General features: G+C 63.7%; 41 protein-coding genes, 2 tRNA genes and 1 pseudogene. 29 read left to right on the top strand and 15 right to left on the bottom strand.

The window, feature by feature from the left end:
• Nucleotides 1-222 (top strand): annotated as a pseudogene (locus ABJ196_RS10545) (HNH endonuclease); the annotation flags it as partial.
• Here ABJ196_RS10545 and ABJ196_RS10540 read toward each other — a convergent pair.
• The 4 genes from ABJ196_RS10540 to ABJ196_RS10525 all read right to left on the bottom strand — a co-directional run bounded on the left by ABJ196_RS10540 (nt 219) and on the right by ABJ196_RS10525 (nt 2,493).
• Nucleotides 219-605, bottom strand: coding sequence for a chromate transporter (locus ABJ196_RS10540; protein WP_347306914.1), 387 nt, complete (start codon nt 603-605; stop codon nt 219-221). The pseudogene ABJ196_RS10545 and the gene ABJ196_RS10540 sit on opposite strands and share 4 nt — an antisense overlap.
• Before the next feature lie 42 nt (nt 606-647).
• Nucleotides 648-920 carry a hypothetical protein gene (locus ABJ196_RS10535; protein WP_340712045.1) on the bottom strand — a complete coding sequence of 91 codons (273 nt, stop codon included), beginning with the start codon at nt 918-920 and terminating at the stop codon, nt 648-650.
• A gap of 210 nt (nt 921-1,130) precedes the next feature.
• Nucleotides 1,131-1,532 carry a hemin receptor gene (locus ABJ196_RS10530; protein ID WP_066490446.1) on the bottom strand — a complete coding sequence of 134 codons (402 nt, stop codon included), beginning with the start codon at nt 1,530-1,532 and terminating at the stop codon, nt 1,131-1,133.
• Complete coding sequence (locus ABJ196_RS10525) at nt 1,516-2,493, bottom strand: mechanosensitive ion channel family protein (RefSeq protein ID WP_347306909.1); 978 nt, start codon at nt 2,491-2,493, stop codon at nt 1,516-1,518. The genes ABJ196_RS10530 and ABJ196_RS10525 overlap by 17 nt, the downstream gene beginning before the upstream one ends.
• Before the next feature lie 82 nt (nt 2,494-2,575).
• Here ABJ196_RS10525 and ABJ196_RS10520 point away from each other — a divergent pair, with 82 nt between their 5' ends.
• The gene (locus ABJ196_RS10520) at nt 2,576-3,751 is read left to right on the top strand and encodes a cystathionine gamma-synthase (RefSeq protein ID WP_347306907.1); all 1,176 of its coding nucleotides are present in this window, start codon (nt 2,576-2,578) and stop codon (nt 3,749-3,751) included.
• A 167-nt stretch (nt 3,752-3,918) separates the two neighbouring features.
• The gene (locus ABJ196_RS10515) at nt 3,919-4,650 is read left to right on the top strand and encodes a GntR family transcriptional regulator (protein ID WP_347306905.1); all 732 of its coding nucleotides are present in this window, start codon (nt 3,919-3,921) and stop codon (nt 4,648-4,650) included.
• Between the two features lie 78 nt (nt 4,651-4,728).
• On the opposite strand, the gene pepN is transcribed toward ABJ196_RS10515, so the two are convergent.
• Nucleotides 4,729-7,218, bottom strand: a complete 2,490-nt coding sequence (pepN, locus tag ABJ196_RS10510; protein WP_347306903.1) for an aminopeptidase N — start codon at nt 7,216-7,218, stop codon at nt 4,729-4,731.
• An 89-nt stretch (nt 7,219-7,307) separates the two neighbouring features.
• Here pepN and ABJ196_RS10505 point away from each other — a divergent pair, with 89 nt between their 5' ends.
• On the top strand, nt 7,308-7,928 hold the full coding sequence (locus ABJ196_RS10505) for a DsbA family protein (RefSeq protein WP_347306901.1): 621 nt from the start codon (nt 7,308-7,310) through the stop codon (nt 7,926-7,928).
• Here the strand turns inward: ABJ196_RS10505 and ABJ196_RS10500 are convergent.
• Nucleotides 7,925-8,326 carry an MFS transporter gene (locus tag ABJ196_RS10500; protein WP_347306899.1) on the bottom strand — a complete coding sequence of 134 codons (402 nt, stop codon included), beginning with the start codon at nt 8,324-8,326 and terminating at the stop codon, nt 7,925-7,927. The genes ABJ196_RS10505 and ABJ196_RS10500 overlap by 4 nt on opposite strands.
• Nucleotides 8,327-8,395: 69 nt before the next feature.
• Between ABJ196_RS10500 and ABJ196_RS10495 the strand changes: the two genes are divergently transcribed.
• The gene (locus tag ABJ196_RS10495) at nt 8,396-8,869 is read left to right on the top strand and encodes a ribose-5-phosphate isomerase (RefSeq protein ID WP_066490477.1); all 474 of its coding nucleotides are present in this window, start codon (nt 8,396-8,398) and stop codon (nt 8,867-8,869) included.
• Between the two features lie 219 nt (nt 8,870-9,088).
• On the opposite strand, the gene ABJ196_RS10490 is transcribed toward ABJ196_RS10495, so the two are convergent.
• Entirely contained in the window at nt 9,089-9,877 is a 789-nt protein-coding gene (locus tag ABJ196_RS10490) for a hypothetical protein (RefSeq protein ID WP_066490527.1), read from the bottom strand.
• 151 nt (nt 9,878-10,028) lie between these two features.
• Here ABJ196_RS10490 and ABJ196_RS10485 point away from each other — a divergent pair.
• Nucleotides 10,029-10,103 (top strand) — tRNA-Gly (locus tag ABJ196_RS10485).
• Nucleotides 10,104-10,150: 47 nt separating this feature from the next.
• Nucleotides 10,151-10,978 carry an aldo/keto reductase gene (locus ABJ196_RS10480; protein ID WP_347306896.1) on the top strand — a complete coding sequence of 276 codons (828 nt, stop codon included), beginning with the start codon at nt 10,151-10,153 and terminating at the stop codon, nt 10,976-10,978.
• Here the strand turns inward: ABJ196_RS10480 and ABJ196_RS10475 are convergent.
• Nucleotides 10,971-11,621, bottom strand: coding sequence for an HAD-IA family hydrolase (locus ABJ196_RS10475; protein ID WP_347306894.1), 651 nt, complete (start codon nt 11,619-11,621; stop codon nt 10,971-10,973). The two genes, ABJ196_RS10480 and ABJ196_RS10475, sit on opposite strands and share 8 nt — an antisense overlap.
• 80 nt (nt 11,622-11,701) lie before the next feature.
• On the opposite strand from ABJ196_RS10475, the gene ABJ196_RS10470 reads away from it, so the two are divergent.
• From ABJ196_RS10470 to ABJ196_RS10455, 4 genes are all read left to right on the top strand, one after another.
• A tRNA-Pro gene (locus tag ABJ196_RS10470) sits at nt 11,702-11,775 on the top strand.
• Between the two features lie 93 nt (nt 11,776-11,868).
• Complete coding sequence (tig, locus tag ABJ196_RS10465; protein ID WP_347306892.1) at nt 11,869-13,227, top strand: trigger factor; 1,359 nt, start codon at nt 11,869-11,871, stop codon at nt 13,225-13,227.
• Between the two features lie 218 nt (nt 13,228-13,445).
• On the top strand, nt 13,446-14,030 hold the full coding sequence (locus ABJ196_RS10460; RefSeq protein ID WP_347306912.1) for an ATP-dependent Clp protease proteolytic subunit: 585 nt from the start codon (nt 13,446-13,448) through the stop codon (nt 14,028-14,030).
• Between the two features lie 34 nt (nt 14,031-14,064).
• Nucleotides 14,065-14,688 (top strand): ATP-dependent Clp protease proteolytic subunit, encoded by a 624-nt coding sequence (locus tag ABJ196_RS10455; protein ID WP_066490487.1) that lies wholly within the window; start codon nt 14,065-14,067, stop codon nt 14,686-14,688.
• Nucleotides 14,689-14,691: 3 nt separating this feature from the next.
• Here the strand turns inward: ABJ196_RS10455 and ABJ196_RS10450 are convergent, their stop codons facing one another.
• From ABJ196_RS10450 to ABJ196_RS10440, 3 genes are all read right to left on the bottom strand, one after another.
• Complete coding sequence (locus ABJ196_RS10450) at nt 14,692-15,000, bottom strand: hypothetical protein (RefSeq protein ID WP_141759173.1); 309 nt, start codon at nt 14,998-15,000, stop codon at nt 14,692-14,694.
• 73 nt (nt 15,001-15,073) lie between these two features.
• A complete protein-coding gene (gene fabG, locus ABJ196_RS10445) occupies nt 15,074-15,844 on the bottom strand; it encodes a 3-oxoacyl-ACP reductase FabG (RefSeq protein ID WP_347306889.1) in 771 nt (256 codons plus the stop codon).
• A 9-nt stretch (nt 15,845-15,853) separates the two neighbouring features.
• On the bottom strand, nt 15,854-17,122 hold the full coding sequence (locus ABJ196_RS10440) for an MFS transporter (protein ID WP_347306887.1): 1,269 nt from the start codon (nt 17,120-17,122) through the stop codon (nt 15,854-15,856).
• A 269-nt stretch (nt 17,123-17,391) separates the two neighbouring features.
• Here ABJ196_RS10440 and clpX point away from each other — a divergent pair, with 269 nt between their 5' ends.
• Nucleotides 17,392-18,690, top strand: a complete 1,299-nt coding sequence (gene clpX, locus ABJ196_RS10435; protein WP_066490499.1) for an ATP-dependent Clp protease ATP-binding subunit ClpX — start codon at nt 17,392-17,394, stop codon at nt 18,688-18,690.
• Between the two features lie 121 nt (nt 18,691-18,811).
• On the opposite strand, the gene ABJ196_RS10430 is transcribed toward clpX, so the two are convergent.
• Complete coding sequence (locus tag ABJ196_RS10430; protein ID WP_347306884.1) at nt 18,812-19,564, bottom strand: TetR/AcrR family transcriptional regulator; 753 nt, start codon at nt 19,562-19,564, stop codon at nt 18,812-18,814.
• A 217-nt stretch (nt 19,565-19,781) separates the two neighbouring features.
• On the opposite strand from ABJ196_RS10430, the gene ABJ196_RS10425 reads away from it, so the two are divergent.
• Complete coding sequence (locus tag ABJ196_RS10425; RefSeq protein ID WP_347306882.1) at nt 19,782-20,747, top strand: malate dehydrogenase; 966 nt, start codon at nt 19,782-19,784, stop codon at nt 20,745-20,747.
• On the opposite strand, the gene panC is transcribed toward ABJ196_RS10425, so the two are convergent.
• The gene (gene panC, locus ABJ196_RS10420) at nt 20,744-21,553 is read right to left on the bottom strand and encodes a pantoate--beta-alanine ligase (RefSeq protein ID WP_347306880.1); all 810 of its coding nucleotides are present in this window, start codon (nt 21,551-21,553) and stop codon (nt 20,744-20,746) included. The two genes, ABJ196_RS10425 and panC, sit on opposite strands and share 4 nt — an antisense overlap.
• On the bottom strand, nt 21,553-22,362 hold the full coding sequence (gene panB, locus ABJ196_RS10415) for a 3-methyl-2-oxobutanoate hydroxymethyltransferase (RefSeq protein ID WP_347306878.1): 810 nt from the start codon (nt 22,360-22,362) through the stop codon (nt 21,553-21,555). Before panB ends, panC begins: the two co-directional genes overlap by 1 nt.
• Nucleotides 22,363-22,456: 94 nt before the next feature.
• Between panB and ABJ196_RS10410 the strand changes: the two genes are divergently transcribed.
• Genes ABJ196_RS10410 through ABJ196_RS10395 form a run of 4 tightly spaced genes read left to right on the top strand, consistent with a single transcriptional unit; the run spans nt 22,457 to nt 28,080 of the window.
• On the top strand, nt 22,457-25,186 hold the full coding sequence (locus ABJ196_RS10410) for a valine--tRNA ligase (RefSeq protein ID WP_347306876.1): 2,730 nt from the start codon (nt 22,457-22,459) through the stop codon (nt 25,184-25,186).
• Nucleotides 25,186-26,730, top strand: coding sequence for a Mur ligase family protein (locus ABJ196_RS10405; protein ID WP_347306874.1), 1,545 nt, complete (start codon nt 25,186-25,188; stop codon nt 26,728-26,730). Before ABJ196_RS10410 ends, ABJ196_RS10405 begins: the two co-directional genes overlap by 1 nt.
• On the top strand, nt 26,731-27,570 hold the full coding sequence (locus ABJ196_RS10400; RefSeq protein WP_347306872.1) for a RimK family alpha-L-glutamate ligase: 840 nt from the start codon (nt 26,731-26,733) through the stop codon (nt 27,568-27,570).
• A gap of 33 nt (nt 27,571-27,603) precedes the next feature.
• Nucleotides 27,604-28,080, top strand: a complete 477-nt coding sequence (locus ABJ196_RS10395) for a DUF4233 domain-containing protein (RefSeq protein WP_347306870.1) — start codon at nt 27,604-27,606, stop codon at nt 28,078-28,080.
• An 88-nt stretch (nt 28,081-28,168) separates the two neighbouring features.
• Here ABJ196_RS10395 and ABJ196_RS10390 read toward each other — a convergent pair whose 3' ends face one another.
• A complete protein-coding gene (locus tag ABJ196_RS10390; protein WP_347306868.1) occupies nt 28,169-29,764 on the bottom strand; it encodes an FN3 domain-containing metallophosphoesterase family protein in 1,596 nt (531 codons plus the stop codon).
• 207 nt (nt 29,765-29,971) lie between these two features.
• Here ABJ196_RS10390 and ABJ196_RS10385 point away from each other — a divergent pair, with 207 nt between their 5' ends.
• The 12 genes from ABJ196_RS10385 (at nt 29,972) to ABJ196_RS10330 (ending at nt 43,347) form a co-directional block, all read left to right on the top strand.
• Entirely contained in the window at nt 29,972-30,292 is a 321-nt protein-coding gene (locus ABJ196_RS10385) for a hypothetical protein (RefSeq protein ID WP_257054549.1), read from the top strand.
• A 39-nt stretch (nt 30,293-30,331) separates the two neighbouring features.
• Nucleotides 30,332-30,742, top strand: coding sequence for a nucleoside-diphosphate kinase (gene ndk / locus ABJ196_RS10380; protein ID WP_066492532.1), 411 nt, complete (start codon nt 30,332-30,334; stop codon nt 30,740-30,742).
• 235 nt (nt 30,743-30,977) lie between these two features.
• Nucleotides 30,978-34,487 (top strand): Rne/Rng family ribonuclease, encoded by a 3,510-nt coding sequence (locus ABJ196_RS10375; protein WP_347306865.1) that lies wholly within the window; start codon nt 30,978-30,980, stop codon nt 34,485-34,487.
• A 159-nt stretch (nt 34,488-34,646) separates the two neighbouring features.
• Nucleotides 34,647-34,952, top strand: coding sequence for a 50S ribosomal protein L21 (rplU, locus tag ABJ196_RS10370; RefSeq protein WP_066492512.1), 306 nt, complete (start codon nt 34,647-34,649; stop codon nt 34,950-34,952).
• 40 nt (nt 34,953-34,992) lie between these two features.
• Complete coding sequence (rpmA, locus tag ABJ196_RS10365; RefSeq protein ID WP_066492511.1) at nt 34,993-35,271, top strand: 50S ribosomal protein L27; 279 nt, start codon at nt 34,993-34,995, stop codon at nt 35,269-35,271.
• 115 nt (nt 35,272-35,386) lie between these two features.
• A complete protein-coding gene (gene obgE / locus ABJ196_RS10360; protein ID WP_347306862.1) occupies nt 35,387-36,907 on the top strand; it encodes a GTPase ObgE in 1,521 nt (506 codons plus the stop codon).
• Between the two features lie 60 nt (nt 36,908-36,967).
• Complete coding sequence (gene proB, locus ABJ196_RS10355; RefSeq protein ID WP_347306860.1) at nt 36,968-38,161, top strand: glutamate 5-kinase; 1,194 nt, start codon at nt 36,968-36,970, stop codon at nt 38,159-38,161.
• 66 nt (nt 38,162-38,227) lie between these two features.
• The gene (locus ABJ196_RS10350; protein WP_347306858.1) at nt 38,228-39,280 is read left to right on the top strand and encodes an AAA family ATPase; all 1,053 of its coding nucleotides are present in this window, start codon (nt 38,228-38,230) and stop codon (nt 39,278-39,280) included.
• Between the two features lie 10 nt (nt 39,281-39,290).
• Nucleotides 39,291-39,827: a hypothetical protein gene (locus ABJ196_RS10345; protein ID WP_347306856.1), complete on the top strand. Its 537-nt coding sequence runs from the start codon at nt 39,291-39,293 to the stop codon at nt 39,825-39,827.
• A gap of 92 nt (nt 39,828-39,919) precedes the next feature.
• Nucleotides 39,920-40,813 carry a D-isomer specific 2-hydroxyacid dehydrogenase family protein gene (locus ABJ196_RS10340; protein ID WP_347306854.1) on the top strand — a complete coding sequence of 298 codons (894 nt, stop codon included), beginning with the start codon at nt 39,920-39,922 and terminating at the stop codon, nt 40,811-40,813.
• The gene (locus ABJ196_RS10335; protein ID WP_347306852.1) at nt 40,814-41,710 is read left to right on the top strand and encodes a D-isomer specific 2-hydroxyacid dehydrogenase family protein; all 897 of its coding nucleotides are present in this window, start codon (nt 40,814-40,816) and stop codon (nt 41,708-41,710) included.
• Nucleotides 41,711-42,069: 359 nt separating this feature from the next.
• Complete coding sequence (locus tag ABJ196_RS10330) at nt 42,070-43,347, top strand: glutamate-5-semialdehyde dehydrogenase (RefSeq protein ID WP_347306850.1); 1,278 nt, start codon at nt 42,070-42,072, stop codon at nt 43,345-43,347.
• The last annotated feature ends 145 nt before the right edge of the window (nt 43,348-43,492 follow it).

Below are 43,492 nucleotides of genomic sequence, written 5' to 3'. Positions count from 1 at the left end.
CATCACAACGCCAAGACGGACCGCCGGTGTGATTATCTCTTCGACCCCGTCACCGGGTTTGTGTACTGGTTGTTTGAAGACGGCACGTGGGAGTCGACGGAGCCGCAGGGGATTATGGCCCAGCGGTGGCGCCAGACCATTTCCCAGCGCGCCGACCAGCTCGCCACCGAGCGCAACCTCATCCCGCTGCCTGAACCGGAGGAGACCAGCTTCGCCGACTAAAGAAGAACCCAGCCAGCAAGAGCCGCGCCGACCGCGACGGACCACGCCGGGGCCTTGAACCAGAGCGCTGCGAAGGCGGCCACAGCGATGAGAGCGGTGGCCCAGCCTGTCACGCCGTGGGTGATGATGGGATCCCAGAGCGCGTGGGTGAGCAGCCCGACGACGGACGCATTGACGCCAGCGAAGGCGCCGCGAATGCGCCAGCGCGACCAAAAGTAGAGTCCCGCGACCATTAGGAGGGCACCAGGGAGGAAGATCATCACGGTGCCGACGTAGGTCGCAAACTTGAAAAGTGGCCTGGGTAAACCTTGGACGATGGAGTAGCCGGCGAAGAACTCAGCGGGGTTCATCCATCCGGTGGCGGCGAAGCGATCCTCGGGCAGCGGCAGGACGACGTGCCCGCCGCCGAAGACGAGGGCGCCGGCTTAGTAGAAGGAGTCAAGCCGTGTCGCCCACCAGTTCTCGGTGAGCCCACCTAGCAGTGCGAAGAACGCAACGAGCGCGCTCCAATCAGCGCGGGCGGGCCGGCGGAGGAACGCGGCGCCGAGACCCGCTGCGATGAGGAGCGGGACTATCTGAGGAAGCCAGAACAGTGCAACGAAAGTGGCAATCGCAAGTGCCCACGTGAGTGGGGTATAGAGCAGCTTGCGGGCCATGCCGAGCAGACCGGTGAGGAAGGCGAGGCCACAGACGGCCATGATGAAGGCCGAGAGCAGCGTGAACCAGAACCAGGCCGAAATACATCCGGCCCAGCCCCGAGCGTCATGCCGACCTTGGTGCTGCCGGGGCCGGGCAGGAACTGCGAGAGCGCGACGAGGGCCGGAATTAGCCGAGGTGAGCCGCGGGGCCGCCGAAAGACGTCCAGCCCAGCGGGAAGAAGGAGCGCCGGATGTCTGCGGACATGTGGGTTAGTCCGGCTGGTTGACGAGCATGCCAGCGACGCGTTCGAAGTGGTCGGTGAGCATGTGACGGTAGGCCGGGGGAATGGTCTCCTCGTCGATCTGGGCGAGCGAGTTATTCATGAGCTCGAGCCAGCGCAGGGCGGCGGCGCGGTCCACGTGGAAGTGGGCGTGCCGCATGCGCAGGGCTGGGCGGCCGCGGTTTTCGCTGAACTCCTGGGGCCCGCCCCAGTACTGCGCGAGGAACCACTTGAGACGGTTGTGCGCGCCCTCCATGTCGTCTTCGGGATACATGGGCGCGAGGATGTCGTCGTCGGGCACCTGCGCGTAGAAGCCCGCGACGAGCTTGTCGAAGGTGGCGTCGCCGCCGATGGCGTCGTAGACGGACTCAGCGCTATTCGGCGTCGTCATAGTCGGGGATTCCTTTGCCGTGGGGGTAGGGGGTATTGATGTCGTTCTTCTGCATATCTTCCCAGATCTCGCCCTGGATGAAGCGCTGAACCTGCCATTGGGCGCCGGGGAGGGTCTTGGTCACGATACGCACGGTGGCATAGTCAGGCTCGACGCTCGAGACGCCGAGCATGTTTGGGGCCTCGAGGATGAGCCCGGAGACGGCTTCATTGTCCGCCGCGCGTGCTGCCGATGCCGCGATGACGGCCTGGGCATCATCGATGTCGTTGGACAGGCTGATGGGTACCTCGATGCGAGCAATGGCGTAGCCATCCGAGTGGTTGGCGACTTGGAGAATCTCGCCGTTGCGGACGTACCACAGCGCGCCGTCCATGTCGCGGACGGTGGTGATGCGTAACGTGATGTCCTCGACGTCGCCGAAGACGCCGTTGCCGAGATCGATGGTGTCGCCGATGCCGTACTGGTCCTCGAGGAGCATGAAGATGCCGGAGAGGAAGTCCTTGATAAGCGATTGGGCGCCGAAGCCGAGGGCAACGCCCACGACGCCGGCTGAGGCGATGAGTGGGGCGACGTTGACGCCGATTTCGGCGAGGATGGTCATGGCGGCCCAGACCCAGATGACAATGGCGACGGCGGAGCGGGCGACGCCAGCGAGCGTCTTAATACGGGAGATACGGCGTTTCTCGTGCGTCTCGTCGAGGGAGCGCAGTTGAGCCTGTTGCTCGGATTTGGGCTTGCGTACGTTGCGTAGCAGCGGCGGGCGCGAACCGTTCGAGCTCTGCGCTTTGCGTGCGAGCTTGTCGATGAGCCGGCGCGAGAGCCAATGCAAAACGAGCGCAATGAGGATAATGAGCAGGATCTTCAGGGGCTTTTCCACGAGCCAGGCACGGGTATCGGGATTGGACCACCACGAGTTGACCGCGGTGACGGTGTCGGTTGCAGAGTTATTAGCGAGAATCATTGTCCGCCTAGTGTACGCGAGGGTGAATATAAAAAGCGGAAAGGTACGCGAAAAATGGACAGCTTGGTCTAGGCTTGCGTGCATGACTGAGCCGAGCAACCACGAGCGCCGCGCACAACTCGCGCGCGGCTTCCATTCCCGTGCCATCCACGCTGGATACCACCCGGATAGCCATATGGGTTCTATCAACGTGCCCATCTACGCGTCCACGACGTTCGAACAAGACGGCTTGGCGCAGCTGCGTGGCGGCTTCGAGTATGGACGCGTGGCTAACCCGACCGTGCGCGCGCTGGAGAAGACGCTCGCCGCGCTCGAGGATGCGCAGTACGCGCGCGTGTTCTCCTCTGGCATGGCGGCCGTGGATACGCTCCTGCGTATCATCCTGCGCCCGGGCGCGCACGTCATCCTCGGCAACGACGCGTATGGCGGCATGTACCGCCTACTCCACAATGACTACGGCGATTGGGGCGTCGAGCTCAGCATCGTCGACACTACCGACGTGCAGGCGGTGCGCGCGGCCATCAAGGACAACACGAAGCTCATCTGGCTGGAAACGCCTACGAACCCGGCGACGAACATCACGGATATCGCGGCCGTCGCGGCGGTGAAGGGCAACGCTGCTGTTGTCGTGGATAACACCTTTGCGACCCCGTACCTCCAGAACCCGTTGGCGCTCGGTGCGGACCACGTGCTCCACTCCACCACGAAGTATCTGGGTGGGCACTCGGACGTCCTCGGCGGCGCGGTCGTGACCAATGATCCGGAGATGGACGAGCGCCTGCTTTACTTCCAGGGCAATACGGGTGCGGTGGCCTCGCCGTTTGATGCGTACCTCACTGCACGGGGCATCAAGACGCTTGCGGTGCGCATGGACCGCCACTGTCAGAACGCTCAGGCGGTGGCCGAGTTCCTTGCGGCGCGCGCGGAGGTGAAGCAGGTGCTCTATCCGGGGCTGGCGTCGCACCCGGGCCACGAGCTGGCGGCGAAGCAGATGCGCGGATTCGGCGGCATGATGTCGGTGCGCTTCCACAAGCCCGAGCATGCGACGCAGTTCTGTCTCAACACGCGGCTCATTGCTCTCGCAGAATCGCTGGGCGGTGTCGAGTCGCTCGTGGAGCATCCGCAGCGCATGACGCATGTGTCGGCGGAGGGCTCCGAACTCGTGCCGCCGGCGGACCTTGTGCGTCTGTCGATCGGCATCGAGGATAGTGAGGACTTGCTCGAGGATCTGCGCCAGGCGCTCGACGCTTTAGACTAGATTAAATGTCTCTTAATCTCGCTCGGATGGCTGGCATGACACCTGGCCGGTCTATATCTCACCGAGTGGATTGCGTAGAGATTTCTAAGCCTTTAAATCTTGAACTTAAGGCAGTTTTGAGCGGGCCTTAGTTAGGGGGATCATTTTTTATTGGCTATTCTTAATGCGTGACTGCTATCCAACGACGCAAGCCCGCATACTTGCTCATCTCTGACGCATTGCGCGAGAAGATTGAGACAGGCCAGCTGCGCCCCGGAGACCGCTTACCCACTGAGCGAGAGCTGGTTCAGGAGTTCGGCGTGGCCCGCATGACAGTTCGTCATGCCTTGGACATCCTTCAAATTGAGGGACTCATTGATCGTCGCCGCGGTCGCACAGGTGGAACCTTCGTACGGTCCATTCCGCCGGTCGCCGAGCTCACGACGCTCGACGACATCTACCCGCAGCTCAGCAGCCGCGGAACCGCGCTGCAGACGCGCGTTCTCGATTTCCAACGCACCACTGCTCCGCGCCATATCGCGGCGCAGCTGGAGATCGACGACAACGACGAAGTGTGGGCGCTGTGGCGCCTGCGCTCCACGGAGCTGTCTCCCGTGAGCCTTGCCATGCACTACCTGCCGGTGGAGTTCTTCCCGGACCTCGCAAGCAGCGATCTGGAAGGCAAGATGAACAGTCTGGGCGTGCTCAAGCGCGAGCTCGTCACCCCGGCGTTGCCCACCGAGGACGAGCAGTCGCACCTGCTCATCGGCCGGACACAGCCGGTGCTGCGCCTTTCCCGTACGGTGTGGGGCAGCAAAGGGCGCGTCGTCGAGCATTCAGAAGAGACCTTGCGTTCCGATGCCGTCACGGTCGCCGTCGTCGTCGGCGACAGGCCCGCCGCAACGCTCGAGTCTGTCTAGAACGGCAGCAGTCCCGCCGACGAGCGCCGCAGCGGCCGGCGAGAGGGGAGTCGATGATCCCACGCGGCCCCCAGTACATCAGGACGCGTCAAACCTGCGGTTGCGCAGTGCGCGGGCCACGCGGTCGCGGTCCTCGGTGACGCTGCGGCGCAGGCCACCGGGCAGTTCGCGCGCGAGGAACTCATCGGCACGCTTGAGGCCTTCCTCCGTGACGTCCCAGCGCGGGAACAAGCCGGAGACGGTGGTCTGTGCGACCTCGGAGGACTGCGCGCCCCAGATCTTCTCCGCGACGTCGTAGAACTCCGCGGTGGGCAGGAGCGCCTCCGAGCCCGGTGACGTGAGACCCGCCAGCTTGGACTCGAGCTCGCGGTTGCCCAGGTCGCCAGCGACGATCTCGTCGTAGACCGCGCGCTTATTCTCCGGCGTGTTGACGGCAGCGCGGGCGCGGATGGCGCCCTGGACGCCGAGTGCCGAGTTATCGCGCTCCAGCTCAGAAGTAACCGCGTCCTCTATGTCCTCGCCAGCCGCCGCCAACGCTGCGAGTGCCTTCCAACGCAAGCCCTGGTCCTCGGAGTCGGCGAGGAGGCCCTGCAGGTAGGAACGGGCGGCATCGGAAAGCTCGAGCGAGGTGAGCGCCTGAGCGAAGATGAGGGAGCGCTGTGCGTCCGGGTTCTGTGCGCCGTCGAGCAGGGCAGATGCAAGGGTCTCATCGCTCGCTGCCCAGGCGGGATCGGCGTATTGCCGCTGGGCGGATACCGCCTGGATAAGGATGCGTTCGAGGACGGCGAGCTCCGTCTCTGCGGACGCACCGCGGGCGACGAGCGCCACGAAGTCGCGGGCGCGCATGGTGCCGCCGCGGGTCATCTCCCACGCCGCGGACCAGCACAGCGTGCGGGCCATGGGATCGACGAACTTGTCGATGTTCTCGATAGCGAACGCGAGCGAGTCCTCATCAAACTCGATAAGTGCGTACGTGAGGTCGTCATCGTTGACGAGGACGAAGTCTGCCTTCTCGGCGCCAATGAGGGCGTCCACCGACGTGGAGGCACCATCGATATCGAGTTCTTCGCGGCGGACACGGGTGACAGCCCCGTCGACCAAATTGTAGAGGCCGACCGCGAGGCGGTGCGTGCGCAGCGTGTCGCCGGACTGCTCAACGGAAAATGACACATACTTGCCGTCTTCCACGGTAAAGGCAGGCTTCACCGTGTTGACGCCCGTGGTCTTGAGCCACTGCTGCGCCCAGAAGGACAGGTCGCGACCAGAGGCCTCCTCGAGGTGCTGCAGCAAATCGGAGAAGGTCGCGTTGCTGAACGCATGCGCGGTGAAGTGACGGCGCACGCCCGCCAAAAAATTCTCGCGGCCGACGTAGGACTGCAGCTGCTTCAACGTCGAGGCGCCCTTGGCGTAGGTGATGCCGTCAAAGTTCTGCTCGACGGTTTCGATATCAGACGCATCCGTGGAGATGGGGTGCGTGGTGGGCAGCTGATCCTGCTGGTAGGCCCAGGACTTCTCCACGTTGGCGAAGGTGACCCAGGCGGTGTCGTACTGGGTTTCCTCCGCCTGGGAGATGGCCGCGGACCAGGTGGCAAACGACTCGTTGAGCCACAGGTCGTCCCACCACTCCATGGTCACGAGGTCGCCGAACCACATGTGGGCGAGCTCGTGGAGGATGGTGTCCGCGCGGCGCTCGTACTTGTAGTGCGTCGCCGGCGAGGTGAAGACGTACTCGTCGCGAATGGTCACGCAGCCGGCGTTCTCCATCGCACCCGCATTGAATTCCGGCACGAAGATCTGGTCGTACTTGCCAAACGGGTAGGCGTAACCGAAGTTGCGGTGGTAGAAGTCGAAGCCCTGCTTGGTCTCCGTGAACAGGCGCTCGGCGTCGAGGGAGTCCTTGAGGGACTGGCGGCAGTAGATGCCCAGCGGCACCGTGAGTTCCTGCGCGGGCTGGCCCTCCGGGTGCTCCGTAAGCGTGCCCTCCCACACATCCGAGACGCGGTAGTAGGGACCCGCGCACACGGCAACGAGGTACGTGGAGAGCGGGTAGTCGATCTCGCAGCGCCAGCGAGTTCCATCAAATTCAACGGGGCCATTGGTGATGATCGTCCAGTCGCTCGGGGCCGTAAAGGACAGCGAGTACGTCGCCTTGAGGTTCGGCTGGTCGAAGCAGGCGAAGACGCGCTTGGCATCGGCCGTTTCGAACTGGGTGTAGAGGTACGGCTGGTTATCGGCCGGGTCCACGAAGCGGTGCAGGCCCTCGCCGGTGCGCGAGTAGGTGATGAGTGCATCGACCTCGAGGACGTGCGCGCCCTTCTTCAGCTCCAGCGGAATGCCGTAGGTGGGGTCGTACTCGAAGTCGATGGCCTCGCCATCCAAGGTTGCGGTGGCAGAATCCCCACGCAGATCGATGAACGTGGAGCCGTCCTCCTTCGCCGTAAACGATACGGTGGTGCGGGAGCGGAACTGCTTCTCGCCGGTGATATCAAGGTCCACGTCGTAGTGGTCAACGGTGACGAGGGCTGCGCGGGCCTGCGCCTCCGAACGGGTGAGATTAACCGAGGTCATTGGGGTTCCTCCGAAATTTTGTGTGAAAAGTAACGCTACCCACATTAGTCTGGGGAATCGCTAACGCACACCATTTTTGAGGAGAAATAATGCAGACAGTTACCTTCTGGTTCGATTGCACCTGCCCGTTCGCGTGGGCCACGTCCCGCTGGATAAAGGAAGTGGAGAAGGTCCGCGATATTAGCGTCGAGTTCAAGCCCATGTCGCTCTCCGTCCTCAACGACGGCCGCGACCTGGACCCGGACTACATGGAGATGATGAAGGCGAATTGGGGCCCGGCCCGCGTCGCCGCGAAGATCATGCTCGAAGCTCCGGAGAAGATCGACGCTTACTACACCGCCATGGGCACCCGCATCCACGGCGCCGGCGAGGGCGGCAAGAAGGGCTACGGCGCCTATGATGACATCATCAAAGCCGCGCTTTCCGATGCCGCCCTTCCCGCAGAGTTTGCTTCCGTCGCCAATACGGAGGAGGTCGACGAGGAGCTTCGCGAGTTCCATCAGGAAGGTATTTCCGAGGTCGGCGATGACGTCGGCACCCCGGTGGTCAAGCTGGGCGATACTGCCTTCTTCGGCCCCGTCATTACCCGCATTCCGACCGGCGAGGAGGCCGGCGAGATTTTCGATGCCGCCGTGCGTCTCGCGCAGTACCCCTACTTCTTCGAGATTAAGCGGACCAGGACCGAGATGCCGCAGGTGCGCGACAACTAGCGCTGACGTGCTTGAAATGCTGCGGTGGCGAGGACGGCTACCACGATGACCGTGCAGGGTAGCGAGGGCAGGCCCGCGATGTTAATGATCGGCAGGGCCTGCTGCGCCTGGTATTCCTCCCACGCGGCCAGCACCCAGCTCGCCCAGGACGCGGTGCCGGTGAGTCCCACGATGAAGGCGACCAAGAGCTGGGCGTGGGTGCGTGCGCCCTTGTCAAAGCGCTTGCTGAACAGTGCGTAGCCTACGGCGACCACGAGGCCTAGGTTGGCGAGCGTGGCGAGGACCCAGCCGATGAGAAATCCCCGATAGTTGGGCAGGCTCGTGACGATGAGCGTCCCGATCCCCGCAGCGAAGCACACGGCGAAGAGGATGAGCGTGGTCGTGAGGTAGCGCGTCATGACACTTACGTTTACCGCAATGTTTGAGTTTGCGCAGCGGAACTGAGCGGTTGCGGTACCATCGTGGTCATGCGCGTATATCTAGGAGCAGACCACGCAGGGTTCGAGACGAAGAACGTCATTGCTGAACACCTGAAGAACCAAGGCCACGAAGTTATTGACTGTGGCGCCCACGCTTATGATGCCGAGGATGACTACCCGGCATACTGCATCGACGCCGCCCAGCGCACCGTCAACGATCCGGGTTCGCTCGGCATCGTGCTCGGTGGCTCCGGCAACGGCGAGCAGATCGCTGCGAACAAGGTGAAGGGTGCTCGTTGTGCCCTCGCGTGGTCCCCGGAGACCGCCCGCCTTGCACGCGAGCACAACAACGCTCAGCTCATTGGCATCGGTGGCCGCATGCACTCCGAGGAAGAGGCACTCGCCATCGTCGACGCTTTCCTCGATCAGGAATGGTCCCGCGCCGAGCGCCACCAGCGCCGCATCGACATCCTCGCCGAGTACGAGCGCACCGGCATCGCCCCGGAGCTTCCGGAGGCCTAATCGCCCCGAATATGACTCAAGCGCCAGCTTTCGCTGGCGCTTTCGTCGTTTTCCGTGCGTGGCAGTGGGTTTTATCATTTCGACGTCCCCAAACGGCACGAGGCTTAGCTTTGGGTTTGTTGCGTTTCGAGGGGTCTGAGTCGGCCTGAAGCGCCATAAACCCAAAGCTAAGGGGGCCTCCAAGAACCCTGGCGCTTGTGTTGACTTGGGGGACGGGGCTTAGAAGTCGAAGTCCATGTCGAACAGGCCGCCGCCGTCTCCGTCGCCGCCACCAAAGAGGCCGTCGAAGAAGCCGCCGCCATCTTCGCCGCCGCCCATGTCTCCGCCGCCCATGTCTCCCATGTCGCCGCCGCCGTCCCAGGCGCCGGACTCTGCGGCTGCGGCCGAGTAGCCAATACCGGACATGCCCGCGAACATAGCGTTAAACATCATGGAGTAACCCATCATCCACACACCGGTGCTCAGAGCATCGGCCCACCATGGACGCGAGTACCAGCCAGCGGGGACCGGACGGCCAGCGACGGTGCCGCCGGGGTAGTAGTTCGGGGTATTCGCCGAGGCGTACGGCGAGGCGGTAATCGTCTGGCCGTCCTGGAGCTCGACCGTGCGCTCCTCCGTGACGCGACCAGCCTGACGCTGACCCTCGAGCGGTGGGAGCTGCGGGCCGGAAGGCATTCCCATGATCTCGCGGGCGGCATTGACGTAGTGCAGGCCCTCGAGCGCCGACTCGCGCGCGAGGTTCGCCTGCTTGGTCGTTGTGGCGCTGGCGAGTGCGGAGTTTGCTGCAGTGAAACGCTCCGAAGCATCAGCCATTGCCTGCTGAGAGGCGGTGTCCGTGCCGGAGAGGTTCATGACCTGGCCGCCGAGGCGCTCGGTCCAGCGGCGCGCGTCTGCGATTGCGTCTTCAAAGCTCTGCTGCTCGATGGCCGCGGTGTTCTTCTTCGAACGGCTCGAGACAAACCACACCGCGCCTCCGACGGCCGCGAGAATAATAATGAGGCCCGTCATGTTGTAGACCACTCACTCCCATGTACTTAAAAGTATGTTCTTCCTGCCCACTATAACGATGAGGTGGGTTCCTAAGTTCCCGTTTTCTCAATTCCGCGTGCCATGCGTTAAAGTGGTGGGCAGCACGTTACGCGTACGCGTTTGACGGCATGGGAATGTCGTATAGTGGCTAATACCTCAGCCTTCCAAGCTGAAGACGCGGGTTCGATTCCCGTCATTCCCTCCAACTTTTAACCCCGGTCTCGGCCGGGGTTTTGGCGTATTCTAGTCCGCATGACTGTACCGAATATCAAGTTAAACGACGGAAATACTATCCCTCAGCTGGGCTTCGGCGTGTTTAAGGTCGACCCAGAGCAGACCGCGGAACTCGTGGCCGAGGCGCTGCGCGTGGGCTACCGCCACATCGATACCGCAGCCATCTACGGCAACGAGGAGGGCGTGGGCCAGGCCATCGCCGAGTCCGGCATCCCGCGCGAGGAGCTGTTCATTACCACCAAGCTGTGGAATGACCGCCAGACCGATGCCGCCGCGGCGCTGGACGAGTCGCTGCAGAAGCTGGGGCTCGACTATGTCGACCTCTACCTCATCCATTGGCCGACCCCGGAGAAGGGCACCTTCGTCGAGGCGTGGAAGCGGCTTATCGAGCTGAAGAAGGCCGGCAAGGTCAAGTCCATCGGCGTTGCGAACTTTGAGCTCGACCACATTGAGGAACTCGAGCTCAATACCGAGGAGACGCCGGCCGTCAATCAGGTCGAGCTGCATCCGTACCTTCAGCGTTGGCGCGAGCTCGACGGCATTCGTGCACACGGCATCAAGATCGAGTCGTGGGGTCCGCTGGGTCAGGGCAAGACCGACATTATGGAGCAGCCCGAGGTCACCGGTCCGGCCGAGGCCCATGGTGTCACCCCAGCACAGGTGCTTATTCGCTGGCAGCTGCAGAATGGCGTCATCGTCTTCCCGAAGTCCGCGCACAAGGAGCGCATCGCAGAGAACTTCGACGTCTTCGGCTTCGAACTCACCGAGGACGAGATGGCGGGTATCACGAGCCTGGATCGCGGCGAGGACGGCCGCGGCGGCCCGCACCCGAACGACTTTAACTAGTCCATCCGGCGACGATAGCCTCGAGCGCTGGGAAGTCCGGCGCAAAGAAATCCGCGTCGTCGAACTCGGGCTGGCTGCCGTGGCCCCAGCCCACGAGCGCCGTCGCGATGCCGAGCGGGCGGGCGCCCTCCGTGTCGTGGGAGCGGTCGCCGATCATGAGGATCTCGGATTCGTGGCCGCGTAAGTCCATGGAATCGAGGACCCACTCGATGACCTCGCGCTTGCGCTTGCGCGTGCCGCCCTCGTCGTCGGCGCCGCCGATGAAGTCGAAGTGCTCGAGGACGCCTAACTGGTCCAGGATGCGTGTGGTGACGGTGTCGCCCTTGCTGGTTGCGGTGCACAGCGTGTGGCCCGCTGCCTTCCACCGAGGTAGGGCGTCCGCCCAGCCCTCGTGGAGCGTGGTCCTCTTCCACCCTGACGTGTCATACACCTGGTGGAATGCGGCGTAGATACGCTCGACGGCATCGGAAGCATAGCTCCAGGCTGCGAGGGTATCGCGCAGTGGGGGACCGGGCAGCCGGTGGAGCTGGGCATCGGAAGGCTGAGGCAGGCCGAGCTCATCCATGGTCGCGCGGATGCACGCGGCGATGCCGGGGTAGGAGTTGACGAGCGTGCCGTCGACATCGATAAATAAAATCGTCATGTTTGCCAGACTAGCTGCCGGTTTCCGCAAATGGCGCTACACCCAGTAGACTTGCGCGATGAACCCGTTTCGGCGGGTTACGGGACGTGGCGCAGTTTGGTAGCGCACCTGCTTTGGGAGCAGGGGGTCGCAGGTTCAAATCCTGTCGTCCCGACGTAAAAGAAGGGGTCCAAGACGAAGAGTCTTGGACCCCTTTAGTACACTTGTGAGCCGTACATTCTACTAACTACCCGCAGGAGAGTTTTCCGTGAAGACCACCGTCGACAAGCTGAGTGATACTCGCGTCAAGCTGACCGTTAACGTTCCGTTCTCGGAGCTGGACAAGGAGATCGCGCAGGCTTACGCTGCCATCGCGCAGCAGGTCTCCATCCCGGGCTTCCGTAAGGGCAAGGCGCCGCGCCAGCTTATCGATGCGCGCATCGGCCGCGGCCCCATCCTCGAGCAGGTCGTCAACGACATGCTGCCTACCCGCTACGAGCAGGCCGTCGTTGAAAACGACCTCAAGGTCATCGGCCAGCCGGAGATCGACATCACCAAGATCGAGGACAACGACGTTGTCGAGTTCACCGCTGAGGTCGACGTCCGCCCGGAGATCGAGGTTCCGGACTTCTCCAAGATTGCCGTCACCGTTCCGGCCCTCGTCGCTGACGATGCCGCCGTGGACGAGGCCCTGGAGAACCTTGCCGAGCGCTTCGGTGAGCTCAAGGACACCAAGCGCAAGATGAAGACCGGCGACTACGCCATCATCGACATCACCGCCGAGATCGACGGCAAGAAGATTGAGGACGCGTCCACCGAGGGCCTGTCCTACCGCATCGGCGACGACGACCTCATCAAGGGCCTCGACACCGCACTGCGCGGCATGAAGACCGACGAGGACAACGAGTTCACCGCTGAGATCAACTCCGGCGAGCACAAGGGCGAAGAGGCCACCATCAAGGTCCACGTCGTTCAGTCCAAGGAGCGCAAGCTGCCGGACCTCGACGACGAGTTCGCTCAGATGGCGTCCGAGTTCGACACCATCGAGGAGCTGCGCGAGGCCACCAAGGGCCAGGTCGAGGAGTCCAAGAAGTCTGAGCAGGCTGCTGCCATCCGCGACGAGGTCCTCAAGGCTGCCATGGAGCAGGTTTCCTTCGAGCTGCCGCAGTCCATCGTGGACGAGCAGGTTCACGCGCAGCTGCACCAAGTCCTGGGCCAGCTCGCACACGACGAGAAGGCTCTCGCCCAGCTGCTCGAGGCACAGGGCACCACCCGCGAGGAGTTCGACAAGGAGTCCCGCGAGCAGGCTGAAGAGTCCGTGCGCACCCAGCTGTTCCTGGATGCCGTCGCTGACAAGGAAGAGCCGGAAGTCTCCCAGCAGGAGCTCACCGATCACATCCTGTTCACCGCACAATCCTACGGCATGGACCCGAACCAGTTCATCCAGCAGATCCAGTCCAACGGCCAGATCGGCAACCTGTTTGCCGACGTCCGCCGTGGCAAGGCACTCGCGGCCTCCATCTGCCGCGTTGATGCTAAGGACGAGGACGGCACCAAGGTCGACGTCGAGCAGTACTTCGGCGAGGTCGACGAAGACGAGGAGACCGCAGCGAACGCTGAGGATTAATCCTTCACGCTGAAAGCCCGGGCTGCGGCCCGGGCTTTTTGCATGCCTCCGCGGCTGGCGTAACGCTCATAGCGAACAAGGCCCTTTCGAGGGGTTCTTGGCGCCCAAAGCGCGGTAGGGTGGTGCCATTGGCTTTTCGCGTCGCGGTTTTCGCTGCGGCGGCAAAGCGGAAAAAGAACACGTACGAAGGAGACTGATTAGAAGTGTCTGACATCACTATGACGGCACCGGGCGCAGGCATGAACCTGGGCGATAGCGTCTACGAGCGCCTGCTGCGCGAGCGCATTATCTTCCTGGGCACCCAGGTGGACGACGAGATTGCGAATAAGCTGTGCGCACAGATCCTGCTTCTGTCGGCTGAGGATCCCACCCGCGACATTTCGCTCTACATTAACTCCCCGGGCGGTTCCGTCACGGCCGGCATGGCCATCTACGACACGATGAAGTACTCGCCGTGCGATATCGCCACCTACGGCATGGGCCTGGCCGCCTCCATGGGCCAGTTCCTGCTCTCCGGCGGCACGAAGGGCAAGCGCTTCGCTCTGCCACACGCACGCATTATGATGCACCAGCCGTCTGCTGGCGTGGGCGGCACCGCTGCCGATATCGCCATCCAGGCCGAGCAGTTCGCCGCCACGAAGCGCGAGATGGCCGAGCTCATCGCTGAGCACACCGGCCAGACCTTCGAGCAGATCACCAAGGACTCCGACCGCGACCGCTGGTTTACCGCGCAGGAAGCCAAGGATTACGGCATCGTCGACCACGTCATCGAGTCCGCGCAGGGCCCGCTGTCCAACCTCTAAACCGGCACGCATTCTTTGAGAAGGAGAATCTTTTATGTCTAATTTCCAGATGCCGAACTCCCGCTACGTGCTGCCGTCCTTTATCGAGCAGTCCGCCCAGGGCACCAAGGAGACCAACCCGTACTCCAAGCTCTTCGAGGAGCGCATTATCTTCCTGGGCACCCAGGTCGATGACACCTCCGCCAACGACATCATGGCGCAGCTGCTCGTCCTCGAGTCCCAGGACCCGGACCGCGACATCACGATGTACATCAACTCCCCGGGTGGCTCGTTCACCTCGCTGATGGCCATCTACGACACCATGCAGTACGTCCGCCCCGACGTGCAGACCGTCTGCCTGGGCCAGGCCGCCTCCGCTGCCGCTGTGCTGCTGGCCGCCGGTGCCCCAGGCAAGCGCGCAGCCCTGCCGAACTCCCGCATCCTCATCCACCAGCCGCGCACGCAGGGCACCCAGGGCCAGGTCTCTGACCTCGCCATCGAGGCTGCCGAGATCGAGCGTATGCGTCGCCTCATGGAGGACACGCTGGCCCGCCACACCGGCCGTACCTCCGAGCAGGTCCGCCAGGACACCGACCGCGACAAGATCCTCACCGCGCAGGAAGCCGTCGAGTACGGTCTCATCGATACGGTGTTTGATTACCGTAAGCTCAACGCTTAAGCGCTAAGACACAAGGGCGGCCTTCGGGCCGCCCTTTTTTAGATCTCCCGCAGTGCTGCCTGAATGCGAGCTGGCACTGGGTAGCGCCGCTGCGTCGCCAGCGTTCCCCACAACCATGGCCAGCGTGGAGCTGCCGATGCCCGCAACCATCGCGTCCCAGCCCGTCGCAGCGTCGAGGCCCAGGGCATTCCACCCCACGGACACCACAGCACCAGTGAGCATGGAGGCGAGCGCGCCCGCCTTATTCGCCTTGGGCCACCACACCGCACAGATATAGGACGGCGTGAACGCGGTGCACGAGCTGTGCGTCATAGCGGTTGCCCAGGGCACACCGAACACGGCACGAGACTTCTCGTGTGCTATCGCATAAGAATGGGATAGAAGTCTACGCCTCGTACGGCGGCAGAATCGCTTCGGGGGTCTCCGGCAGCACCTGGCCGCCGTCGATGATGAGGGTTTGGCCCGTGATGTAGCCGGCTTCGCGGGAGGCGAGGAACGCCGCGGCATTGCCGATATCGCGCGGGTCGCCCAGGCGGTGCATGGGGATGGCGCGGGTCATCTCGGCGAGGTACTCCTCGCCCTGGCCTTCGAGGCCCTCCGTCAGGATGTTGCCCGGCAGCACGCCGTTGATGGTGATGCCGTCGCGGGCGACCTCGAGCGCGGCGGAACGCATGAAGCCCTGCTGCGCGGCCTTGGATGCGCCATAGTGTGCCCAGCCGGGAAAACCCGTGTGGGAGCCGGTGATCGAGGTCGTGATGACAATGCGGCCGTAGCGCTGTGCCTTCATATGCGGCAGCGCCTCCTGCACCACGGTGAACGTGCCATGCGTATTGATGGCGAACATCGCATCCCACTGCTCATCCGTCATGGTCTCCAGTGGCGCGTTGGGGAAGACACCCGCGTTGGAGCACACGATGTCGAGGCGGCCGAATTCCTCGACGACGGAGTCATAGAGCGCGCGGACCGTCTCGCGCTTGGTCACGTCGACGAAGCGCGAGTGCGCACCCAGTGAGGCGGCGGTGTCAGCCGCGGCCGACTCGTTGAGATCAGCGATGACGACGGTGGCACCAGCCTCACACAATGCGGAGGCGATGCCCTTACCAATGCCCGTCGCGGCACCGGTGACGACTGCAATCTGAGTATTAAGGGAGAACATGCCTTCAGGCTAAACCAGAACGCGCTCGCGCGCAGGAGTTGTGTGGACCTTACGGTACTCCTGGATCCCGCGCAGGCACACACCGCCCGCAACGGTGAGCACCGCGAAGAGAACGTAGAGCGCAAACGGTGTCCAGCCTGCGTCGACGAGGTAGCCCACGAGGATCGGCGAGGCCGTCGTGGCCACTCGAACAACACCGATGGCCGCTCCCATCGCCGAGGCACGCAGCGCGCCGGGATAGGCCGCCGGGACCACGGTGTAGAAGCCCGTGATGCAGCCGTTTAAAAACATGCCCGCCACGACGCCGAGGACGAGCATCGCCAGCGGCGCGCCCGATAGAGAGATGAAGGCCACGAGCACGACCGCCGCCGCGAGGCAGCAACCGATGAGCAGGCGCTGGGCGCGAATGCGCGTCGTGAGCGTCCCGAAGGCAAGCGAGCCCAGCGTGCCGCCCACAGAGAGCATGATGCCGCCCAGGATGCCCTGCTCGGCGCTGAGCCCGGCGGTATCGAGAAGCTTGGGTGTCCACTGCGACGCGAAACCGAACGCGGACGAGCCGAGGGCGAAGGCTACCCATAGGCGCAGCGAGATGGGGCGCCAAGCGGGGGAGAGGACGTCGCGGAGGGAGGCATCGGAAGGCTGAGCGGGCGCCACAATGATGTCGGAGCCGAGGCCTAAGCGCAGGGCAAGGCGCCGCACGCCGGCGGAGTCGCCCCGCGCGGCCAGGAAGTCGGGGGACTCAGGGATAGACCACGCGAGAGCAAGCGCGACGAGAGTGAGTGCGGCGCCGACCCAGAAGATAATCTCCCAGGCGCCGAAAGACTTGGCCACCCAGCCGCACGCGGCGGCGCCTAGGCCGTAGCCCGAGGCATAGATGGCCACGGCGAGCCCGCGGTGGCGCAGGTTGGAAAACTCGCTCACGAGCACCGTGACGCACGTGAGGATGGCGCCCACGCCCACGCCGGTGAGGATGCGCGCGGCGAGCAGGAGCGCGAAGTTCGGCGCGAGCGCGGTCGCGACGAGACCCACAAGATCGATGGCGAGGCCCAAGAGGATGACTGTGCGGCGGCCCCAGCGGTCCGCGCGCGGGGCTAGGATGAGAGAGCCGAGCGCGATGCCGATGCCCGCCGCGGCAAGCAGCCAGCCCAGCGCTGAACCGCTCAACCCAAAGTCGTCCGTGACGGCCGAGGCGGCGAAGGCCATGGCGACCATGTCATAGCCGTCCAGCGAGTTGATAAAGAGCGCGATGGCGATGATGGTCCATTGATACGCTCCCATGCGGTGGGAGTCTATGCGCGACCGAATATCCATGGTCAGGGCCTTTCTAGTCAATGTATTACCAAAGTCATTTTTCTGCCTCTGTGCGAGGTTGAAGGAAAGGTACTGTACCGCTTGGTCTATGTCTAGCGGACCGGAAATAATATTCATCTTCATGTGTCGCCGCGCGGGAAGAAATCGGGGTGGCGGCGCGTTGATTTACTAGAGTGGGAAGTTACGGCGCGCCCAGTGCGCGACTCCCTAGACGCAATCGAGACGGAAGGCCTGAATTGGCACGCATGCAAGAAAGCGCTGACCTGCTGAAATGCTCATTCTGCGGGAAGAGCCAGAAGCAAGTGAAGAAGCTTATCGCCGGCGGCGGCGTCTATATCTGCGATGAGTGCATCGAGCTGTGCAACGAGATCATCGAAGAGGAGCTGGGGAAGAACGCTGAGGCCGCGGAGGAGAAGGCGGAGACGCGCCTGCCGCGCCCCTCGGAGATTTCGGCGTTTCTCGACAAGTACGTCATTGGCCAGGATCGCGCCAAGCGCGCGCTGTCGGTGGCGGTCTACAACCATTACAAGCGTATGAAGTCGGACGAGGCCCAGGCTGCCGATGCCTCCCGTAGGCGCCACGCCGCACCCGAAGACGCTGTAGAAATCGCAAAATCCAACATCTTGATGCTCGGCCCGACCGGCTCCGGCAAGACCTACCTCGCGCAGACGCTCGCGCGCATGCTTGACGTGCCGTTTGCCATCGCCGATGCCACCTCGCTCACCGAGGCCGGCTACGTGGGTGAGGACGTGGAAAATATTCTGCTCAAGCTGTTGCAGGCCGCAGACTTCGACGTTGAGCGTGCGCAGCGCGGCATCATCTACGTCGACGAGATTGACAAGATCTCCCGCAAGTCGGAAAACCCGTCGATTACCCGCGACGTCTCTGGCGAAGGCGTGCAGCAGGCGCTCCTCAAGATCCTCGAGGGAACCGTCGCCGCCATCCCGCCGCAGGGCGGCCGCAAGCACCCGAACCAGGAGTTCATCCAGCTCGATACCTCGAATATCCTGTTCATCGTCGCCGGCGCCTTCGCGGGCTTGGAGAAGGTCATCGCGGACCGCGTGGGCAAGAAGGGCGTGGGCTTCGGCGCGAAGCTCGACACCGCCGCCGAGCGCGAGCGCCACGACCTCTTCGACCAGGTGCGTCCGGAGGACCTCGTGAAGTTCGGCCTCATCCCCGAGTTCATTGGCCGCCTGCCCGTCGTCGCGACCGTAGACAACCTCGACACGGAGTCCCTCGTCCGCGTGCTCACCGAGCCGAAGAACTCGCTCGTGCGCCAGTACCAGGCCCTGTTCGAGATGGACGGTGCCGCCCTCGAGTTCGACAAGGACGCCCTCGAGGAAATCGCCGAGCTCGCCATGGAGCGCAAGACCGGCGCCCGCGGCCTGCGCGCCATCCTCGAGGAGCTACTCGTGCCCATCATGTACGACCTCCCGGATCGCGAAGACATCTCCGGCGTGCGCATCACGGCCGCCACCGTCCGCGGCGAGGCCGAGCCCGAGTACCTCTACGCCCCGGCCGAGCAGTCTGCCTAAAAGAAATCCTCCCGCAGCCGTGCCAGCGCGGGAGGATTTTCGCGAGGAACGGGCGCGAGTTGCTGCCGAAAATCGTCATGTGCGTTGAACTCTCGCGACGATTTTCGCAAGGAACGGGGGATTAGTCGTAAATGCCCGCACCCGAGTCGTAGACATCCGAGGGCACCTCGGACTCATCGTCTTCGACCTTGGCGGTGAGGTAGGACTCTTGACCGGTGTCCGGAATATTCGCTGTGAGGAACGCAAGGATGGCGTCGACGATCATGCGGCGCATGCCCTCCGTGTTGGTCTCGTTCGTCATGTCGAGGCCCAGCAGGTTGATCATCATGTCTTTGTTCGTCGTGCGGTACATCGCGAGCGAGGCGATGAGCACGAAGACGTCGTTGGCGGAAATGCCGGGGCGGAAGGCACCGGCGTCCTGGCCCTTCATGAGCAGCTTATCCAGATGGAGCGAGAGCTCGGAGAGGTCCGTGACCGCGGCGTTCTGCGAGATCTCGAGGGATTGGATGACGGATTCCTGCGTGAGCAGGCGCACGGCCTCCGGATGGGCGATGTACTGGTCGTAGATGGTGTCCACGAGCTTGCGCACGCCTTCGACGGGCACGGCGGAGTCAGTTTCCATGAGTGCCACATTGGGTGCGAGCAACTCGGCGGCGTGGGCGAGTGCTTTTTGATACAGGCCCTGCTTGTCGCCGAAGTGGTAGTGGATCATGCGCTTGGACATGCCGGAAGCACGGGAAATGGTGTCGAGCTTCGTCTCGGCGAAACCCTTGTGGGAAAACTCCTCTGTAGCAATTTCGACGACCCGCTCGACGGCGACCTCGGCCGCGGTGGTGCCGGTTGTCTCGGTCGTAGCGTTGTCATCTGTAACCATCGCTGTGGGTCTCCCTTTCTCACATTCTTCTGCCTATCCATCGTGCCCGAAAAGCGTGGGCCGTGAAATTCAAATGTGGAAATCTACCCGAAATGGGTGAAAGGTGGAGCCCATTTGGGGGTGCCCGGCTGGAGTTAGCCCACATCGGTCGCATTTTCATGGGTGTGCAGGGAAACTAGACACTAAGAGCATATTCAGTCGTGTGAAAGGAACTGTGATGACTTCTGCTCAGCGTGTGACGATTACGGGCGCGGCCGGCAATATCGGCTACGCTCTCGCTTTCCGTGTGGCTTCCGGCGAGGTCTGCGGCAAGGACGTGCCGGTCGACTTGGTGTTGCTGGAGATTGAGCCCGCGAAGCAGGCTGCGACCGGCGTGGCCATGGAGCTTGCCGATGCCGCCTTCCCGCTGCTCCAGTCCGTCACCGTCACCACCGACCTGGAGGAAGCATTCACCGGCACCACCGCCGCGTTCCTCGTCGGCTCCCGCCCGCGCACGAAGGGTATGGAGCGCGCTGACCTGCTCAGCGCCAACGGCGCCATCTTCGGCCCGCAGGGCAAGGCCATCAATGACTTCGCGGACCGCGACGTCAGAGTGCTCGTCGTGGGCAACCCGGCGAACACGAACGCGCTTATCGCCTCGCAGAACGCTCCGGATCTGGACCCACGCCAGTTCACCGCGCTCATGCGCCTCGACCACAACCGCGCGCTGAGCCAGCTGGCAGAGAAGACCGGCAAGCGCACGACTGATTTCACGAAGGTCGCCATCTGGGGCAACCACTCCGCCTCCCAGTTCCCGGACCTCACCTTTGCCGAGGCAAACGGCGAGAAGGTCGAAGTCGACCAGGCCTGGTACACGGATGAGTTCATCCCGCGCGTGGCCAAGCGCGGTGCCGAGATCATCGAGGTCCGCGGTTCGTCCTCTGCGGCATCCGCGGCCTCGGCGGCCATCGATCACATGCGCGACTGGTTCGCCGGCACCGGGGACTGGCGCACCGCCGCTGTCGTCTCGGACGGCAGCTACGGCGTGGACGAGGGGCTTATCTGCGGCTTCCCGACCATTGCGCGCGACGGTAAGTGGGAGATCGTGCAGGGCCTCGAGCTCAGCGACTTCCAGAAGGAGCGCATCGAGGCCTCCGTCGCCGAGCTGCGCGCCGAGCACGAGGCCGTGAAGGATCTCCTCTAGCTCAGCTCGAGGTTGTCAATGAGCCGGACCGGGCCGACCCACGCTGCGCACAGCGCGAGGGCCGGGCGCTGGTCCGGCTCGACTGGGTTCAGGGTCAGCGGGTCGACGACGACGAGGTAGTCGAGCTTGTCGATCATCGCGCGGGCCTCGTCAAGCGTGGCGCCGTCGCGCAGCGCGAAGAGCGCCTGGGATAGCTGGAGGGCCTGCGGGCGCTCGGCGGGGGAGAGACGCTGGTTGCGGCTGGACTCGGCGAGGCCGTCGGCGGCGCGGACGATGGGGACCGCCACGATGTCGACGGGCAGGTCGAGGTCGGCGACCATGCGGCGAATGATAGCGACCTGCTGTGCATCTTTCTGGCCGAAGTAGGCGCGGTCCGGGCGCACGAGGTTAAACAGCTTGGTCACGACGGTGGCGACACCATCGAAGTGCCCGGGGCGCGTCACGCCCTCGAGGCCTTCGCCCATGCGGCCGGTGCGTACCCAGATGGCGTGGCCGTTCGGGTACATCTCCTCCGGCGACGGCGCGAAGACTGCGTCGACGCCGAGCGACTCGAGGAACGCGGCGTCCGCTTCGAGGTTACGCGGGTATTCGCGGTAATCCTCGCAGTCGCCGAGTTTGTCGAACTGCAGGGGATTGACGAAGACGGAGACGACCACGGTGTCATTGTCTTCGCGTGCGCGGCGCACGAGCGAGGCGTGGCCGTCGTGGAGCGCGCCCATAGTCGGCACGAGACCCGTGGCTCCCCGCTGCGCTGCGGGGTTACGAAGAAAGGAATGGAGTTGAGCTTTAGTGGTGAGAATCTGCATTAGTCCTGAAAGCTTTCTGCCGCGGAGGGGAAGGAGCCGGAGTTGATGTCTGCGATGTAGGAGGAGACGGCCTCGGCGAGCGTGGCGCGCAGGTCTGCGTACGTGCGGGAGAAGCGCGGGGCGACGGTGGACAGGCCGGCCATGTCGGTCCATACGAGGATCTGGCCGTCGGTGTCGGCCCCGGCGCCGATGCCGATTGTCGGGATGTCGATGGCCTTCGTGACGCGCGCGGCAACGGGGGCCGGGACCATCTCGAGGACGACGGCGAAGGCGCCGGCGGCGGCGAGGGAGGAGGCATCGGCAAGCAAGCGGTCGGCTTGGTCCCCGCGGCCCTGGACGCGGAAGCCGCCCAAGGCGTGGACGGACTGGGGCGTGAACCCGATGTGCGCGCAGACAGGGATGCCTGCGGCGACCAACTTCTCGACGGTGGGGGCGAGCTCCGCGCCGCCCTCGAACTTCACGGCGTGCGCCCCGGTCTCCTTCATGACGCGGACGGCGGATTCGAGCGCCTGCGACGGCGAGGCCTCATACGTGCCGAAGGGAAGATCGACGACAACGAAGGCGCGATGAGTGGCGGCGACGACGGCCTTGGCCATGGTGATGGTTTCGTCGAGGGTAAGAGAGAGCGTGGTCTCGCGGCCGTAGACGACATTCGCGGCGGAGTCACCGACGAGGAGGAGTTCGATGCCGGCTTCGTCAAAGATACCGGCGGTGAGGGCATCGTAGCTGGTCAAGCAGGAAAACTTGGTTCCTTGTGCATGCGCGTCGAGGAAGTGGCGCGTGCGCAGGCGGGTTACTTGTGAAGACATGGAAAGCAATGTAGCGCCGGGCGCGCGCGGGCGGGGGAAAATGCTGGAATGGGGGTAAGAATTCGGCGTTGACGCACAGGGTAGACTTGGCCGGGTGACTGAGCGAAATGACAAGAATTTAGTTGGTACCAACCGCGCCGACGCGCTGCCCAAGTCCTGGGATCCGCAGTCGGTCGAATCTGACCTCTACGAAGGCTGGGTGAAGGCGGGCTACTTCACACCGTCGGCCGAGTCCGAGGCCGAGCCGTATTCCATCGTATTGCCGCCGCCGAACGTCACCGGTCAGCTGCACATGGGCCACGCCTTGGATCACACGCTCATCGACTCGATTATCCGCCGCAAGCGCATGCAGGGCTACGCCACGCTGTGGCTGCCGGGCGCGGACCACGCGGGTATCGCGACCCAGACCAAGGTCGAGGCCAAGCTTAAGGAGACCGAGGGCAAGTCCCGCTGGGACTACGACCGCGAGGAGTTCATTGAGAAGGTCTGGGAGTGGAAGCGCGAGTACGGCGGAACCATCCAGAACCAGATGCGCGCCATCGGCGACTCCGTGGACTGGTCCCGCGAGCGCTTTACGCTTGATGATGGTCTCTCCCGCGCCGTCCAGACCATCTTCAAGCAGCTCTACGACGAGGGCCTGATCTACCAAGCCAACCGCCTGGTCAACTGGTCGCCGGTCCTCGAGACCGCAGTGTCTGACATCGAGGTCGTCTACAAGGACGTCGAGGGCGAGCTCGTCTCCATTCGCTACGGCTCGCTCAATGACGACGAGCCGCACCTCATCGTGGCCACCACCCGTGTCGAGACGATGCTCGGCGACGTCGCCATCGCCGTCCACCCGGACGACGAGCGCTACAAGGCCCTGGTCGGCCAGGAGTTCCCGCACCCGTTCCGCGACGACCTCACGCTCAAGGTCATCGCCGACGACTACGTGGACATGGAATTCGGCACCGGCGCCGTGAAGATCACCCCGGCGCACGACCCGAATGACTACCAGATGGGCCTGCGCCACAACCTGGACATGCCGAACATCATGGATACGACCGGTCACATCGCGAACACGGGCACCCGGTTCGATGGTTTGACCCGCGAAGAGGCCCGAGTGCAGATCCGCGAGGCACTCGCCGAGCAGGGACGCATTGTCAAGGAGATCCGCCCCTACGTCCACTCCGTGGGCCACTCGGAGCGCTCCGGCGAGCCGGTCGAGCCGCGCCTGTCCCTGCAGTGGTTCGTCGCCGTGGAGAAGCTCGCTCAGTACTCCGGAGACGCCGTCCGTGAAGGCGACACCGTCATTCACCCGACTTCGCTTGAGCCGCGTTACTTCGACTGGGTCGATGACATGCACGACTGGTGCATCTCGCGCCAGCTGTGGTGGGGCCACCGTATTCCGATCTGGTACGGCCCGGACGGCGATATCGTGTGCGTCGGCCCGGACGAGGAGCCGCCGGCTGGCTACGTCCAGGACCCCGACGTCCTCGACACCTGGTTCTCCTCCGCGCTGTGGCCGTTCTCCACGTTGGGCTGGCCGGAGAGGACCCCGGACCTGGAGAAGTTCTATCCCACCAACGTGCTCGTCACCGCGTACGACATCCTCTTCTTCTGGGTCGCGCGCATGATGATGTTCGGCACCTTCGCTGGCGCCCACACTCCGGAGCTCCTCGGCGAAGGCAAGGACGGCCGCCCGCAGATTCCGTTCCACGACATCTACCTGCACGGTCTCGTCCGCGACGAGCAGGGCCGCAAGATGTCCAAGTCGCTCGGCAACGGCATCGATCCCATGGACTGGGTCCGCGACTACGGTGCGGACGCCCTGCGCTTCACGCTCGCGCGCGGCGCCAACCCGGGCGTTGACCTGCCGCTGGGCCAGGACGCCGCCGCGGCCTCCCGTAACTTCGCCACGAAGCTCTTCAACGCCACGAAGTTCGCGCTCATGAACGGCGCGGGCGTGGGCGAGCTGCCCGCCCGGGACGCGCTCACGGACGCCGACCGCTGGATCCTCGACCGCGCCGAAGAGGTCCGCGTTCAGGTGGATAAGTACCTGGACGACTACCAGTTCGCCAAGGCCAACGAGCTGCTCTACCACTTCGCGTGGGACGAGCTGTGCGACTGGTACGTCGAGATTGCCAAGACGCAGATCCCGCGCGACTTCGATTCGACAGAAACGTCCGACGCGGAGCGGCTGACCGGCCACAACACCCAGCTCGTCCTGGGCCGCGTCCTCGACGTCGTGCTGCGCCTACTCCACCCGACCATGCCTTTTGTCACCGAGGTCCTGTGGAAGGCACTGACCGGCGGCGAGACCATCGTCATCGCTCCGTGGCCGACCCAGGAGGACACCAACGGTGGGGCCGAGAAGGACGAGGTGGCCGCGCGCCGCATCGCGGATGCGGACAAGCTCATCACGGAGCTGCGCCGCTTCCGCTCGGACCAGGGCGTCAAGCCTTCGCAGAAGGTCCCGGGCCGCCTCGACTTCGCCGCAGCCGATCTGGTGCCGCTCGAGGCCATGATCCGCAACCTCGCCAACACGACCGAGCCGGAAGACGGCTTCGCGCCGTCCGCGTCCATCGAGGTGCGCCTGACCCAGGCCACCGTCGAGGTCGCACTGGATACCTCCGGCAGTGTCGATGTCGAGGCCGAGCGCAAGCGCCTCACCAAGGACCTGGGCAAGGCAGAGAAGGAACTTGAGCAGACTGGCAAGAAGCTCGCCAACGAGGCCTTCCTTTCCAAGGCTCCCGATGCCGTCGTAGAGAAGATCCGCACCCGCCAGCAGGTCGCACAGGAAGAGGTCGAGCGCATTACCGCACGCCTGGAGGCACTCAAGTAGTGGCAGACAAGAAGGACAGCAAGGACGACGAGTTCGAGATCGTCGACGCACTTGCCGAGGGCACCGCGGACAGCCCGGTGGAGATCACCGACTCCGGGCTCACGCTCAACCTCAGCATGGGTTCCGAGGACGAGTACGAGGAGCCCGCGCCCGCGGAGGACACCCCTGAAGAGCTGGCTCAGCTGGCAGCACTCGAGGCGGAACTCAACGCGCGCCCGCGCGAGACGGATCCGAATCCCTCGCTCGACCGCGTGGAGATGCTCCTCGACATCTTGGGCAACCCGGAGAAGACCTTCCCGGCCATCCACATCGCTGGCACGAACGGCAAGACCTCGACCGCCCGCCTTACGGATTCGCTCCTGCGCGCCTTCCACCGCCGCACCGGCCTGTTCACCACGCCGGCGCTGAGTAAGATGACCGAGTGCATCGTCATCGACGGCAATCCCATTCCCGCGCGCGACCTCGTCCGCATCTGGGAGGAGATCGCTCCTTACGTGGCGATGGTCGACGACAAGTTCGCCGGGCACGCCCCGATGAGCAAGTTCGAAGTCCTCGTGGCGCTGGCCTTCGCGGCGTTTGCGGACGCCCCCGTCGACGTCGCCGTCGTCGAGGTTGGCATGGGCGGCACCTGGGATGCCACGAACGTCATCAACGCGGACGTCTCCGTCATCACGCCCATCGGCATGGACCACATGAACTGGCTGGGGGAGACCCTCCCGGAGATCGCTGAGCAGAAGGCCGGTATTATCAAGCCGCGCCCGCACGACGAGGGCTTCGACGCCGGCCCGGACGAGAACATCGCGATCCTCGGCTTGCAGGAGCCCGACGCCATGAAGGTCCTGCTCCAGCGCGCCGTGGACACCGAGTCCGGCGTGGCCCGCGAGGGCTCCGAGTTCGCCGTCGCCGAGTCTGCTGTCGCCGTGGGCGGCCAGCAGCTCATCCTGCGCGGCCTGGGCGGCACCTACGAGGGCATCTTCATTCCGCTCTTCGGCGAGCACCAGGCTCACAACGCGGCCACCGCTCTCGCCGCCGTGGAGGCCTTCTTCGGTGCGCACGCGGGCCACGCCCTCGACATCGCGAGCGTGCGCAACGGCTTCGCCCAAGCCACGGTCCCAGGCCGCCTCGAGCGCCTGCGCGCCAACCCGGCGGTCTTCGTCGACTCCGCGCACAACGCGCACGGCATGCGTTCGCTCGTCGCCGCGCTCGACCGCGACTTCGATTTCGCAGATGTTACCGCCGTCGTGTCTATCTTCGGTGACAAGGACGTCCTCGACATCCTCAAGACACTCGAGCCCGCCGTCAATCGCGTGGTCATTACGCAGAATTCCAACTCGCGCGCCATGGAGATGGAGGAGCTCGCGGAACTCGCCGCCGACGTCTTCGGCGACGAGCGCGTCTACACCGCACACACCCTCCTCGACGCGGTGGACCAGGCCATCGAGCTCGCCGATGAAGACGGCGCCCAGGCCTTCGCGGGCAAGGGCATCATCATCACCGGCTCCGTCGCCACGGCCGGCGAGGCCCGCACCCTCCTGGGAGCGTAGATGGGCTGGCTCGTCCACAACGCGTGGCTCAACTGGCCGGTCTTTGACCGCCAGTTCGGCCTGCTTGAGGACGCCGCCCGCGCCCGCGGGCTCAAGCTGGACCGCGTCACCAATGCCCAGGCCCAGCTTGCCGATGCCCCCTCCTTCGCCCTGGCCTTCGACAAGGACGTCGCACTCCTCCGGCTCCTTGAGGCCCGGGGCACGCGCGTCTTCAACTCCGCCGCGGCCGTCGAGACCTGCGATTCCAAGGCGCTCACGTACCCGGCCCTGCTCGCTGCGGGCGTGCCGCAGCCGGACACGGTGCTCGTGCCGCTGCGCTTTGCCCCGCAGACCGTCTGGGACGAGTACGCCGACGCCGCCATCGACAACCTCGGGCTCCCGCTTGTGGCCAAGCGTGCACGCAGCTCCTGGGGCGCGGGCGTGGAACTAGTCGAGTCCCGCGCCGGACTCCTGGACTTCCTGCGCGGCCTGGGCACGGAGGACGCCGTCCTCCAGCGCTTCATCGCCGCGGCGGCGGGCACGGACGCGCGCCTCTACTTCGTGGGCGATGACCTCGTCGCTGCCATGATCCGCCGCAGCTCCGGCGACTTCCGTGCGAATATCGCAGCCGGCGGCACTGCCGAGGCCTTTGCTCCCGATGCCGCCACCATCGCGGCCGCGCGCAGCGCCATGCGCGCGACCGGCCTCGACTTCGGCGGCATCGACGTGCTCTTCGATGCGGACGGCGCGCCGCTTATCTGCGAGGTCAATTCTAACGCCCAATTCGTGGCGCTCATGGAGACCACCGGCGTCGACGTCGCAGAGGCAATTCTGGACCACGTCGCGGTCCGTATTAATTAGACTTGCCCAGCCGGTTTTGGCAAACTCACTTGCATGACTTCGCGCAACAACAACCGTGACGAACTGCGGGGCAAGCCCCGCGTCGAGTCTGAGTTAAGCCCGCTGGGCATGGGCCACGCTCCGGCCAAAGACCCGCTCAAGCAGTTCACTGGCATGGTGCTGGCTAATGGCCTCACCATGGAGGTCATCACACTGGTCCTCGCCCTGCTGGCGTTGCGCATGCTCTACAACGGCGAGCTGTGGACGACCACCACCATCGCGCTGGTGGGCGCGTGGCTCGCGTTCCACGTCATCATGTTCGCCTTCATGAAGAAGCCGTGGGCGCTCGCGGTCATCTTCGCCGGCCAAATCGTGGGCGCTGCGATGGGCATCTTCATCCACTGGTCTGTGCTCGCCGTTGCCATCATCTTTGCGATGCTGTGGGGATTGGCGCTCTACCTGCGCTCCATCATTGTCGAGCGCATGCGCCGCGGCTACCTCACGACGCAACACCTCGATGCTCCTCAATAGGAACTCCCACGAGAAAGGCACGACACCGAATCTGGTGTCGTGCCTTTCTCGTTGCGCCCTACCGTGCGGCAGTAGAGGCGGAAGTGGATTAGAACTTGATGTTCGGGAGCTTGAGGCCCGGAATCATGCCGTTGAAGGCAGCGAAGGCGCCGCCACCGATAACGGCGAGGATGCCGAGCACGAGCGCGACAATGCCGCCCGTGGATGAACCATTCGCGTCGGCTCCCTTGGAGAAAATGCTCGAGGCGTCGGAGCTGTTGTCGTTGCCGTTCTGGTCATCGTTGTCCGTCGCAGCAGCCTTGGTGAGAGTGAACTCGTCCTCGGTCTCGCCGGTCCAGGCATCGGTGACCTTAAAGGTAAGCGCATCCGGGGTAACCGAGACGTTGGCAAAGTCCGGGGACTGGTCCTGGTCCCAGATTGCCGTGTAGTCGCGGATGGTCTTCTCATCGTTGGAGGTGGCGAAGTCGCTAGCGACGTCCTCATCGCGCTTCTGGGTCTTGTAGTCGTAGAACTGGTAGAACTTCGATCCCGAGGAAGAGTTCATGGCGACGTACTGGACCTCGCCCGGCTTCTTAGCGATGGTCTCACCGGGCTTCGCTTCGTGCTGGTTGTTCACCGGCTCGTAGCCGCGCATGAGGTGGGAGCGGGTGTAGATGTGGTCGTGGCCGCCGAGAACAAGATCGATGTCGAGCTCGGAGATGACCGGGGTGAGGTTATCGCGCCACCACTCAATTTGGCGGTCTTCCATGTGGTACGCCTGCGAGAAGGAGGAGTGGTGGTAAGTGAGGATGACCCAGTCCTTGTCCGCGCCCTGCTCCTTGACGGTGGTACGCAGCCAGTCAATGTCCTCGTTGAGGTCCTCCCAGGAGTTGGAGTCGAGAGAAACCACAAGGGCGTTGTTGTACTCGTACCAGTAGTTTCCGTCAGTGTCATTCGGACGGTTGTAGGTGGCGTTGTACGTGTTCTCATCGCTCATCTCGTGGTTGCCCTTGTTCACGGCAACGCGGGTAGAGCGCATGACGTTTGGGGAGATGAAACCGGAGTTCTCCTGCATGTTGGAGTAGTTGGACTGGTCACCCGCAGAGAGGATGAAGGAGGCGTTCGGCCCCTGAGCCACGGCCTTGGTGACGGCGGCGTCCCAGGACGCGGTTTCCTTGTCCAGGTCATGGGTGACGTAGAGCTGCGGGTCGCCGACGAAGACGAAGTTCCATTCGTCACCGTAGGTGCCGGAATTGAAGGTGTACTCCTGAGACCAACCGTCCTTGTCGGAGCCGACGCGGTAGGTGTACTCGGTGTTCTCAGCGAGGCCAGACAGGGTGGCCTTGTGGGTCGCGGCCTCGGCGTACGCCTCCGGAGCCTCGTCCTTGTAGCCCTCGGTGATGTTGAGCGCGGAGTCGGTCGATGCTGCGGCGACGGTCTGGCCTTCGGCTAGCGCGGTGCCCTTCGGGGCGAACTGGACGGACTGGCCGGACACACCGGCGGCGGTAATCCAGTTGAGGTTGACGGATGCCTCGTCGGTACCGACCTGGAGAACGACGTCCTGCGGGGTGGCGGTGGGGGCAGCGTAAGGCTTGGTGAGGACCTCGAAGCTGGCGGCGCCGGCGACGGGGAGACCGGAGGTGGCGACAGCGACAGAGGTGAGACCGGCGACAAAGCCGGTGAGAAGACGAGAGTTGAAACGCATGGAGGCGACCTTCGTAAAAGTAGAGACGTGGCCCGGGCGAGATGCCGGGATGAGTTGGAAATTACTGCACGCACGCCGCCTTAGCAGCGTTAAGGAAAGCTGAGTTGGTATGAAAGTCCTCGTCGTGGATTTTATGCAACGAGAATCTTCACGAGAAGTTCATTCAGGACACTGTGCGTTTACGCGATCCTGGTTAAGCTGGGCCGCATGCGTTACGTTCTCTTCGCTCTCTCTGCGTTCTTTTGCCTTGCGGCGATAGGCAGCCAACTTTTTGGTGCTCCGCGCCTTGTCGCCGTGGCGTGCATGGTCCTCGCTGCCATAGCGCTCGTCATTGGCCTCGTGCAGCAGGGAAAGACCCTGGAGAAGTCTACGGACAAGGTGCTTACCGAGGAACAAACCGCAGAACTTGAGCGGCTGCTCGACAACGGTCAATTCGGCGTCGCTGTGGGGCAGGTACGCCTGTGGTTCCGGGGCGCCAGCGAGGAAGAAGCAGAGGCGGTTGTGCACTCGCTCGCGCAAGGCCGATAACGTGCGCGCGGAAGCGGGGCGTCATGTACTATGTTCCGCATGACTGAACGTACCCTCATTCTTATCAAGCCGGACGGCGTTGCCAACGGCCACATCGGCGAGATCATCTCCCGCATCGAGCGCAAGGGTCTCAAGCTCACCGCTATGGACCTGCGCGTTGCTGACCGCGAGACCGCAGAGAAGCACTACGCCGAGCACGCAGACAAGCCGTTCTTCGGCGAGCTGGTCGAGTTCATCACCTCCGCTCCGTTGGTTGCTGGCGTTGTCGAGGGCGAGCGTGCCATCGAGGCATGGCGTCAGCTGGCTGGCGGCACCGACCCGGTCTCCAAGGCCACCCCGGGCACCATCCGCGGCGACTTCGCCCTCACCGTTGGCGAGAACGTCGTCCACGGTTCTGACTCCCCGGAGTCCGCAGAGCGCGAGATCGCTATCTGGTTCCCGAACCTCTAAGCCGTACTCCACTACACCGAAGTACACAGCCCAGGCCATGTGCCTGGGCTTTTGGCGTTTTCGTGTCCGCGCGCGGACGAGGGTGCGCCGGGTGTGCCAGAATGGGAGGCACGATACTTCTCGCAGAATGAGAAGCGTCGACAGGCTTTCATACACACCGCTGCCTCGTGTGGCTGCTGCACCGTACAGTGCGCGCCCGGGGAGCGACAAGAGAAAAGGTAAGTGAGTAGCAGAAGTGGCTGCACCGAAGAACTCTAAGACAACTACACAAGACACCGGCTCGCTCAGCGCCGCGGCGAAGCTCATCGCGAAGCTCGACCGCACGCAGTTCGGTCCGAAAACCCGCCTTTATGCCTTGGCCAAGCAGATCGCTCTACCGTCCAGCGCCCTCGTGGGCGTCTTCGCCGAGCAGGGCGTGAAGAAGGCCGCCCAGTCCTCGCTGAGCCCGGACGAGGTTGCCGTGGCTCTCGATGCGATTGTCGCCCAGGCAGCCGCTCCCGCCGCCGAAAAGAAGGCCGAGGAGAAGGCTGAAGACAAGCCCAAGAAGAAGGCTGCCAAGACCTCCGCCGAGAAGGCGCCGAAGAAGACCCAGAAGAAGGCCGCTAAGAAGGCAGAGAAGGCCGAGCCGGAGACTGCTGAGCCCGCCGTCGTTGAGACCGCCGCACCGGCAGCCGAAGAGAAGCCGAAGAAGCGCGCGACGAAGAAGTCCTCCCGTAAGGCAACGCGCAAAGCTGCCACGAAGAAGACCGAAGCGCAGCCTGCTGCCAAGGCAGCCGAGACCGAGCAGCCGGCGGACGCCGAAGACGAGAAGCTGCGCGAGCGCGTGCGGAAGAACGTCGAGAATGAGATCTCCCAGATTGAGACCAAGGTCGAGGCAGAGCTCGAGGAAGAGAAGGCCGAACTCGCCACGGTGCAGGTAGAGACTCCGGAGGAGAAGCCGAAGAAGTCGCGTCGCCGCGCTACGAAGCGCACGAAGAAGTCTGATCAGGCCCAGGCTCACGAGGAGCCGAAGCAGGAGAGCGCCGAGGACGCAGAGAGCGCTGAAGACGCCATGCTGCGCGAGCGCGTGCGCAAGAACGTGGCGAACGAGATCTCCCAGATCGAGGAGAAGGTTGAGGCCGAGCTGGAAGAAGAGCTCGACGATGCCGCTGAAAACACCACCGACGACGCACCCGAGCAGGAGCACGACGAGTCCCACGAGCCAGACATCGAGCAGCTGCACGAGGCGCTGGTGGAGGCCGGTGAAGACTTCGACGAGGACTTCGCGCCTGTCACCCCGAAGCCTGAGACGGACACGCCGGTCGACTACGCGCCGGTCTTTATGGCTCCCACCCCGCGCCGCGGGCGCCGTCGCGCTGTGAAGCGCACCTCCCAGAAGCAGGACCAGCAGCAGGAGCTCCAGCAGCACGAGCAGCATCCGCACGAGAATGAGCACAGCTCGAAGCAGCACGACAAGCAGGACCACCACGACGAGCCCGAGCGCATCGAAGAGCCGCGCGCCATTCGCGGTTCGACGCGTATCGAGGCGCAGAAGCGCCGCCGCCGTGAGATGCGTGAGAAGGGTCGTGAGCGTAAGCACATCGTGAGCCAGGCGGAGTTCCTCGCGCGCCGCGAGTCGGTGGAGCGCACCATGGTCGTGCGCGACAAGGAGCGTACGGACGGTCACGGCACCGTGACGCAGGTGGGTGTGCTTGAAGACGGGCTGCTCGTCGAGCACTTCGTGACCTCTGAGTCGCAGGCGTCGATGATCGGCAATATCTATCTGGGCCGCGTGCAAAACGTGCTGCCGTCCATGGAAGCTGCGTTCGTCGACATCGGACAGGGCCGCAACGGCGTGCTTTATGCCGGCGAGGTCGATTGGCGCCGCACGGGCCTGGGCGGCCGCCAACGCAAGATCGAGCACGCGCTCAAATCGGGTGACCAGATTCTGGTGCAGGTCGCCAAGGACCCGATCGGCGCGAAGGGCGCGCGACTGACCACGCAGATTTCGCTCGCCGGCCGCTACCTCGTCTACGTGCCGGGTGGGCGCAATGCGGGTATCTCCCGCAAACTGCCGGTCCCGGAGCGCAAGCGTCTCAAGGAGATCTTGAACCGCGTCGTGCCGGATGATGGCGGCGCAATCATTCGCACGGCCGCGGAGAATGTCTCCGAGGAAGCCATCGGCACGGACGTGCGTCGTCTGCACACGCTGTGGGAGGACATTACCGAGCGCGCGAATAAAGAAAAGAATTCCAAGGGCGCCAAGCCGGTCACGCTCTACGAGGAGCCGGACCTGCTCGTCAAGGTCGTGCGCGACCTCTTCAACGAAGATTTCAGCCACCTAGTCGTCGACGGCCGCCGTTCCTACAACACGGTGGATCACTACGTGCAGTCCGTGGCGCCGGATCTCGCGGACCGCGTGGAGCGTTTCGACCGCCGTGAGCACGGCGGGGCAGACGCGTTTGAGACCTTCCGCATCGACGAGCAGCTCCACAAGGCGCTCAGCCGCAAAGTCTGGCTGCCGTCGGGCGGCACGCTCGTCATTGACCGCACCGAGGCCATGACCGTCATCGACGTCAACACCGGTAAGTTCACCGGCTCGGGCGGCAACCTTGAGGAGACAGTGACGCGCAACAACCTGGAGGCTGCCGAGGAAATCGTGCGCCAGATGCGTCTGCGCGACATGGGCGGCATGATCGTCGTCGACTTCATTGATATGGTCCTGCCGGAAAACCAGGACTTAGTCCTGCGCCGCCTCAAGGAGGCTCTGGGCCGCGACCGCACGCGCCATCAGGTCTCTGAGGTCACCTCGCTGGGCCTCGTCCAGATGACGCGCAAGCGCCTGGGGACCGGCCTTATCGAGACCTTCTCCACCGAGTGCGAGGCCTGCCACGGCCGCGGGCTTATCATCCACGAATACCCCGTGGACGAGTCCGAGACGGAGCACCACCACGGCCGCAGCAAGCGTAAGCGCCCCGCGAAGCCGGACCACCCGGCCGCCAAGGCCATGCATGCCGAGCACAAGAACGAGCAGCGCGACGACGAGCACGAGAACAAGCGCGAGGACAAGCCTTCGCTCGAGGACCTCGCGGCCTCCGTCGTTGCGGGCGGCCACCACGCGAAGGAAGATGACCACGAGGAGCGCAAGCCCCAGCGTCGCCGTCGCCGTGGCTCGCGCGGCAGCAACCGCGGCCGCGACAAGCGTGAGGAGCAGAAGCAGGAGGTCGACGCCGCGGAGATCGCGTACGCGGCCGCCGAACGCGCCGAAGACCTCGACGACGTTCAGGAATTCCAATCGCATATTCCGGACGAAGAACACGTCTCCGCGAACGCAGAGACGACCCCAGAAAAGACCTACGAGGAGGCCCTCGCCGAGTTCGAGGCCTCCCCGCGCCGCAAACGCCGCACCCGCGGCAACTCGCGTTCGGACCGCAAGCCCCGCCGCGAGGACTTCCAGCGTGCGCCTGAGCCTTCCGATGCCTCCTCGCAGCAGCCTGTGCAGGAGTCCCCGGCCGAGATCCGTACCGTGAGCTCGCGTGGGCGTCGCCGTGCGGTGCGCCGCGCTACGCGCAGGCAGGCACAGGCTCAGCCAGAGGCCCAGCCTAAGGAGACGGTGGAGAAGCAGCCGACGGAGGAGAAGAGGGCATCGGCAAGCTCGCGCAGACGCCGGCGCGCTGTGAAGCGCTCCGTGAAGACGAGCGAACCACAGGCTGTCGAAGGCTCGCGTGGCCGGAGGCGTGCGGCGCGTCGCAACCGCGGTTTGTAATTTAGACGGTGTACGGGGTAGTCTTTGACAGTCGCTGTTTAGGCTTGAGTCAAGCGCTGCATCACCGTGCGCGCGAGAGCCTCAAACGCAATGTAATTTTAATGTCCATTCAGGGCCCGACCGGGTCCTGAGCCGAGTTTAGATAAGGGGTAGCCCTCTATGTACGCGATCGTCAAGACCGGCGGCAAGCAGTACAAGGTTGCTGAAGGTGACCTCGTCAAGGTCGAGAAGATCGAGGGTGAGCCGGGTTCGTCCGTGGCTCTCACCCCGGTTCTGCTCGTCGATGGCGCAACCGTCAAGGCAAAGGCCGCTGACCTGGAGAAGGTCTCCGTCTCTGCAGAGATCGTCGAGCAGGGCAAGGGCCCGAAGATCGACATCCTCAAGTACAAGAACAAGACCGGATACAAGAAGCGTCAGGGCCACCGCCAGCCGGTAACCACCCTGAAGATCACCGGTATCAAGTAAGCCTCAACCGGCTTTTATACCCTTAAAGGAGGGAAACCACATGGCACACAAGAAGGGTGCTTCCAGCTCCAGCAACGGTCGCGATTCCAACCCGCAGTACCTCGGCGTTAAGCGCTTCGGTGGTCAGCAGGTCAAGGCCGGCGAGATCCTCGTTCGCCAGCGCGGCACCAAGTTCCACCCGGGCGAGAACGTCGGCCGCGGTGGCGACGACACGCTGTTCGCTCTCGAGGCTGGCTCCGTCCAGTTCGGCATCAAGCGCAACCGTCGCATTGTGAACATCGTGCCGGCCGAGCAGGCCGCTGCTGAGGCTTCTGCCTAAGCGTTCACGCTTTCAAGGCCCGGGGCTCCCGCTTAAGTGGGAGGCTCGGGTCTTTGTTTATCTCCACTAGACTGGCGTCTAGTTTTCTTTGATTTTTAATTCCGGAAGGATTTCCATGGCACGCTTTATTGACCGCGTGGTGCTCCACCTGCAGGCGGGCGACGGCGGACACGGCTGTTCGTCCGTCCACCGCGAGAAGTTCAAGCCTCTGGGCGGCCCCGACGGCGGCAATGGTGGCCACGGTGGCGATATCGTGCTCGAGGTCTCCTCGCAGATCCACACGCTCATGGACTTCCACTACCGCCCGCACATCAAGGCTGGCCGTGGCGCGAATGGCGCGGGCGACTGGCGCAATGGTGCGCGCGGCGAGGACCTCATCCTGGAAATTCCTGCCGGCACCGTGGTCTACAACGAGAAGGGGGAGATGCTCGCGGACCTGACCGTCCCGGGCACCCGGTTCATCGCGGCTGAGGGCGGCTTTGGTGGCCTGGGCAACGCGGCGCTGGCCTCCGCGCAGCGCAAGGCCCCGGGCTTCGCGCTGAAGGGCGAGCCGGGCGAGGCACACGATCTCGTGCTCGAACTCAAGTCCATGGCGGATGTGGGCCTCGTGGGCTTCCCGTCTGCGGGCAAGTCCTCGCTGATTTCCGTGCTCTCTGCCGCGAAGCCGAAGATTGGCGACTACCCATTTACCACGCTGCAGCCAAACCTCGGCGTGGTCGATATGGGCTACGAGTCCTTCACCATCGCCGACGTTCCGGGCCTTATCCCGGGCGCCGCCGAGGGCAAGGGTTTGGGCCTCGACTTCCTGCGCCACATCGAGCGCACCGCGGTGCTCGCGCACGTCGTCGACGTCGCGACGCTGGAGCCGGGCCGCGACCCCATCTCCGATATCGAGGCCTTGGAGAAGGAACTGTCCAACTACCAGGATCTGCTGGAACAGGACACCGGCCTGGGCGACCTGCGCGAGCGCCCGCGCATTGTCATGCTCAACAAGGCGGATATCCCGGAGGCTCTGGAGCTTGCCGAGTTCCTCAAGGAAGACATTGAGAAGCAATTTGGCTGGCCTGTCTTCATCATCTCGGCCGTGGCACACACTGGTCTGGATCCCCTCAAGTACAAGCTGCTGGAGATGGTGCAGCAACACCGCAAGTCTCAGCCCAAGGTCAAGGTGGACAAGGAACACACCATCATTCGTCCTAAGTCGGCGAAGAAGGCCCGCTTTGCGGACTTCACGGTGCGCAAAGATCCGGAGATCGAGGGCGGCTTCATTGTCGAGGGCGAGAAGATCGACCGCTGGATTACCCAGACCGACTTCGAAAACGACGAGGCCGTGGGCTACCTCGCCGACCGCCTCGCCAAGGCCGGCGTCGAGGACGAGTTGCGCGACCAGGGTGCGGTGGAAGGCTGCCCGGTGACCATCGGCGGCATTACCTTCGAGTGGGAGCCGATGACTGGCGGCAAGGCGACCAACGCCGGCCGCGGCTTCGACGGCCGTCTCCTCGGTACCGACCGTGTCTCCGCCGCAGAGCGTAAGCGCGCCTCGCAGGCACGCCGTGGTCTTATCGACGAATACGACTTCGGTACCGACGAAGAAGTCACGCGTGAAGGTGCCAACAAGGACCGCTGGCAAGGATAACGCGCCCGCGTGCTCGCCGAGAACAGGGGCGCCTGAACGGAAGAGGTATAGTTTCGCTTCATGAGCTATCCGCTTCCCTTAAGTCCCTTCGACGGCGAACCCATCGTGCCGGAGCACCATGCCCCGCGCGGGCCGTTGCAGTCGCCGCTGCGTGAGGAACTGAGCCGGGCGAAGCGAATCGTGGTGAAGATCGGCAGCTCTTCACTCACCAAGGAGGACAGCTTCATCACCTCGACGGAGAAGATCAACCACATCGTCGACGCCATCGTGACGCGCATGGGCACGTCGGACATTATTCTGGTTTCCTCCGGCGCCGTCGCCGCGGGCATGGGGCCACTCGGCCTGAGCAAGCGCCCGAGCGATCTCGCGACTAAGCAGGCCGCGGCTGCCGTCGGCCAGATCCACCTTGCTTATGAGTGGGGAGTGTCTTTCGCCCGCTACAACCGTTCCGTCGCGCAGGTCCTGCTCACCGCCTCCGATATCGGTGCCCGCGACCGTGCCCGCAACGCCCAGCGCACCCTCGATCGCCTGCGCCAACTGCGCACGGTGCCCATCGTCAACGAGAATGACACCGTCGCCACCTCCGAGATGCACTTCGGCGACAACGATCGCCTCTCCGCGCTCGTCGCCAACCTGGTGGGCGCGGATGCGCTCTTTCTCTTCTCCGACGTCGATGGCCTCTACGACAAGAACCCGTCCGAGCCCGGCGCCCGCTTTATCGAGGAGGTCCGCACGGGCAAAGACCTCAACGGCGTGACCGCTGGCGACGGCGGCCGCGTGGGCACCGGTGGCATGGCCACCAAGGTCTCCGCTGCGCGCCTGGCCACCCGCGGCGGCATTCCCGTCCTGCTCACCTCGGCCGACAATATCGATGCCGCGCTTGCCGATGCCTCCGTGGGCACCGTCTTCCATACCCGCGAGGAACGCAGGCTTTCCGCGTGGAAATTCTGGGCCCTCTACTGCGCCGATACCGGCGGCGCCGTGCGCCTCGACGCCGGCGCGGTCAAGGCCGTGACCGCCGGCGGCAACTCGTTGCTCGCCGTCGGCATCACTGAGGTCATTGGTGAGTTCCACGCGGGCGAGATCATCGACATCCTTGGCCCCGACGGCGAAATCATCGGACGCGGTGAGGTCGGCATGGATGCCGGCGTCCTTCGCGGCCTCCAAGGCCTCCATACCGTCGAGCTCCCTGAGGAATACCGCCGTCCCGTCGTCCACGCGGACTACCTCTCTAACTTCGCGTCCCGCATTTAGATTGGGTCGCGGATTTTTCCTCGGAGTTGTTGCTAGTTTCCTTGTTTGACCCCATATACTCTCTGTATGGCTCGCTATCCCATTGACAACGTCAAAATCAAGGAATTTGGCCCGTTTCGAGATGCAAACGTCGCGTTGAGCAGCGGTCTCAACGTCATTGTCGGCAATAATGGGGCGGGTAAATCGCAGCTTCTGAAGCTCCTGTACTCCTGTGCAGAGGTGGTACATGGTTCTGAGTCATTCACTAAGAAGGAACTCAACGTTGCACTGGCAAGCAAGCTAAAAGGGGTCTTCCGCCCGGACAAATTAGGACGATTGACCCGCCGTCGTACTGGTCGAACCACCGCGGAGGTCTCCCTTAAGTTCAGAGGAATTGCAGAGCCGCTTGCTTTCAATTTTTCTAATCTCGCCTCAAAAGAGGTTTCAGTGGAAAAGGTTCCCAATGCGCGCTTGGAGGATCAACCTGTTTACCTACCCCCTCATGAGTTGTTGACCTTAAGCGCAAGTTTTGTGTCACTCTTTGATCAATATGGGCTTGATTTTGATGAAACGTGGCGAGACACGGTGAGTCTGCTGCTCGTACCTGCCTTGCGTGGACCTCGCGGTGAGCAAGCTTCTCAGGTACTCGGGCCATTTACGGACTTGCTTGAAGGCGGAAAGGTTTCTGAAAACAACGGTAGGTTTTACCTCAGTCAGCCGGGAATTGGAAATCTCGAAGCACCTCTACTCGCTGAAGGTCATCGTAAACTTGCGATGATCGTGCGGCTTATCGCCAACGGTCAGTTGCTTGAAGGCGGCTATCTCTTTTGGGACGAACCGGAAGCAAATCTTAATCCGGCCTCGCAGAAGGCGGTGTGCCAGGCACTGTTGTACCTTGCAGAATCTGGTGCCCAGGTTTTTGTGGCAACACACAGTTCTTACTTGTTACGCGAATTGCAGATGTCAGAATCTACTGCGGACATCAATTACATCGGCTTGTCTCGACAGACCCCGGTTGAGAGCCCTCAGGACACTGTCGCGCACGTTACTGCCGAATCAAGTTCGGAACTTGAAGAGTTGTCGTTTATTGCTTCATTGGATGCAGAGGCGCAGCAAGCCGAGCGATTCTTAGCGTGGTAGGGGGCTGACGATGGCGGAGTACAAGGTAGAAGATGTATTCTTCGAGTTCCCAGATGACTGGACAGTAGAGCTCTTTGACACCTGGAAGAAGTACTCAAAAGTGTCGGGGATGGTGGGCGCCAAAGGGTGCGACATACTTGCTAGTGACGGCTCGACGCTGTGGATCGTGGAAGTCAAAGATTACACGTACGAGTCTGCTCGGCCGCCTTCGGACCTTGACGTCATCGTTGGTCAGAAAGCCTTGGGAACCATGGGGCTGCTCTATTCCTTGCAACGGTCCGCATACGGCGGCCACGAAATAGAGCGAGCACAGGAATTCGCTCAAGCCACGGAACTCCGGCTCGCTCTGCACGTAGAGCTGAAAGATGGGGGTCAAAAGAGCAGATATCTTCCGCGCGACCTTGCGCCCATCAAAACCAAACTATCGAGAGTTGCCAAGGCGCTAGGCATTGTCAAAGTTGAGATTTCATCTAGCCTCATTGCGCACCAAGCCCCGTGGACGACGTGGCGTGATCCGGCGGCAAGGGGGAACCACCGGGATCGTTGATGAACCCCGAGAGGGCGCCTTGAGCGGGTGAGGAAGCACGAAAATTAAGAAAGTCCGTGTTCCGGGGCGAGCGCACGTATTAGGGTGGGGCCATGAAGTTTTATATGCCGCGCCCGTGGGACGAGACGATTGCAGACATCGAGCGTGCTGGACACGAGCACGTGGGGCTCGAGGAGGCCGAGGTCTACATCAATACGGATCCGCGTCCGGACCGCATCCCGGCGATGCCCGCGAATATCCAGTGGGTGCAACATTGTTATACCGGCGTCAACCAGCTCATCGACGCCGGCATCATCACTGCGGGCGGCCTGCCGTGGTGCAATGCAGCTGGCGCGTTCGCCGAGCCCGTCGCCGAATCCGCATTAGGGCTCATGCTCTCCGCGGCGCATCACCACAAGGCCTTTGCCCAGGCCGCGACGTGGGACGTTGCGCGGGAGCTCGATAAGTCCCAAGCGTGGCTCTACGCCCAGGGGCGGCCGCGGGAGGTGGCGATCGTGGGCGCTGGGGGCATCGGCAAGCGGTTGGCGGAGCTCCTGCGACCGTTTGATGTCAACCTCACGGAGGTGACGCGAACTGGCCCGGTGACGCTGAACGACGTGCAGTGGGAGCAGTTCGATTTCGTCGTGTCGATTCTGCCACTCACACCGGCGACGGAGGGATTCTTCAATGAGGAAATCTTCGCGGCGATGAAGGTTTCGGCGGTGTTCGTTAACGTGGGGCGCGGCGCGACCGTTGTCACCGAGCACCTGGTGGCGGCACTACGCGAGGGACAGATCGCTGCGGCGGGGCTCGAGGTCGTGGACCCAGAGCCGCTGCCGGACGGCCATCCGCTCTACCAGTTGCCCAATTGCGTGATGACTCCGCACATGGCGGCGTCGAAACAGGTGGCGACGTTCCACGTGGGAAAGATTTTTAATGCCAACGCCGCGGCGTGGGAGGCTGGCGAAGCGATGCCCACCCGCGTCAACGTGAAAGAAGGATACTAAATGAAATACGCCATTATCCCGGAGCCGTGGGAAGAGACCATCGAGGCGCTGGACGCCGCGGGCCACGAGCGCGTCGAGCTTAAGGACGCAGAGTTCCTTGTCTTCAACGGCCAGCCGGATGACTTCCCGGAGTTGCCGGAGTCCATCGGATTCGTACAGGTGCCCTTTGCAGGCGTGGACCATATCCTGGACCTCATTCGCTCTACGGACGTGCGCTGGTCGAATGCGGCGGGGCTCTATGACTCGACGGTGGCCGAGTCCACGATTGCACTGCTTTTGGCGCAGCTGCATGCGCACAAGCGGGTCGACACGTGGGAAAACCGCGACGAGGTGGAAGCGCACACGTCCTTCCTCTTTGAGGACAAGACGGTGGCGATCCTCGGCGCGGGCGGGATTGGCAAGAGACTCATCGAGATGCTTTCCGGGTTTGGTGTGAAGATTATTGCGGTCAATCGCTCGGGTCGCCCGGTGGACGGCGCGGAGACGGTGCCGTTTAGCGAGCTCGAGTCGGTGTGGCCGCGCGCGGACTACTTTGTATTCCTCGCGCCGCTCACGAACGAGACGAAACACATGGGGAACGCGGCGGCGTTCAAGGCGATGCCCTCGCACGCGGTGGTGGTCAACGTGGGACGCGGGCCGCTCATCGATACGTCAGAGTTGATCGAGGCGTTGAACGCCGGCGAGATCGCCGGCGCGGCCTTGGACGTCACAGACCCGGAACCGCTGCCGACGGACAGTCCGCTGTGGGACATGCCTCATGTGGTCATCACGCCGCACCTGGCGAATCCGCCGTACTCGGTACGCCGCCGGATTGGCGAGCACACCGTCCGCGTGGCCGAGGCGTACGCGGCAGGGGAGCCGCTGCCCACGGAGGTGGACCCGGAGGCTGGCTACTAAAGCGGCAGCGCGCCGGAGGAACCTGGCCGACTCTATCTGAAGGAGGACCTCGACGCCGGTGGGCAGACCTGTTGATGAGTACGGGCTTGCCACTACGGCGGGCGCCGGAGATGAGCGCGGTGCACCACGGGGTGCCGGGTCCTTCGGCGAGAGCCAACTCGAACGCCGAGAGCTCTGCGCCGCGTCCAGCGAAGACCGTAGGGCAACGGCCACATGCGGGATGGAAGGAAGTGCGAGCAGGGGACGTCATGGGTTCAAAGTCCAACGTTGGGTATTGAGGCTATTTCGGCTTTGGATGGATATTTCGGGCTGCATGATTCGGGCGAGCGGGTGGTGCCGCTGTATTAGACTCTGTCTTCATGAGCATGACACGTGAAGCAGAGCGCGCGGCGGTCCTGGACAAGGCGCGCGCCGCGAAGGCCGTTGCCCCGACCATTGCGCAGCTGACCACGCCAGCGAAGAACGCGCTGCTGCGTGCGGCGGCGGATCATTTGGTCGCGCACACGGCGGATATCCTCGCGGCGAACGCGAAGGACATCGAGGCAGGAAAGCTCGCGGGGCTCACGCCGGCGTTCGTCGACCGGTTGGCGCTCGATGCGGGGCGCATCGAGGGGATTGCGGGCGGCCTGCGCCAGGTCGCGAGCCTCAACGATCCGGTAGGAGAGGTCCTGCGCGGCCACACGCTCGATAACGGAATCCAGATGAAGCAGGTGCGCGTGCCGCTCGGAGTTATGGGCATGGTCTACGAGGCGCGCCCCAACGTCACGGTCGACGCTTTTGGGCTCGCGCTCAAGTCGGGCAACGTGGCGCTGCTGCGCGGCTCGAAGACGGCGTTCAACTCGAATGAGATTCTCGTGGCGCTGCTCCAAGACGTGCTCGCGGAGCATGATCTGCCGCGCGAGGCCGTGCAGCTGCTGCCGTGCGAATCGCATGACTCGGTCCACGACCTCATCACGGCGCGTGGGCTCGTCGACGTGGTCATCCCGCGCGGCTCGGCGCGGCTGATCAACGCGGTGGTGGAGAACGCGACGGTCCCGGCCATCGAGACGGGCACGGGTAACTGCCACTTCTACGTCGATAAGAGCGCGGATGTGGACAAGGCGATTGCGATGGTCATCAATGGCAAGACGCGTCGGCCGTCCGTGTGTAACTCCACGGAGACGGTGCTCCTCGACGCGGCGCTGCCGGACGAGGAGAAGCTGCGCATCATCGCGGCGCTGCAGGTCGCGGGCGTGACCATTCACGGGCGCGTGGCGGAGCTCGAGGGCTTCGGAGTGAACAATGCGCTCGAGGCGACCGAAGAAGAGTGGGCGAACGAGGCGCTGTCGCTGGATATCTGCGCGGCGGTCGTCGAGGGCGTCGACGGCGCGATTGCCCATATCGCTCGGTACACGACGGGACATACGGAGGCCGTCGCCGCGCAGGACGCCGATGTCCTCATGAAGTTTGCCAACGAGGTCGACGCGGCGGCGGTCATGCTCAACGCGTCGACGGCGTTCACAGACGGCGAGGTCTACGGCATGGGCGCGGAGATTGGTATTTCCACGCAGAAGCTGCACGCGCGTGGGCCCATGGCGCTGCCGGAGCTCACCTCGACAAAGTGGATCCTGCAGGGATCCGGACAGACGAGGCCGTAGATGAAACGCGTGCTCTGTGCGGTGGTAGCATCCGTGCTCTCCGCCGCCGCGGCAGCGGCGGCGGTGCCGGGGGGTGTTCCTATATAGGTTGTCAACTCCGTGGGTGAGGTTGTTGGGGGTGTGAAGGGTTTCTGCTTCACGCTGC

The sequence above is a fragment of the Corynebacterium sp. SA-MJD20WY100 genome, from assembly GCF_039822565.1.
GTDB classification, from domain to species: domain Bacteria; phylum Actinomycetota; class Actinomycetes; order Mycobacteriales; family Mycobacteriaceae; genus Corynebacterium; species Corynebacterium phoceense_A.
The sequence above is the reverse complement of the archived record's forward strand: the minus strand, read 5'-3'. Positions and strand labels throughout refer to the sequence as shown.

What these genes read in the sequence shown, in the direction of transcription:
- ABJ196_RS10535 (WP_340712045.1), bottom strand. Translation starts at nt 920, where the DNA reads ATGGCCGTCTGTGGCCTCGCCTTCCTCACCGGTCTGCTCGGCATGGCC.
- ABJ196_RS10530 (WP_066490446.1), bottom strand. Translation starts at nt 1,532, where the DNA reads ATGACGACGCCGAATAGCGCTGAGTCCGTCTACGACGCCATCGGCGGC.
- ABJ196_RS10525 (WP_347306909.1), bottom strand. Translation starts at nt 2,493, where the DNA reads ATGATTCTCGCTAATAACTCTGCAACCGACACCGTCACCGCGGTCAAC.
- ABJ196_RS10520 (WP_347306907.1), top strand. Translation starts at nt 2,576, where the DNA reads ATGACTGAGCCGAGCAACCACGAGCGCCGCGCACAACTCGCGCGCGGC.
- pepN (WP_347306903.1), bottom strand. Translation starts at nt 7,218, where the DNA reads ATGACCTCGGTTAATCTCACCCGTTCGGAGGCGCAGGCCCGCGCAGCC.
- ABJ196_RS10505 (WP_347306901.1), top strand. Translation starts at nt 7,308, where the DNA reads ATGCAGACAGTTACCTTCTGGTTCGATTGCACCTGCCCGTTCGCGTGG.
- ABJ196_RS10500 (WP_347306899.1), bottom strand. Translation starts at nt 8,326, where the DNA reads ATGACGCGCTACCTCACGACCACGCTCATCCTCTTCGCCGTGTGCTTC.
- ABJ196_RS10495 (WP_066490477.1), top strand. Translation starts at nt 8,396, where the DNA reads ATGCGCGTATATCTAGGAGCAGACCACGCAGGGTTCGAGACGAAGAAC.
- ABJ196_RS10490 (WP_066490527.1), bottom strand. Translation starts at nt 9,877, where the DNA reads ATGACGGGCCTCATTATTATTCTCGCGGCCGTCGGAGGCGCGGTGTGG.
- ABJ196_RS10480 (WP_347306896.1), top strand. Translation starts at nt 10,151, where the DNA reads ATGACTGTACCGAATATCAAGTTAAACGACGGAAATACTATCCCTCAG.
- ABJ196_RS10475 (WP_347306894.1), bottom strand. Translation starts at nt 11,621, where the DNA reads ATGACGATTTTATTTATCGATGTCGACGGCACGCTCGTCAACTCCTAC.
- ABJ196_RS10460 (WP_347306912.1), top strand. Translation starts at nt 13,446, where the DNA reads ATGACGGCACCGGGCGCAGGCATGAACCTGGGCGATAGCGTCTACGAG.
- ABJ196_RS10455 (WP_066490487.1), top strand. Translation starts at nt 14,065, where the DNA reads ATGTCTAATTTCCAGATGCCGAACTCCCGCTACGTGCTGCCGTCCTTT.
- ABJ196_RS10450 (WP_141759173.1), bottom strand. Translation starts at nt 15,000, where the DNA reads ATGACGCACAGCTCGTGCACCGCGTTCACGCCGTCCTATATCTGTGCG.
- fabG (WP_347306889.1), bottom strand. Translation starts at nt 15,844, where the DNA reads ATGTTCTCCCTTAATACTCAGATTGCAGTCGTCACCGGTGCCGCGACG.
- ABJ196_RS10440 (WP_347306887.1), bottom strand. Translation starts at nt 17,122, where the DNA reads ATGGGAGCGTATCAATGGACCATCATCGCCATCGCGCTCTTTATCAAC.
- ABJ196_RS10430 (WP_347306884.1), bottom strand. Translation starts at nt 19,564, where the DNA reads ATGGTTACAGATGACAACGCTACGACCGAGACAACCGGCACCACCGCG.
- ABJ196_RS10425 (WP_347306882.1), top strand. Translation starts at nt 19,782, where the DNA reads ATGACTTCTGCTCAGCGTGTGACGATTACGGGCGCGGCCGGCAATATC.
- panC (WP_347306880.1), bottom strand. Translation starts at nt 21,553, where the DNA reads ATGCAGATTCTCACCACTAAAGCTCAACTCCATTCCTTTCTTCGTAAC.
- panB (WP_347306878.1), bottom strand. Translation starts at nt 22,362, where the DNA reads ATGTCTTCACAAGTAACCCGCCTGCGCACGCGCCACTTCCTCGACGCG.
- ABJ196_RS10400 (WP_347306872.1), top strand. Translation starts at nt 26,731, where the DNA reads ATGGGCTGGCTCGTCCACAACGCGTGGCTCAACTGGCCGGTCTTTGAC.
- ABJ196_RS10395 (WP_347306870.1), top strand. Translation starts at nt 27,604, where the DNA reads ATGACTTCGCGCAACAACAACCGTGACGAACTGCGGGGCAAGCCCCGC.
- ABJ196_RS10390 (WP_347306868.1), bottom strand. Translation starts at nt 29,764, where the DNA reads ATGCGTTTCAACTCTCGTCTTCTCACCGGCTTTGTCGCCGGTCTCACC.
- ABJ196_RS10385 (WP_257054549.1), top strand. Translation starts at nt 29,972, where the DNA reads ATGCGTTACGTTCTCTTCGCTCTCTCTGCGTTCTTTTGCCTTGCGGCG.
- ndk (WP_066492532.1), top strand. Translation starts at nt 30,332, where the DNA reads ATGACTGAACGTACCCTCATTCTTATCAAGCCGGACGGCGTTGCCAAC.
- rplU (WP_066492512.1), top strand. Translation starts at nt 34,647, where the DNA reads ATGTACGCGATCGTCAAGACCGGCGGCAAGCAGTACAAGGTTGCTGAA.
- rpmA (WP_066492511.1), top strand. Translation starts at nt 34,993, where the DNA reads ATGGCACACAAGAAGGGTGCTTCCAGCTCCAGCAACGGTCGCGATTCC.
- obgE (WP_347306862.1), top strand. Translation starts at nt 35,387, where the DNA reads ATGGCACGCTTTATTGACCGCGTGGTGCTCCACCTGCAGGCGGGCGAC.
- proB (WP_347306860.1), top strand. Translation starts at nt 36,968, where the DNA reads ATGAGCTATCCGCTTCCCTTAAGTCCCTTCGACGGCGAACCCATCGTG.
- ABJ196_RS10350 (WP_347306858.1), top strand. Translation starts at nt 38,228, where the DNA reads ATGGCTCGCTATCCCATTGACAACGTCAAAATCAAGGAATTTGGCCCG.
- ABJ196_RS10345 (WP_347306856.1), top strand. Translation starts at nt 39,291, where the DNA reads ATGGCGGAGTACAAGGTAGAAGATGTATTCTTCGAGTTCCCAGATGAC.
- ABJ196_RS10340 (WP_347306854.1), top strand. Translation starts at nt 39,920, where the DNA reads ATGAAGTTTTATATGCCGCGCCCGTGGGACGAGACGATTGCAGACATC.
- ABJ196_RS10335 (WP_347306852.1), top strand. Translation starts at nt 40,814, where the DNA reads ATGAAATACGCCATTATCCCGGAGCCGTGGGAAGAGACCATCGAGGCG.
- ABJ196_RS10330 (WP_347306850.1), top strand. Translation starts at nt 42,070, where the DNA reads ATGAGCATGACACGTGAAGCAGAGCGCGCGGCGGTCCTGGACAAGGCG.